At 74.0% G+C, this 57,017-nt stretch carries 53 protein-coding genes and 1 riboswitch (2 of these 54 running past the window's edge); of the genes, 34 read left to right on the forward strand and 19 right to left on the reverse strand.

Going from position 1 to position 57,017, the window contains the following annotated elements:
* The 5 genes in view from O7602_RS12445 to O7602_RS12465 are tightly spaced (at most 6 nt apart) and all read left to right on the forward strand, a layout consistent with a single transcriptional unit that may run on beyond the window.
* Positions 1–421, forward strand: partial view of a phytanoyl-CoA dioxygenase family protein gene (locus tag O7602_RS12445; RefSeq protein WP_281588950.1) — the final stretch only. The gene continues 503 nt to the left of window position 1, outside the view; only the last 421 of its 924 coding nucleotides appear in the window; its start codon lies off the left edge, out of view; it ends in the stop codon at positions 419–421.
* 2 nt (positions 422–423) lie between these two features.
* Complete coding sequence (locus O7602_RS12450; protein WP_281588952.1) at positions 424–1,221, forward strand: DUF3050 domain-containing protein; 798 nt, start codon at positions 424–426, stop codon at positions 1,219–1,221.
* A complete protein-coding gene (locus tag O7602_RS12455) occupies positions 1,218–2,189 on the forward strand; it encodes a thiamine pyrophosphate-dependent dehydrogenase E1 component subunit alpha (RefSeq protein ID WP_281588954.1) in 972 nt (323 codons plus the stop codon). Before O7602_RS12450 ends, O7602_RS12455 begins: the two co-directional genes overlap by 4 nt.
* On the forward strand, positions 2,189–3,151 hold the full coding sequence (locus tag O7602_RS12460; RefSeq protein ID WP_281588956.1) for a transketolase C-terminal domain-containing protein: 963 nt from the start codon (positions 2,189–2,191) through the stop codon (positions 3,149–3,151). Before O7602_RS12455 ends, O7602_RS12460 begins: the two co-directional genes overlap by 1 nt.
* A 6-nt stretch (positions 3,152–3,157) precedes the next feature.
* Complete coding sequence (locus O7602_RS12465; RefSeq protein ID WP_281588958.1) at positions 3,158–4,507, forward strand: hypothetical protein; 1,350 nt, start codon at positions 3,158–3,160, stop codon at positions 4,505–4,507.
* Between the two features lie 47 nt (positions 4,508–4,554).
* Here the strand turns inward: O7602_RS12465 and O7602_RS12470 are convergent, their stop codons facing one another.
* The gene (locus O7602_RS12470; RefSeq protein ID WP_281588960.1) at positions 4,555–5,412 is read right to left on the reverse strand and encodes an alpha/beta fold hydrolase; all 858 of its coding nucleotides are present in this window, start codon (positions 5,410–5,412) and stop codon (positions 4,555–4,557) included.
* A gap of 59 nt (positions 5,413–5,471) precedes the next feature.
* Here O7602_RS12470 and O7602_RS12475 point away from each other — a divergent pair, with 59 nt between their 5' ends.
* A complete protein-coding gene (locus O7602_RS12475) occupies positions 5,472–6,137 on the forward strand; it encodes a TetR/AcrR family transcriptional regulator (protein ID WP_281588962.1) in 666 nt (221 codons plus the stop codon).
* A 638-nt stretch (positions 6,138–6,775) separates the two neighbouring features.
* On the opposite strand, the gene O7602_RS12480 is transcribed toward O7602_RS12475, so the two are convergent.
* The 4 genes from O7602_RS12480 to O7602_RS12495 form a co-directional block, all read right to left on the reverse strand.
* Entirely contained in the window at positions 6,776–7,474 is a 699-nt protein-coding gene (locus O7602_RS12480) for an SGNH/GDSL hydrolase family protein (RefSeq protein ID WP_281588964.1), read from the reverse strand.
* A 96-nt stretch (positions 7,475–7,570) separates the two neighbouring features.
* Positions 7,571–9,493 carry a trypsin-like serine protease gene (locus tag O7602_RS12485; protein ID WP_281588966.1) on the reverse strand — a complete coding sequence of 641 codons (1,923 nt, stop codon included), beginning with the start codon at positions 9,491–9,493 and terminating at the stop codon, positions 7,571–7,573.
* Between the two features lie 259 nt (positions 9,494–9,752).
* A complete protein-coding gene (locus O7602_RS12490; protein WP_281588968.1) occupies positions 9,753–10,976 on the reverse strand; it encodes an MFS transporter in 1,224 nt (407 codons plus the stop codon).
* A complete protein-coding gene (locus tag O7602_RS12495) occupies positions 10,973–12,517 on the reverse strand; it encodes an AMP-binding protein (RefSeq protein WP_281588970.1) in 1,545 nt (514 codons plus the stop codon). The genes O7602_RS12490 and O7602_RS12495 overlap by 4 nt, the downstream gene beginning before the upstream one ends.
* A gap of 312 nt (positions 12,518–12,829) precedes the next feature.
* Between O7602_RS12495 and O7602_RS12500 the strand changes: the two genes are divergently transcribed.
* From O7602_RS12500 to O7602_RS12525, 6 genes are all read left to right on the forward strand, one after another.
* Complete coding sequence (locus O7602_RS12500) at positions 12,830–14,119, forward strand: SGNH/GDSL hydrolase family protein (RefSeq protein ID WP_281590269.1); 1,290 nt, start codon at positions 12,830–12,832, stop codon at positions 14,117–14,119.
* A 64-nt stretch (positions 14,120–14,183) separates the two neighbouring features.
* The gene (locus O7602_RS12505; protein ID WP_281588971.1) at positions 14,184–15,407 is read left to right on the forward strand and encodes a cytochrome P450; all 1,224 of its coding nucleotides are present in this window, start codon (positions 14,184–14,186) and stop codon (positions 15,405–15,407) included.
* Positions 15,404–16,405, forward strand: a complete 1,002-nt coding sequence (locus O7602_RS12510) for an alpha/beta hydrolase (protein WP_281588972.1) — start codon at positions 15,404–15,406, stop codon at positions 16,403–16,405. The genes O7602_RS12505 and O7602_RS12510 overlap by 4 nt, the downstream gene beginning before the upstream one ends.
* Positions 16,398–17,513, forward strand: a complete 1,116-nt coding sequence (locus tag O7602_RS12515; protein ID WP_281588974.1) for an alpha-hydroxy acid oxidase — start codon at positions 16,398–16,400, stop codon at positions 17,511–17,513. The genes O7602_RS12510 and O7602_RS12515 overlap by 8 nt, the downstream gene beginning before the upstream one ends.
* A gap of 1 nt (position 17,514) precedes the next feature.
* Positions 17,515–18,828, forward strand: coding sequence for a PLP-dependent aminotransferase family protein (locus O7602_RS12520; RefSeq protein ID WP_281588976.1), 1,314 nt, complete (start codon positions 17,515–17,517; stop codon positions 18,826–18,828).
* A 68-nt stretch (positions 18,829–18,896) separates the two neighbouring features.
* Positions 18,897–19,148 (forward strand): hypothetical protein, encoded by a 252-nt coding sequence (locus O7602_RS12525; protein WP_107160278.1) that lies wholly within the window; start codon positions 18,897–18,899, stop codon positions 19,146–19,148.
* Between the two features lie 92 nt (positions 19,149–19,240).
* On the opposite strand, the gene O7602_RS12530 is transcribed toward O7602_RS12525, so the two are convergent.
* The 4 genes from O7602_RS12530 to O7602_RS12545 all read right to left on the reverse strand — a co-directional run bounded on the left by O7602_RS12530 (position 19,241) and on the right by O7602_RS12545 (position 23,066).
* Positions 19,241–20,677, reverse strand: coding sequence for a glycine hydroxymethyltransferase (locus tag O7602_RS12530; RefSeq protein ID WP_281588981.1), 1,437 nt, complete (start codon positions 20,675–20,677; stop codon positions 19,241–19,243).
* Positions 20,678–20,695: 18 nt separating this feature from the next.
* A riboswitch (ZMP/ZTP riboswitch) is annotated at positions 20,696–20,785 on the reverse strand.
* A 134-nt stretch (positions 20,786–20,919) separates the two neighbouring features.
* A complete protein-coding gene (locus O7602_RS12535) occupies positions 20,920–21,420 on the reverse strand; it encodes a hemerythrin domain-containing protein (RefSeq protein ID WP_281588983.1) in 501 nt (166 codons plus the stop codon).
* Between the two features lie 67 nt (positions 21,421–21,487).
* On the reverse strand, positions 21,488–22,351 hold the full coding sequence (locus tag O7602_RS12540) for an NAD(P)H-hydrate dehydratase (protein ID WP_281588985.1): 864 nt from the start codon (positions 22,349–22,351) through the stop codon (positions 21,488–21,490).
* Positions 22,335–23,066, reverse strand: coding sequence for a histidine phosphatase family protein (locus tag O7602_RS12545; protein ID WP_281588987.1), 732 nt, complete (start codon positions 23,064–23,066; stop codon positions 22,335–22,337). The genes O7602_RS12540 and O7602_RS12545 overlap by 17 nt, the downstream gene beginning before the upstream one ends.
* A gap of 163 nt (positions 23,067–23,229) precedes the next feature.
* Here O7602_RS12545 and O7602_RS12550 point away from each other — a divergent pair, with 163 nt between their 5' ends.
* On the forward strand, positions 23,230–23,559 hold the full coding sequence (locus tag O7602_RS12550; RefSeq protein WP_281588988.1) for a hypothetical protein: 330 nt from the start codon (positions 23,230–23,232) through the stop codon (positions 23,557–23,559).
* Positions 23,560–23,594: 35 nt separating this feature from the next.
* Complete coding sequence (locus O7602_RS12555; RefSeq protein WP_281588990.1) at positions 23,595–24,578, forward strand: DNA primase small subunit domain-containing protein; 984 nt, start codon at positions 23,595–23,597, stop codon at positions 24,576–24,578.
* Between the two features lie 4 nt (positions 24,579–24,582).
* On the opposite strand, the gene O7602_RS12560 is transcribed toward O7602_RS12555, so the two are convergent.
* On the reverse strand, positions 24,583–25,089 hold the full coding sequence (locus tag O7602_RS12560; protein ID WP_281588992.1) for an Lrp/AsnC family transcriptional regulator: 507 nt from the start codon (positions 25,087–25,089) through the stop codon (positions 24,583–24,585).
* A 106-nt stretch (positions 25,090–25,195) separates the two neighbouring features.
* Between O7602_RS12560 and pdhA the strand changes: the two genes are divergently transcribed.
* The 5 genes from pdhA to O7602_RS12585 all read left to right on the forward strand — a co-directional run bounded on the left by pdhA (position 25,196) and on the right by O7602_RS12585 (position 31,114).
* The gene (pdhA, locus tag O7602_RS12565) at positions 25,196–26,368 is read left to right on the forward strand and encodes a pyruvate dehydrogenase (acetyl-transferring) E1 component subunit alpha (RefSeq protein WP_281588994.1); all 1,173 of its coding nucleotides are present in this window, start codon (positions 25,196–25,198) and stop codon (positions 26,366–26,368) included.
* Positions 26,368–27,372, forward strand: coding sequence for an alpha-ketoacid dehydrogenase subunit beta (locus O7602_RS12570; protein WP_281588996.1), 1,005 nt, complete (start codon positions 26,368–26,370; stop codon positions 27,370–27,372). Before pdhA ends, O7602_RS12570 begins: the two co-directional genes overlap by 1 nt.
* 110 nt (positions 27,373–27,482) lie before the next feature.
* Positions 27,483–28,952 carry a dihydrolipoamide acetyltransferase family protein gene (locus tag O7602_RS12575; protein WP_281590271.1) on the forward strand — a complete coding sequence of 490 codons (1,470 nt, stop codon included), beginning with the start codon at positions 27,483–27,485 and terminating at the stop codon, positions 28,950–28,952.
* Positions 28,953–29,313: 361 nt separating this feature from the next.
* Positions 29,314–30,585, forward strand: coding sequence for an Ig-like domain-containing protein (locus tag O7602_RS12580; RefSeq protein ID WP_281588998.1), 1,272 nt, complete (start codon positions 29,314–29,316; stop codon positions 30,583–30,585).
* Positions 30,586–30,754: 169 nt separating this feature from the next.
* Positions 30,755–31,114 carry an anti-sigma factor antagonist gene (locus O7602_RS12585; protein ID WP_281588999.1) on the forward strand — a complete coding sequence of 120 codons (360 nt, stop codon included), beginning with the start codon at positions 30,755–30,757 and terminating at the stop codon, positions 31,112–31,114.
* A gap of 54 nt (positions 31,115–31,168) precedes the next feature.
* Here O7602_RS12585 and O7602_RS12590 read toward each other — a convergent pair whose 3' ends face one another.
* The 4 genes from O7602_RS12590 to O7602_RS12605 form a co-directional block, all read right to left on the reverse strand.
* On the reverse strand, positions 31,169–31,537 hold the full coding sequence (locus O7602_RS12590; RefSeq protein ID WP_281589000.1) for an FKBP-type peptidyl-prolyl cis-trans isomerase: 369 nt from the start codon (positions 31,535–31,537) through the stop codon (positions 31,169–31,171).
* A 155-nt stretch (positions 31,538–31,692) separates the two neighbouring features.
* Positions 31,693–32,250, reverse strand: coding sequence for a DoxX family protein (locus tag O7602_RS12595; protein ID WP_281589001.1), 558 nt, complete (start codon positions 32,248–32,250; stop codon positions 31,693–31,695).
* Positions 32,251–32,413: 163 nt separating this feature from the next.
* Complete coding sequence (locus tag O7602_RS12600) at positions 32,414–33,130, reverse strand: helical backbone metal receptor (protein WP_281589002.1); 717 nt, start codon at positions 33,128–33,130, stop codon at positions 32,414–32,416.
* A gap of 6 nt (positions 33,131–33,136) precedes the next feature.
* Positions 33,137–34,219, reverse strand: coding sequence for a DICT sensory domain-containing protein (locus O7602_RS12605; protein ID WP_281589004.1), 1,083 nt, complete (start codon positions 34,217–34,219; stop codon positions 33,137–33,139).
* A 139-nt stretch (positions 34,220–34,358) separates the two neighbouring features.
* On the opposite strand from O7602_RS12605, the gene O7602_RS12610 reads away from it, so the two are divergent.
* The 3 genes from O7602_RS12610 to O7602_RS12620 all read left to right on the forward strand — a co-directional run bounded on the left by O7602_RS12610 (position 34,359) and on the right by O7602_RS12620 (position 36,699).
* Positions 34,359–34,970 carry a DUF2726 domain-containing protein gene (locus O7602_RS12610; RefSeq protein ID WP_281589006.1) on the forward strand — a complete coding sequence of 204 codons (612 nt, stop codon included), beginning with the start codon at positions 34,359–34,361 and terminating at the stop codon, positions 34,968–34,970.
* Positions 34,961–35,179: a hypothetical protein gene (locus O7602_RS12615; protein WP_281589008.1), complete on the forward strand. Its 219-nt coding sequence runs from the start codon at positions 34,961–34,963 to the stop codon at positions 35,177–35,179. Before O7602_RS12610 ends, O7602_RS12615 begins: the two co-directional genes overlap by 10 nt.
* Before the next feature lie 245 nt (positions 35,180–35,424).
* Positions 35,425–36,699 (forward strand): hypothetical protein, encoded by a 1,275-nt coding sequence (locus O7602_RS12620; protein WP_281589010.1) that lies wholly within the window; start codon positions 35,425–35,427, stop codon positions 36,697–36,699.
* Between the two features lie 245 nt (positions 36,700–36,944).
* Here the strand turns inward: O7602_RS12620 and O7602_RS12625 are convergent, their stop codons facing one another.
* Positions 36,945–37,292 carry an Lsr2 family protein gene (locus O7602_RS12625; protein WP_281589012.1) on the reverse strand — a complete coding sequence of 116 codons (348 nt, stop codon included), beginning with the start codon at positions 37,290–37,292 and terminating at the stop codon, positions 36,945–36,947.
* 242 nt (positions 37,293–37,534) lie between these two features.
* Here O7602_RS12625 and lon point away from each other — a divergent pair, with 242 nt between their 5' ends.
* Positions 37,535–39,856 carry an endopeptidase La gene (lon, locus tag O7602_RS12630; RefSeq protein WP_281589014.1) on the forward strand — a complete coding sequence of 774 codons (2,322 nt, stop codon included), beginning with the start codon at positions 37,535–37,537 and terminating at the stop codon, positions 39,854–39,856.
* A gap of 59 nt (positions 39,857–39,915) precedes the next feature.
* On the opposite strand, the gene O7602_RS12635 is transcribed toward lon, so the two are convergent.
* Positions 39,916–41,634, reverse strand: coding sequence for a DEAD/DEAH box helicase (locus O7602_RS12635; protein ID WP_281589016.1), 1,719 nt, complete (start codon positions 41,632–41,634; stop codon positions 39,916–39,918).
* Positions 41,635–41,779: 145 nt separating this feature from the next.
* Here O7602_RS12635 and O7602_RS12640 point away from each other — a divergent pair, with 145 nt between their 5' ends.
* From O7602_RS12640 to O7602_RS12655, 4 genes are all read left to right on the forward strand, one after another.
* Positions 41,780–42,313, forward strand: a complete 534-nt coding sequence (locus tag O7602_RS12640; RefSeq protein ID WP_281589018.1) for a 2'-5' RNA ligase family protein — start codon at positions 41,780–41,782, stop codon at positions 42,311–42,313.
* Between the two features lie 152 nt (positions 42,314–42,465).
* A complete protein-coding gene (locus O7602_RS12645; protein WP_281589021.1) occupies positions 42,466–43,425 on the forward strand; it encodes a hypothetical protein in 960 nt (319 codons plus the stop codon).
* A gap of 4 nt (positions 43,426–43,429) precedes the next feature.
* Positions 43,430–45,040 carry an asparagine synthase-related protein gene (locus O7602_RS12650; protein WP_281589022.1) on the forward strand — a complete coding sequence of 537 codons (1,611 nt, stop codon included), beginning with the start codon at positions 43,430–43,432 and terminating at the stop codon, positions 45,038–45,040.
* Between the two features lie 117 nt (positions 45,041–45,157).
* A complete protein-coding gene (locus tag O7602_RS12655) occupies positions 45,158–46,150 on the forward strand; it encodes a linear amide C-N hydrolase (protein ID WP_281589023.1) in 993 nt (330 codons plus the stop codon).
* A gap of 34 nt (positions 46,151–46,184) precedes the next feature.
* Here O7602_RS12655 and O7602_RS12660 read toward each other — a convergent pair whose 3' ends face one another.
* The gene (locus tag O7602_RS12660; RefSeq protein WP_281589024.1) at positions 46,185–46,781 is read right to left on the reverse strand and encodes an HD domain-containing protein; all 597 of its coding nucleotides are present in this window, start codon (positions 46,779–46,781) and stop codon (positions 46,185–46,187) included.
* A 107-nt stretch (positions 46,782–46,888) separates the two neighbouring features.
* Positions 46,889–48,340 carry a hypothetical protein gene (locus tag O7602_RS12665; RefSeq protein WP_281589026.1) on the reverse strand — a complete coding sequence of 484 codons (1,452 nt, stop codon included), beginning with the start codon at positions 48,338–48,340 and terminating at the stop codon, positions 46,889–46,891.
* Between the two features lie 138 nt (positions 48,341–48,478).
* Here O7602_RS12665 and O7602_RS12670 point away from each other — a divergent pair, with 138 nt between their 5' ends.
* From O7602_RS12670 to O7602_RS12680, 3 genes are read left to right on the forward strand one after another with little or no spacing between them, the layout of a single operon-like run.
* Complete coding sequence (locus O7602_RS12670; protein ID WP_281589027.1) at positions 48,479–49,183, forward strand: DUF305 domain-containing protein; 705 nt, start codon at positions 48,479–48,481, stop codon at positions 49,181–49,183.
* An 18-nt stretch (positions 49,184–49,201) separates the two neighbouring features.
* Complete coding sequence (locus tag O7602_RS12675) at positions 49,202–50,425, forward strand: sensor histidine kinase (protein WP_281589028.1); 1,224 nt, start codon at positions 49,202–49,204, stop codon at positions 50,423–50,425.
* Positions 50,422–51,087 carry a response regulator transcription factor gene (locus O7602_RS12680; RefSeq protein WP_281589030.1) on the forward strand — a complete coding sequence of 222 codons (666 nt, stop codon included), beginning with the start codon at positions 50,422–50,424 and terminating at the stop codon, positions 51,085–51,087. Before O7602_RS12675 ends, O7602_RS12680 begins: the two co-directional genes overlap by 4 nt.
* Positions 51,088–51,102: 15 nt before the next feature.
* On the opposite strand, the gene O7602_RS12685 is transcribed toward O7602_RS12680, so the two are convergent.
* Positions 51,103–52,503, reverse strand: coding sequence for a serine/threonine-protein kinase (locus O7602_RS12685; protein WP_281589032.1), 1,401 nt, complete (start codon positions 52,501–52,503; stop codon positions 51,103–51,105).
* 513 nt (positions 52,504–53,016) lie between these two features.
* Between O7602_RS12685 and O7602_RS12690 the strand changes: the two genes are divergently transcribed.
* The 4 genes from O7602_RS12690 to egtB all read left to right on the forward strand — a co-directional run.
* Positions 53,017–53,640, forward strand: coding sequence for an RNA polymerase sigma factor (locus O7602_RS12690; RefSeq protein ID WP_281589034.1), 624 nt, complete (start codon positions 53,017–53,019; stop codon positions 53,638–53,640).
* A 16-nt stretch (positions 53,641–53,656) separates the two neighbouring features.
* Positions 53,657–54,508 carry a hypothetical protein gene (locus O7602_RS12695; protein WP_281589036.1) on the forward strand — a complete coding sequence of 284 codons (852 nt, stop codon included), beginning with the start codon at positions 53,657–53,659 and terminating at the stop codon, positions 54,506–54,508.
* A gap of 130 nt (positions 54,509–54,638) precedes the next feature.
* Positions 54,639–55,874, forward strand: coding sequence for an ergothioneine biosynthesis glutamate--cysteine ligase EgtA (gene egtA / locus O7602_RS12700; RefSeq protein WP_281589038.1), 1,236 nt, complete (start codon positions 54,639–54,641; stop codon positions 55,872–55,874).
* Positions 55,871–57,017, forward strand: the 5' portion of a protein-coding gene (gene egtB / locus O7602_RS12705; protein WP_281589039.1) for an ergothioneine biosynthesis protein EgtB. It continues 182 nt past the right edge of the window; the window shows 1,147 of its 1,329 coding nt (coding positions 1–1,147); its start codon is at positions 55,871–55,873; the stop codon falls past the right edge of the window. The genes egtA and egtB overlap by 4 nt, the downstream gene beginning before the upstream one ends.

Here is a 57,017-nt window from a genome sequence, read left to right on the forward strand (position 1 = left end):
CATCACCATGGTCGACGGCTCGCACCGGTGGCGGGAGATCGGCGCGGACGACACGGTGGTGCGGCACTTCGCCGACCGGGACCGCGACCAGCTCGAGGCGATGCTCGCGGAGAACGCGGCGTACAACGACGCCGAGATCCGCAAGGTCCCGATGGTGATCCCGAAGGGGCACATGAGCTTCCACCACTGCCGCACCTACCACGGCAGCGGCGCGAACGTCAGCGGGCGGCCCCGGCGGGCCGTCTCGCTGCACCTGCAGGACGGCGCGAACGCCTGGCGGGAGTATCCGCTCTCCGACGGCACGCTCGCCGCGTACAACCACGACGTGCTGGTCCGCCGCACCCACGAGGGTTGGCCGGACTACGCGGACCCCGACTACTGCCCGGTCATCTGGCGCGACCGCGCCCAGCAGGGAGGCTGACAATGTCACGGTACGACTGGGGAAAGACGCACCCGGGCATCGAGCGGCTGGAGCGGGCGGTGACCGAGCGCCGCGACGTGGTGGTCAAGCACCCGCTCTACGCCAACCTGGACACCCACGAGGCGCTCGTCACGTTCATGGAGCACCACGTCTTCGCGGTCTGGGACTTCATGTCCCTGCTGAAGTCGCTGCAACGCCAGCTCACCTGCGTCACCGTGCCGTGGATCCCGACCGGCCCGACCGGCAGCCGCCGCCTGATCAACGACATCGTGATGGTGGAGGAGAGCGACGAGCTGGGCACCGGCTACATCAGCCACTTCGAGCTGTACGTCAACGGCATGACCGAGGCCGGCGCCGACACCACCGCCGTGAACAGCCTGGTCGACCTGCTGCGCGCCGGCCGCCCGGTCGGCGAGGCGCTCGGCGCGGCCGGCGTGCCGGCGGCCTCGGCCGCGTTCGCCGGCACCACCTGGCGGATCATCGAGACCACGCCGGTGCACTGCCAGGCGGCGGCGTTCGCGTTCGGCCGGGAAGACCTCATCCCGGAGATGTTCACCCAGGTCGTCGCCGTCAACGAGCGCAGCAACCGGCTCAACACGTTCGTCGACTACCTGGAGCGGCACATCGAGGTCGACGGCGAGCAGCACACGCCGATGGCCATGCAGATGCTCGCCGACCTGTGCGGCGACGACGACACGAAGTGGCAGGAATGCGCGGACACGGTGAACGACGCGCTCGCCGCCCGCGCCCGCCTCTGGGACGACATCCTCGCCGCGATCAAGGAGGGCCGTCCGGCGTGACCGGATCCGACCCGGTCGCGCTCTACCGGACGGTCCGGCTGATCCGCCGCTTCGAGGAGCGCGCGATCGAGCTGGTCGACGCCGGGGAGATCGTCGGCGGCATCCACCCGTACCTGGGTCAGGAGGGGATCGCCGCCGGGGTCTGCGCGGCGCTGCGCGCCGACGACCTGGTCACCGGCACCCACCGGGGGCACGGCCACGTGCTCGCCAAGGGCGCCGACCCGGCCCGGATGCTCGCCGAGCTGTGCGGCCGGGTCACCGGGCTCAACCGGGGCCGGGGCGGATCGATGCACGCCGCCGACTTCGGCGTCGGGGTGCTCGGCGCCAACGCCATCGTCGGGGCCGCCGGCGCGATCCTCACCGGTGCGGTGTGGGAGCGCCGGCGGCGCGGCGCCGACGTGGTCGGCGCGACGTTCTTCGGCGACGGCGCGGTCAACGAGGGGATGCTGCTGGAGGCGTTCAACCTGGCCGCCCTCTGGCGGGTGCCGGTGCTGTTCGTCTGCGAGAACAACGGCTACGCCACCACCATGCCGGTCGCCGGCGCGGTCGCCGGCACCATCGCCGGGCGGGCCGCCGCGTTCGGCCTGCCGGCGACCGCCGTCGACGGTCAGGACCCGGAGACGGTACGCGCGGCGAGCGCCGCCGCCGTCGCGCGGATGCGCGCCGGCGGCGGCCCGGAGCTGGTCGAGGCGCACACCTACCGGTTCGACGCCCACCACACCTTCGAACACCGGGTACGCCTCGACTACCGTCCGCCGGAGGAGGTGGCCGAAGGACGCTCCCGCGACCCGGTCGACATCCAGGGCGCCCGGCTCGACCCGGCGGTGCGGGCCGAGGTCGACGCGACAGTCGAGGCGGTCCTGGCCGCCGCCGTCGACTTCGCGCTCGCCGGCCCGCACCCCGACCCGGCGACCGCCCTGGACCACCTGTACGCCAGTGGGCTCACCGCCCGGACCGGAGGTGGCTGATGCCCCGGCTCTCCTACCGTCGGGCGCTCACCCGGGCGCTCGCGGACGAGATGACCCGCGACGAGTCGGTGCTGGTGCTCGGCGAGGACATCCGGGTGGCCGCCGCGAACGTCACCACCGGCCTGCTGAAGAAGTTCGGCCCGGAGCGGGTCCGGGACACCCCGCTGTCCGAGCAGGCGTTCACCAGCTTCGCCACCGGGGCGGCGCTGGCCGGGGCCCGCCCGGTGGTGGAGTTCCAGATCCCGTCGCTGCTGTTCCTGGTCTTCGAGCAGATCGTCAACCACGCGCACAAGTTCCCGCTGATGACCGGCGGCCAGTGCGCGGTGCCGGTCACCTACCTGGTGCCCGGTTCCGGCTCCCGCACCGGCTGGGCCGGGCAGCACTCCGACCACCCGTACGCGCTGTTCGCCCACGCCGGGGTGACCACCGTGGTGCCGGCCACCCCGGCCGACGCGTACGGGCTGCTGGTCTCCGCGATCCGCTGCGACGACCCGGTGGTGGTGTTCGCCCCGGCCGGGGCGCTGGACCTGCGGGAGGACGTGACCGACCCGGCGCCGGTGCCGCTGGGCCGGGGCGTGGTGCGCCGGCCGGGCGACGACGTCACGGTGGTCGCGGTCGGGCACCTGGTGCACGACGCGCTCGCGGTCGCCGACGAGCTGGCCGACCAGGCGTCGGTGGAGGTCTTCGACCCGCGCACGGTGTACCCGTTCGACTGGGACGGGCTTGTCGACTCGGTGCGCCGCACCGGGCGACTCGTCGTGGTCGACGACGGCAACCGCTCCTGCGGGATCGCCGGGGAGATCATCGCGACCGTGGTGGAGCGGGTCCGGCTGGCCGCCCCGCCCCGGCGTGTCACCCGCCCCGACGGCGCGGTGCTGCCCTTCGCGCCGGCCCTGGACCGGGCCGTGCAGCCGGGCCGGGACCAGCTCACCGCCGCCATCCAACTGACCCTCAAGGACTGATGACCGATGGACCCGAACTATCCGTGGCCGCCGCTGCACCAGGCGTGGACCGACCTGCCCGAGCCCACCCGCGCCGCGATGGTGACGGCCGGCGCCGGCGCCTGGGAGGAGATCTTCCACGGCCGGGCCACCTACAACAAACAGTGGCGGCTGGCCCGCCCGCCGGTGCTCGCCGCGGACGCCTTCCGCGAGCTGAACGAGGTCTGCGACCGGATCGCGCAGCTCATCCTGGAGGCGTGCCAGCGGCGGGCCCGCACCGCAGGTGAGCTGCGCCGGCTGCTGGACGTGCCGGAGGGGGAGACCCGGCTGTTGGACCCGGACGAGGTGCTGCACGACGGGCTGCTCGCCGCGTACCGGCCGGACGTGCTGTTCTCCGGCGGCGTGCCGTGCATCGTGGAGTACAACATCGACAGCAGCCTCGGCGGCGGCTTCGACGCCGACACCGTGATCCAGCGGTACGCGGACCTGTACCGCGCGCACGGCCTGCTCGACCGGACCCGGCCCGCGCCGTCCCTGCTGGACCAGCGGTTCGTCGCCATCCGGGACACCCTCGGCCTGGGCGACGGCGCACGGGTGGCGCTGCTGATGGACTTCGAGGCGGAATATCCGGGGCTGGACGACCCGGAGACGTTCATCCGGATCCTGTCCCCGCTGGCGGACCAGGCCCGGCGGTTCGGCATCGACCTGGTCATCGCGCCGGTCGCCGCCGCCACGCTGGACGGGACGAGCCGGCTCGTGGTCGGCGGCGCCCCGGTGGACGCGTTGTTCCGGCTCTTCGTCCCGAACCGGGTCACCCCGAGCGCCGGCCTGGACGCGGTGGCCGGCGCGCTCGCCGCCGGCACGCTGCCGATGTTCGTCAGCAGCGCGGCCTGGCTGCTCAGCAACAAGCTGAACTACGCCTGGCTCTGGGCCGACCTGGACCTGCTGCCGGAGCCGGACCGGGCGCTGATCCGCCGGTACGTGCCGCACACCGTCGCGCTCACCGCCGACCAGCTCGACCGGGCGCTGGCCGAGCAGGCCGACCTGGTGGCGAAGCCGGCCGGCGGGTCGGCCGGGCACGGGGTGCTGATCGGGCCGGAGTGCAGCGCGGTGGCCTGGGCGGACGGGGTACGCGCCGCGATCGACGAGGGCGGTCACATCCTGCAGCGCTATCACGAGGCGGACCGGGTGGCGATGGACTTCGTGCAGATCGAGACCGGCGAGACGGTCACCGCCGAGGTCCCGTACAGCCTCGCCCCCTACCTGTTCGGCCGCACCGGCTCCGGCGCCCTGGCGCGGGTCGGCTACCCAGGCTGCGAGGGCATCCTGAACCTGGCCAGAGGCGTCCTCATGACCGGCATCCTGCTCACCGACTGACCCCGCCCCCGCCCCCGCCGCCGGCCCCCGCCCCGGTGATCATGAGGTTAGCGGTGCTCGACGTCTGATTTGTCGCCGTCAACCTCATGATCACCGGGGGTGGTGAAGAAGTCGGCGAGGGGGGTGATCAGGGTGGAGGGTGCGGCGGCGATGCCGTTGTGGGCGCTGCCGGGGATGCGCAGGGTGCGGGCGTGGGGCAGGACGGCGGCCAGCATGCCGTTGGTCTCGGTGAAGAACGGCGCGGCCTTGGCGCCGCTGATCAGCAGCGTCTCGGCGGTGATGCCGGCATACTGCTCGGCCGGTCCCTCGTACGCCTCGATCTGCCGCGACTCGGCGAGCGTCATCCCCACCAGCGCGCCCATCGTCCGCCCGACCTCGGTGCGCAGGAAGAGCCGCGTGATCGCCGTGCGGACCGCCAGCGGCAGCCGCGACGCGGGGTTCTGCGGGTCGACGGCCGCGGCCACGATCGCCATGGCCCGGGCGGTGTCGCCGGCCCGCACCGCCGCCTCGGCCGGGTCGAGGAACGCCATCGGAATGCCGCGACCGGCCAGCCGCAGCGGAGCGTCGTAGACCGCGATCCGCTCGAGCGGCAGCCGCAACGCGGCCCGCAGCACGACGAACGCGCCGTAGCTGTGCCCGACCGCCCAGCGGGCGCCGGTGTGCGCGAGCACCGCGCCCAGGTCGTCGACCTCCTGCTCCACCGTGTACGGCTCGCGGCGCGGCGGCGCGTCGGCCCGCCCTCGCCGGTTGTAGGCGTGCACGGTGAACCGATCGGCCAGCCGGGCGATCAACCGACGGTATTCCGTGATCGTCACCCCGCCGCCGTGCACCACCACCAGCCCTGGCCCGGTGCCGGTGGTGTGCAGGGCGATGGCCGCGCCGTCCGGTGCCGAGATTCGCTGCATGACCGTCTCCTCCGACTCTTCTAAACTGCGAACGCCGTTTGCAGTTTACAGTGGGAGAGGTGAGCGGCGCATCCACGAATTCGATCTGGAGCCGGCCGGTACGCGGCACCCGCGGCCCGACCCCCACGCACGGCCGGGACGAGATCGCCGCGGCCGGCGTCGAGCTGGCCGACGCCGGCGGTCTGGACGCCGTTTCCATGCGGGCGGTGGCCGGTGCGCTCGGCATGGCCGCCGGCTCCCTCTACCGGCACCTGTCCTCCCGGGACGACCTGCTGGAGCTGATGGTCGACAGGTGCGTGGGCGAGATGCGCCCCCACTCGCCCGACGAGGGAACCTGGGTGGAGCAGTTCCTCCTGCTCGCCCGCCGTCAGCTCGCGCTGCACGGTCGGCACCCGTGGCTGGCCGACGCGCTCACCCGACGCGCCGCTCCGGGGCCGAACACGCTCGCCCATTTCGACGCTTGTCTGCGCATCCTGCAACCGGTCCCGGCGACCACCAACGCGAAGTTCGAGGCGATCGCCATGGTCACCGGCGTGGTGACGCTCTTCGCCCGTGCCGCGACGGCCACCGGCCCGATGACGTTCGACCACGTCGACCTGGCGACCTACCCGCACCTGGCGGCGGCGTTCGCCACCCCCTCGCCCGCCCCGCCCCCCGGGGACGACCTGTTCGACCGCACCCTGCGCGCCCTGCTCACCGGCCTCCTGATCGCCGACCGGCCGTGACTCTCGACCGGCTGTGGCTCTCGACCGGCTGCGGCTCTCGACCGGCTGTGGCTCTCGACGGGCCGTGACCCTTGACCGGTCTGATCGGCGAGCCGTTCTGAATCCCGATCGGCTGGTGCAGCCGGGGCGGCCGGGACCGCAGGCGACCCTCCGGCCCCGGCCGCGGTCTCCGACGCCCTCATGCCGGGAATCGATGTAGTTCCGGGTGCCTACAAACTTGATGACGAGAACGATTCACCGACGCCTCGCCGGGCGTCGGGCGTCGGGTGTCGGGCGTCGGGCGTCGGGCGTCGGGGGAGCGTCAGCCTCCGCCCGACCTGCACCGTTCGACCCGCAATGTTCGAACCGCCCCCTGATCACGTGTGTCGGCGGCAGTCTCGGGCCCTGAGTCGTTCTCGCCATCAAGTTTGTAGGCAACTCGCGAGCCCGGTGGGCAGCGGGAGTGACACCCACGACCGTTTGTCCGGCGGCGGCAGCTCCGGCTGGGCAAACCTGTCTGAGCGGCGAGACCTGTCCGAGCGGCGAGACCTGTCCGAACGGCAGGACCTGTCCGAACGGCAGGACCTGTCCGAACGGCGGGGTCGTGGACGGAGCCGGGCGGTGTGCGGCGGCGCGGACGACGATCGGGCGGGTCGCGGCTACCGGCCGCCGACGCGCTGCACACCGGGGTCGCGGGCGGCGAGGACGCGGAGGGTCTCGGCGGTGGCGACCGCGTCGCTGCGGGCGCTGCCGTGCCGGCCGTCGCTGCTGTACAGCGACGGGTCCGCGACCAGCGGATGCTCGGTCAGGTGCACGTGCATCGAGCCGAGCCGCTCGGCCACCGCCCGGGTGTGCCGGGACAGCCGCCGCATCCGCTCGCCGAGGCCGGCCCGCAGCGTGTCCGGCACGGCCGGGCTGTGCGACACGTCGAACATGCCGACGGTGAGCACGTCCGCCCCGGCGGCGCGCAGCGAGGTGACCATGGCGGTCAGTTCGGCGTCGACCGCGTCCGGGTCGTATCCGGGGCGGAAGGCGTCGTTGCCGCCGCACACCACGAGCGCCAGGTCGGGCCGGAAGGCCAGCGCGTCGGCCAGTTGGGTGGCCCGGACCTCGTGCGCGCGCAGCCCACGCCGGCCCAGGTTGAGGTATGCCAGCTCGGGCCGGAAAGCGCGCAGCTCGGCCGCGATCCGGTCGGCCCACTGGAGGTCGGAGTAGCCGGCGACCGGTTCGCACAGCCCTTCGGCGACGCTGTCCCCGAGCACCACGAACCGGTGCCAGGGATGGTCGCGCAACAGCTCATCGGCCTCGCCGGGGCGTAGGCACCACGGATCCGTCGCCTCGGTCACCGTCGATGACATGTCCGGCAGGCTAGCCGAGCCGCCGGGCCGGGGAAAGCGGTCCGCCGCCCCGACCGGTCGTACGGTCGAGGCGGCGGAGGCCGGTGTGTCGTGGTTTCAGTTGCTCGAGCCGGGTGGCGGGTTGAACCAGCCGTGCAGGGTCACGATGACGCGGACCGTGCCGCCGCTGACGTTCAAGATCCGGACGCTCCCGGTCGCGCGGTTCTGCCCGGCCCGGTCCACCTTGACCATCACCATCGTGGTCCGGGCGACCTGGCCGGCGGTGAAGTTCGCCACGGACTGGCTCGTGACGATGGGGCCGTTCTGGTCCGCGGGGAAGGGGCCGACGCCGGACTCCACGGTGAGGTAACCCGAGGCGGTCGGACCGGCGACCGTCACGGCGAGGATGGCGCCGCCCATCGCTTCCGGTGAGACGCCGAGCGGATCGGTCAGCTTGACGAACAGCTCGCCCCGGGCCGGGAGCGGCTGGCCGCCGTTGGCCCCGGTGTCGACCAGATGGACCGCCGAGGTGGGCCGCAGATCAGCGCCGACCGTGAGGTCGGCGGTCACGTAACCCTGCACGGAGATCACCAGGTCGACCGCCGGTCCCTTGTTGACGACCGTGGCCCTGCCCGCGGACGAGAGCTTGACCGCGATGCCCTGCGAGGTGACCCCGCTGACGTAGTCGAGCACGCTCGTGTCGTCGGCGCCGCCCTCCGGATGGGCGCGCAGGAAGCCGGTGCCGGTCGAGCCGACCACTGCCACGTCCAGGAACACGCTCGTCGCGCCGCTCGGGACGACGCCGCCGGTGAACGTGAACGTCCGGGAGCCGTTGGTCGGGACCTTGCCCACGGTGGTGCCGGTGCCGGTGCGGGTGTCCACCACGCGGGTGTGCGGCACGGCGACCAGTCCTCCGCCTGCCCCGGTGGTGAAGTAGCCGTGCACCTCGACGACGATGTGGACGCTTCCGGCGCGGTTGTGGACCGAAAGACGCCCGTCCGCCCCCGGCCTGACGACCTGGGTGGTCGAGATGATCTCCCCGGTCGACGCGTTGAGGGAGGACGACAGCGCCGGTCGGGTGGTGCCCTGAGGGAACACCGTCAGGAAGGTGTTGGCGGTCGGGCTGACCGCGGTCACGTCGACGAGCACCGCGGACACGCCCGTCGAGGGGACGCCGCCCACGCCGAGGGCCGGGAAGTCGGTGGTGCTGTCCGCGCCGCGCGGCCCGGCCGGGGCGCCGGTGCCGGCGCGGGTGTCCAGCAGGGACGCGCCGGGGGAGAGCGCCACGTAGTTGGTGCTGGTGCTCGCCGCGATCCAGGGGGCGAGGCCGTCCACCCGTACCTCGGTCGCGGTGCGCCGGGTGTCGGTCTCGGCGAGGCAACCGCCCTGCCAGGAGCGGTCGTGCAGGGCCACCAGCTGTGGCTCGCCGGCACCGGTGCGCAGTAGCGGCCCGCCGGCGTCGCCCCGGCACAGGCTGGCGGCGGAGGCGCTGCCGTCGACGGTGAGGGTGTCCGCCGTGACGCCGGTGACGGTGAACGCCCCGGCGTGCAGCTCGTCGGGCACCCACTCGGTGGCGGTGCGGCCGAAGCCGGCGGCGAGCAGCGTCTCGCCCTGGGCGGCGGCGCCGCCGATGGCGATCGGTGGCACGCCGTCCGCGGCCTTCTCCAGGTGGGCGAGCGCGACGTTGCGGGTCGGGTGGGGGATCACGGCGGTGACGGCGAGGACGTGCCCCGCCGTGGTGCGCAGATCCGTCCGGCCGACCGTGACGGTGGTGCGCCGGGCGGGCGGGCCGGCGACGAGCTGCTGGCCGGGCTCGGCCAGGCAGCTCGCGGTGGTCAGCACCCAGGTCGGCTCGACCAGCACCGCGGAGCAGGCCCGCAGGTCGTTCTGGATCTTGGCGGTGAACGGGTAGCTGCCGGCGGGCACCGGGCTGACGCCGCTGACCGCCTGCGCCGAGCCGCCACCGATGGTGCTTGCCGCCACGACGACGGCGAGCAGCGCCGCCATCGCGCGCGTGCGGCGATTTCGGATGAGTCTCATGTTCCTCTTTTCCGGTCGTTCGAGCAGGCGACGCCGCCGGAGAACCGGCGAACCGGGAGAGAGGTCGATCAGTGGACGGCAAACCGCCGCCTGTTTTGCGACAGGGCGCGACGCCACACGCGCCGGGGCGCGTGCGGTGCCGGTGCTGTCGACTTCCCCCGTGTAGCTGCCGCGGGCACGGCCCGCGAATCCCGACAGTAGCGAAACGGCACGCGCCGTGCTGCCCCGCCGCGTCGGGGGCCGGATCCGGCCGGGCCGGTCAGGCCGGGGTCGGCGTGGCCGGCCGCGTGGCCGGGCGCTCGGCCGGCGACCGGAAGAGCAGCAACGGCGCCACGGTGAGCACCAGGCAGGCCACCGACATCACCAGCAGCGCCGGGGTCAGGTCGAGCAGCGCCACCGACCAGCCGCCGAGCAACGCGCCCACCGGCAGGCCGAGGAAGGCCACCGAGCCGGAGATACCAAGCACCCGGGTCTGCAACGCCTCCGGCACCCGCTGGTAGAGCGCGGCGCCGAGCAGCGGGTTCACCGCCGCGATGCCGATGCCGGACAGGAACGTCACCGCCAGCACCACCACCAGGTCGTCGCTGAGCGCCAGCGCCAGCAGTCGCGGCGTGCCGCTGAGCGCCAGCCCGAGGGCGAACGTGGCCCGGCTCGGCAACCGCGTCCCGAGCAGCGTGAACAGCAGGTTGCCCAGCAGCGCGCCGGCCGAGAACACGCCCAGCAGCAAGCCGAACCCGGCCGGGTCGCCGAGTACCTGGTTCACCCAGAGCGGGATCCAGACCGCGACGCTGGCGTTGGCGAACATGTTGGACGCGGACACCACGATCAGCATGGTCAGCAGCGTCCGGTCGGTGCGCAGGTACGCGAATCCGCCGCGCAGCGCCCGCAGGTAGCGTTCCCGGGGCGCCGGCTGCGCGGGCGCGGGCGGCCGGACCAGCGCCCCGATCAGCAGCGCGCAGACCGCGAACGTGGCGGCGTCGATCCAGATCGCCCGGGTCAGCCCCACCCAGTCGATGAGCAGCCCGCCCAGCACCGCGCCGAACAACGTCATGCCCCGGGCCAGCCCGTCGTAGGCGGAGGTGAGCCGGATCAACGGCACGCCGGCCCGTTCGGCGGCCGGCTTGAACAGCACGTGCTTGACCCGGTCACCGATGCCGCGCAGCCCGCCGGCGACGGCCACCAGCACCAGCAGCGTGCCGAACCCGAGCCACGGCGCGAGCGCCACCACCGCCATCGCGGCGGCGCTCACCGCGTCCACGAAGACCGACGTGCGGCGTACGCCGAACCGGTCCGCCCACGGCGTGGCCAGCGCGCTGGAGAGCATGTACGGCAGCGTCTCCGCGGCGGCGACCAGGCCCATCCGGGTCGGGCTGCCGGTGGTCTCCAGCACCAGCCAGGGAATGGCGACCACCGAGATCCGGGTGCCGAGGTTGGACAGCAGGTCGGCGCCGACCAGGGTGTACAACTCCCGGCGGGGGTTCATGTCGGGCTGCCGATCGGGTGCGTGGTGGCGTACCTCTCCCGCAGCGCCAGCTTGTCGACCTTGGCGGACCGGTTGAGTGGCAGCGCGTCGACGAACTCCACCGCGCCGGGCGCCCAGGTCTCGCTCAGCTCCCGGGTCACCAGCGCGATCAGGTCGTCGGCGGTGACCGACGCGCCCGGCGCCGGCACCACGTACGCGAACGGGAGTTCCCCGGCGACCGGGTCCGGCACCCCGATCACCGCGGCGGCGCGGACCTCGGGGTGGCCGGCGAGCACGTCCTCGATCGGCCGGGAGTAGATCGGCCAGCTGCGCTGCCGGGTGAGGATCCGGTCCTGTAACCGGTCGACCAGGTAGAGGTAGCCGTCGTCGTCGAGGTGGCCGAGGTCGCGGGTACGGACCCAGCCGTCGACGAGCGTCTCGGCGGTCAGCTCCGGCTGGCCGTGGTAGCCGGCGAAGCTCAACTTCGTGCGGGCCCACACCTCGCCGTCGACGCCGGCCGGCAGCGCCCGGCCGTCGGCGTCGCGGATCTCCACCGTCACGTCCCCGTACGGCCGGCCGCAGGAGCGCAGCCGCTCCGGGTGCTCCGGGTCCTCGGTGAGGCCGGGCTGGGCGCAGATGACCACTGCCTCGCTGAGTCCGTAGACGATGCGCAGGCACGGGCCGAACCGGCGGATCGCCTGGCGCAGCCGGGCCGGCGCGGCGGGACCGGCCCCGACGTTGAACATGAACATCGCGGAGAAGTCGGCGTCCGGCAGGTCGGGGTGGTCGAGCACCTCGTAGAGCATCGGCGGGGTGACGAACGTGGAGGTGATCCGCTCGGCGTCCACGGTGGCGACGAACGCCGCCGGGTCCCACCGCTCGCGCAGGAACAGCACCCCGCCGGTGAACAGGTTGACGAGCGTGGTGATCTGGCCGCTCGCGAGCCACATCGGCGAGTGCGACAGGTGCCGCAGCAGCGGGAACCCGGCGGCCCGGAAGTCGGCCGCGATCGCGAGCACCTGGCGGTAGAAGCTTTCCCGGTGGTGCACCAGCTTCGGCGTGCCGGTGGTGCCGCTGGTCTGCAGGAACGACTCCGGCGCGGGCACCGCGGCCGGCAGGTCTCCGTCGCCCGCACCGGCCGCGGTCAGGTCCGGCCCGGCGCCCCCCGGCCCGAGGCAGAGCACCGGTACGCCGGGTAGCCCGGCCGCGAGCTGCCCGGCCGCCGGGTCGCGCGGGTCGTGCACGAACACCTCCGGCGCGGCGAGCGTGACGAACTCGTCGATCTCCCGCCGGGAGGTGACCGGGGCGACCCACATGCTCCGGCAGCCGAGCAGGTGCAGCGCCAGGTGCAGCAGCGGACCCTCGACCGTGTTGCCGAGCGTCACCAGCACCGCCGCCCCGGGGCGTACGCCGTGCCGGCGCAGCGCGGCGGCCAGGCGACGCACCTCGGCGGCGACCTGTGGGTAGGTGAGCCGGCGACCGTCGCCGACGAGCGCCTCCCGGTCGCCGAATCCGGCGAACAGCTCCAGCGCCTCGTGCACGTAGTTCGGCCGATCGGTCATCGGGCAGCCCCCATCGTGGTCCGCGAGCGGCGTCCGGCCAGGTCAGGGCCGGGACGGGACGGCGGGTGCCGGGGTCGGCGACCGCACCGCCGCCAGGTCCGAGCCTAGGCAGCGGCGGTCCACCGGGGACAGAGCCGAACGTCGGCGCCGGGCATCCCGCGGGCATTTGATCATGTCGATGAGGTCGATTGACGCTCGTCACCGGCGGCGGCTAGTTTCCGGTCCATCGCCCGGGCCGGTGGCGCCGACCGCGTCGCGCCCGGGGCTGCCGACCATGGAGGATCGATGCCGACCCCGAAGAGATGGCACGTCATAGCTTCCGCCGCCACGCTGCTGCTCGCCGGCACCCCGGCGGTGACCGCGAGCGCCGGCCCCACCGACACCGACCGCGCCGGGCGCGGGCACGGGCGCGCCGAGTGGGCGGGGAGCTGGGCCGCGGCGGTGACCCGTGGGAACACCGTGGGCCTGACCAACACCGGCCTCAACGACCAGAGCATCCGGATGACGGTGCAGACCACGGTGGGCGGTCCGCGCCTGCGGGTCCGGCTCACCAACCTGTACGGCGAGCAGGCCGTCACGGTCGGTCACGCCACCATCGCCCGGCCGAACACCGCCACCGCCGACGACCGCTCCGACGTCGACCCGGCCAGCGTCCGGGAGCTGAAGTTCTCCGGTGGCGCCTCGGCCACCATCAACAAGGGCGCCGAGCTGCTCAGCGACCCGCTGTCCTATCCGGTGGGCGAGCAGGAGGACCTGGTGGTCACCCTGTACTTCCCGGTGCTCACCGGCCCGGTCACGTTCCACGGCCAGTCCCGGGTCACGAACTTCATCGGGGCGACGGACCTGACCACCGCGGCCGGCGGCGCCGGCTTCACCACCAGGCCCGACTGCTGCTGGATGTTTCTGTCCGGCATCGACGTGGAGCGCCGGGCCGCGCCGGGTTCGGTGGTGGTGCTCGGCGACTCCATCGGCGACGGCAACGGCAGCACGGTCAACACCGACCGGCGGTGGCCGGACCTGCTGGCCAAGCGGCTCGTCGACGCCCGCCCGGAGGCCCGCACGCCGGGCGTGCTCAATCTGAGCCTGGCCGGCAACCGGCTCAACCACGAGGGTACGGAGCCCGGCGCGGGCGGCTTCCCTGGCTACTACGAGCTGGGCCCGAACGCGCTGGCCCGGCTCAACGAGGACGTGTTCCCGCAGACCGGCGTGCGCACCGTCGTCACCCACCTGGGCATCAACGACATCTGGATGAGCGGCGACAGCAGCGAGGCGATCATCGCGTCGCTGCGGCAGCTCAACCGGCAGGTGCAGGCGCGCGGGCTGACCAGCCTGGTCGGCACGATCACCCCGTACGAGGGCAACGGCGGGCCGGGGGTGTGGACCGAGGAGAAGGACGCCACCCGCAACGCGGTGAACGCGTGGCTGCGCGGCCCCGGCCGGGCCGAGTTCGACGGCGTGCTCGACTTCGACGCGGTGCTGCGCGACCCGGCGCGGCCGAGCCGGCTGCTGCCGGCGTACGACGCCGGGGACCACATCCACCCGAACGACGCGGGCGCGCAGGCGATGGCGAACGCCGTCCCGCTGCGGCTGCTCGGGCTGTGACACCGGGCGGGGGCGGCGGCGCACGGCGGCCGCCCCCGCCGCCTTTTCCTGGGGAGGAAGCGCCGTGGACGTCAGCGAGATCCTGACCGGCCTGTACAGCGAGCAGGGCCGGCAGAACCCGTATCCCTTCTACGCGGCCCTGCACGAGCACGGGCCGATCAGTGCCGTGCCGACCCGCGCCGAGCACAGCACCGTCACCGCCGTCGCCGGCGGGTACGACGTGGTCGATCGGATCCTGCGTGATCCCGGCTGGTACAAGGGTTTCCCGCCGGGCTGGCAGGAGCAGGAGATCCTGCGGACGTTCCTCACCTCGATGATGTTCGTCAACCCGCCGGACCACACCCGGATGCGCGCGGTGTTCGCGAAGACGTTCACCCCGCGCCGGCTCGGCGCGCTGGAGCCGGTGATCGAACGGATCGTGGACGAGCGCCTGGACCACATGGCGGAGGCCGGCGCGGGCGGCGCCGAGGTGGACTTCGTGGCCGACTTCGCGTACCCGGTCCCGGCCCTGGTGATGGCCGAGTTCATCGGTCTGCCCGCGGCGGACCTGGCCTGGTACCGGCAGCGGGTCGACTGGATCGACGAGTACATGGACGTCTCCGGCAAGACGCCGGAGCGGCTGGCCCGGGCCAACCAGGCCGCCGAGGAGCTACGGGCCTACTACCGTGACCTGATCGCCCACCGGCGTCGCTCGCCCGGCGCCGACCTGATCAGCGGGCTGGTCGAGGTGCTCGACGCCGGTGACGTCGACCTCAGCGAGGACGAGCTGGTCAGCAACCTGATCGTGTTGTTCAACGCCAGCTTCGTCACCACCGTCTACATGTTCAGCAACGGCCTGCCGCTGCTCCTCGACCACCCGGCGGTGACCGCCGCGTTACCGGGCGACGACGCGCTGGCCCGGGGCTGTGTGGACGAGGTGCTGCGGATGGAGAGTCCGGTGCACTTCCTGGCCCGCTCCGCGCCGGCCGACACCGAGCTGGACGGCGTCCCGGTGGGCCGGGACGAGAACGTGCTGCTGCTGATCGCCGCCGCCAACCGGGACCCGGCCCGCTTCCCCGACCCGGACCGCTTCGACCCGCGGCGCGACGGGCCGCCGTCGCTGGCCTTCGGCGTCGGGCTGCACTTCTGCCTCGGCTCGGCGGTGTCGAAACTGGAGGGGCGGCTCGCGCTGCCCCGGCTGTTCGCCCGGTTCCCCCGGCTCGCGGTCACCCAGCCGTACACCTACAGCGGTAGCCTTTTCCTGCGCGGCATCGACAAGCTCTTCGTCACCACCGGGGAGGCCGGATGACGCTCGATCCGCAGGTGGTCGCGTGGCGGGCCGCGCGCGCGGCGGCCGGCGTCACGCCGCTCTACGCCCAGACCCTGACCGAGGCCCGCGCCGCCGACCTCGCCGCGATCCGCGCCGGCGCCGGCGCGGTCGAGCCGGTCGAGGAGGTACGCGACACGCGGGTGCCCGGCCCGGCCGGGCCGCTGCCGGTGCGGATCCACCGGCCGGCCGGCGACGGCCCGTTGCCCACGCTCGTCTACTTCTTCGGTGGTGGCTGGACGCTCGGCAGCGTGGACACGGCCGACGGGATCTGCCGCCGGCTGGTCAACCTGACCGGCTGTCAGACCGTGACGGTCGGCTACCGGCTCGCCCCCGAGCATCCGTTCCCGGCGGCGGTGGAGGACTGTCAGGCCGCGCTGCGCCACCTGGTCGCCCATGCCGCCGAGTTCCGGGTGGACCCGCGGCGGCTGGCGGTGGGCGGGGACAGCGCCGGCGGCAACCTGGCCGCGGCGGTGACGCTGCTGGCCCGCGCCGACGGTGGCCCCGCGCTCGCCGCCCAGGTGCTCGTCTACCCGAACACCGACCAGCGTCCCGGATCGCGTCCGGCCGGCGACGAGGACCCGTTGCTGTTCAACCGGCACTCGGTGGCGTGGTACCGCGGTCACTACCTGGCCGACTCGGGCGACGCGGCGCACCCGCTGGCCTCGCCGCTGCTCGCCGAGGACCTGTCCGGCCTGCCGCCGGCGCTCGTGGTCACCGCCGGGCACGACCCGCTGCGGGCCGAGGGCCGGCGGTACGCCGAGCGGCTGGGGGAGGCGGGCGTGCCCACCGAGACGGTCGACTACCCGGGCATGGTGCACGGCTTCTTCGCCATGCCCGGCGTGTTCGACGCCGGCCGCGAGGCCCAGGAGCGGGTCGCCGCCTTCCTGCGCCGGCGCTTCGGCCTCGACCCGGCCGACCCGGCGTCGGCGGGTGGAGCATCGGCCGGAAGCGCGACCGGGGTCGGCGCCCATGGCTGAGTCGACCGGCGGGACGCCGGCCGGCGTCCCGGTGCCGACCTGTCTGGACGACTTCGCGGCGCTGGCCCGGGCGGTGCTCCCGGCCGACGTCTGGGACTACGTCGACGGCGGCAGCGGCACCGAGACCGCGCTTGCCGCCAACCGGGCCGCGCTGGACCGGGTGGCGGTGCTGCCCCGGATGCTGGCCGGCGTCGACGAGCCGTCCACCGAGGCGCCGTTGCCCGGCGGCCGGTACGCGCTGCCGGTGGCGGTCGCGCCGATGGCGTACCAGCGGTTGCTGCACCCCGACGGCGAGCCGGCGCTCGCCGCGGCGGCCGGCGCGGCCGGCGTGCCCTACGCGGCCAGCACGCTGTCCAGCACGCCGATCGAGGAGATCGCCGCGGCCGGCGCGACGGTGTGGTTCCAGCTCTACTGGTTGCGGGATCGGGCGTTGGTGTCCGACCTGCTCGACCGGGCGCTGGCCGCCGGCTGCGCCGCGGTGGTCGTCACCGTGGACGTGCCGGTGCTCGGCCGGCGGCTGCGCGACGCGCGCAACGGGTTCGCGTTGCCGCCGCACGTCACCGCCGCGAACCTGCCCGGCGGCCGGGACGACCTGGCCCACCAGGGCACGCCCGGCGTCTCGGCCGTGGCGAAGCACACCGGCGCGGTCTTCGCCCCGGCGCTGAGCTGGGCGGACCTGGCCTGGCTGCGGGAGCGTACCCCGGTGCCCCTGCTGGTCAAGGGCATCCTGGACGCGCGCGACGCGGTCCGGGCGGCGGACGTCGGCGTGGACGCGGTGGTGGTCTCCAACCACGGCGGTCGGCAGCTCGACGCCGCCCCGGCCAGCGCGAGCGTGCTGCCGGACGTGGTCGAGGCGGTGGGGGAGCGGTGCGCGGTGCTGCTGGACAGCGGCGTCCGCGGCGGCGTCGACGTGCTGCGCGCGCTGGCCCTGGGCGCGTCCGGGGTGCTTGTCGGCCGGCCGCTGCTCTGGGCCCTCGCGGCCGGCGGCCGGGCCGGCGCCGAGGCCGCCCTGGCGTTGCTCGCGGCCGAGTTGCGCGACGCTCTCATCCTCAGCGGCTGCCCCGACCCGGCGTCGGCCCGGCGGTTGCGTACCCGGATCGGAGGCTGACGTGGAGCCGGTGGACCTGGCCGTCGAGGCGCTGCACGGCAGCGTCGGTGACCCGGCGTTGAACTCGATGAACTTCCTCAACGAGGTGGCGCAGCACTATCCGGACGCGGTGTCGCTGGCCGCCGGCCGGCCGTACGAGGAGTTCTTCGACTCGACGCTGCTGCACGCGCACCTGGACCGGTTCCGCCGGCACCTCGCCGACGACCTCGGGCTCACCCCGGCGCAGGTCGACCGGACGTTGTTGCAGTACGGCCGGACCAAGGGGATCGTGCACCACCTGATCGCCCGCAACCTGGCCGTGGACGAGGGGCTCACCGTCGACCCGGAGTCGATCGTGGTGACCGTCGGCTGCCAGGAGGCCATGTTCCTGGTGCTGCGCGCGTTGCGGGCCGAGGCGTCCGACGTGCTGTTCGCGGTGGCGCCGACGTACGTCGGGCTGACCGGCGCGGCCCGCCTGGTCGACCTGCCGGTGCGGCCGGTGGCCGGCGGCCCGGACGGCGTCGACCTGGCCGACCTACGTGCCGGGGTGCGCCGGGCCCGCGCGGAAGGGCGCCGACCGCGGGCCTGCTACGTGATGCCGGACTTCGCCAACCCGTCCGGGGTCAGCATGGACACCGCGCACCGGCGGCAGTTGCTCGACCTGGCCGCCGAGGAGGACCTGCTGCTGATCGAGGACAACCCGTACGGCCTCTTCCCGGCCACCGGCACGGACCGCCGCCGCACGCTGAAGGCGCTCGACACCGCGCGCCGGGTGGTCTATCTCGGCTCGTTCGCCAAGACCGTGCTGCCCGGTGCCCGGGTCGGCTACGTCGTGGCCGACCAGCGGGTGGGTGGCGCCGACGGCCCGGTCGGCCCGCTCGCCGACCAGCTCGCGAAGATCAAGAGCATGGTCACGGTGAACACCTCGCCGATCAGCCAGGCGGTGATCGGCGGCGCGCTGCTGGCGCACGACTGCTCGCTCGTGGCCGCGAACGTCCGGGAGCGGGCCGCGTACGCCCGCAACCTGGCCCATCTGGTCGACGGCCTGGCCCGGCGTTTCCCGGCCGGCGGCCCGGTGCGCTGGACCGTGCCGGCCGGTGGCTTCTTCGTGGTGGTCACCGTGCCGTTCGCGGTCGACGACGCGCTGCTGCACCGCTCGGCCCGGGAGTACGGCGTGCTGTGGACGCCGATGGCGCACTTCTACGACGCCGGCACGCCGGTGCGCGCGCTGCGGCTGTCGGTGAGCGCGGTCACCCCGGCGCAGATCGACCTGGGCCTGGACCGGCTCGCCGCGCTTGTCACCGACACCACGGCCGCGGTGGGCGCGCCGGCCTGACGTCGTACCGTCGTCGTGCCGGCACCCCACGTGTTCCCGCGCGCCGGGTATCCGTTGATAATGGACGGATGGTTGCCTGGGAGTACGCGTTGCTGGTCCGCCGCTATCAGGGGCAGGGCCGGAATTTCCACGTCTCGTTCGTCTGGTACGGCCCGGACGGGTCCCGCACCGACGTCACCGCGTACGGGGACACCGCGGTCGCGCATCTCAACCGGGTCGGCCGGGAAGGGTGGGAGCTGGTCACCGCCGCCGAGGACGTGAACAACGTGCAGGGCAGCACCGAGGTGCACCGCTACCACCTCAAGCGCCCGCTGCGCTGACCGGACCGACTGTCGTCGATCAAGGAGTTTGCGTCGGCGTTCGTGCGCCTGCCGACGCAAACTCCTTGATCGACCGAGGCGGGTGGGTGGCCTCAGGTCAGGTCGACCTCGGGGTAGAGGGGGAACGGGGTGAGCAGGTCGGCGGCCTGCTTGCCGACCTGCTCGGCCACCGCCGGGTCCAGCACGTACTTCGCCTTCGACGGGGCGCCGTCCGGGCCGCTGCCGGCGGTGGTCTGGGTGAGCACGGTGTGGATCAGCTCGGCGGTGGCGTCCATCTCGGCGGCGCCGAGGCCGCGGGTGGTCAGCGCCGGCGTGCCGATCCGGATGCCGGAGGTGTACCACGCGCCGTTCGGGTCCTGCGGCACCGCGTTGCGGTTGGTCACGATGCCGGAGTCGAGCAGCGCCTGTTCGGCCTGGCGACCGGTCAGGCCGTACCCGGAGACGTCGATGAGCACCAGGTGGTTGTCGGTGCCGCCGGTGACGAGCGTCGCGCCACGGCGCAGCAGTCCATCGGCGAGCGCCTGCGCGTTGTCGACGATCCGCCGGGCGTAGTCGGCGAAGTCGGGGCGACGCGCCTCGGCCAGCGCGACCGCCTTGGCGGCCATCACGTGCGGCAGCGGCCCGCCGAGCACCATCGGGCAGCCCCGGTCGACCTGGTCGGCCAGCTCCGGGCCGCAGAGCACCATGCCGCCGCGCGGGCCGCGCAGCGACTTGTGCGTGGTGGTGGTGACGATGTGCGCGTGCGGCACCGGGTCGAAGTCGCCGGTGAAGACCTTGCCGGCGACCAGGCCGGCGAAGTGCGCCATGTCGACCATGAAGGTGGCGCCGACCGAGTCGGCGATCTCCCGCATGATCCGGAAGTTGACCTTCCGCGGGTACGCCGAGTAGCCGGCGACCAGGATCAGCGGCTTGAACTCGCGCGCCGCCTCGGCCACCCGGTCGTAGTCGATCAGGCCGGTGGCCGGGTCGGTGCCGTAGCTGCGCTGGTCGAACATCTTGCCGGAGATGTTCGGCCGGAAACCGTGGGTGAGGTGGCCGCCGGCGTCGAGCGACATGCCGAGCATCCGCTGGTCGCCCAGCTCCCGGCGCAGCGCGAACCAGTCCGCCTCGGTGAGGTCGTTGACCTGGCGCACCTGCGCCCGCTTCAGCGCGGGGGACTCGACCCGGTCGGCCAGGATCGCCCAGAAGGCGACCAGGTTGGCGTCGATGCCGGAGTGCGGCTGCGCGTACGCGTGGGCGGCCCCGAACAGCTCCCTGGCGTGCTCGGCGGCGAGCGCCTCGACCGTGTCCACGTTCTGGCAGCCGGCGTAGAAGCGGCGCCCGACCGTACCCTCGGCGTACTTGTCGCTGAACCAGTTGCCCATGGCCAGCAGCGTCGCGGGGGAGGCGTAGTTCTCGCTGGCGATCAACTTCAGCGACTCGCGCTGGTCGGCCAGCTCCGCCCCGATGGCGTCCGCCACCCGCGGCTCGACGGCGCGGATCACCTCCAGCGCGCTGCGGAAGGCGGTGGATTCGGCGTTGTGCGACATGCGACCTCCTGGTGACGTGCGGAAGGCCCAGGCGCTCGGCATGCGTCCTCGTGACGAGGCCGCTCCCCGATGGTGCTCCATCTCCACGCGCCAGTCACGGCCCGTGGAAGATCCTAGCGGTCCACCCCGGTCCGGACCCGCGGGGAGGTGTAAGGCGGGGGCCCCTATTAACGCATTCGGTAGAGGCGGGGGCCCCGCTTAACATCCACGTGTTAAGCGGGGCCCCCGCCTTACATCCACGCTCAGGCGACGACGGCGTCGCGTGCCTTCTTCAGCGCCTTCGGGGCGGTCGGCGTCTTCGGGGCCTTCGGGCGCAGGTCGAGCATGCGCTGGCCGATCTCCTGGAGTTGGTTACGGCCGAGCGCGTCACGCACCTTCGGGAACCACTCCTGCTCCTCCTCCTCGACGTGGTGCAGCACGTTCTCGATCAGCACCGTCGTCTTGGCGACGAACCGCTCGTCGTCGGCGTCCATGGCGTGCAGTTCGAGGCAGAGCACGTCCGCGACGTGGTGCTCCTCGTACGACTCGAGGATGTCGTCCTCGACGTCGGGCACCAGCTTTCGGACCTCCGGGTACATCACCTCGTTCTCCAGGTAGGTGTGCACCGTCAGCGCCTCGATGATCTGCCCGACGATCTTCCCGCGCCGGCTCGCCGGCCCGTCCTCGGCGTCCTGGAACGCCGTGAACAGGCGGCGGATCTCCTTGTGGTCCTCCTTGAGCAGGACGATCGCGTCGGTGGACACCGGGTACCTCCTAGGTCGGCTGATGACGCCCCCGTACCCCCGCCCGGATCGGCACAAACCGTGCGGATCAGACGGTGGCCAGCGTGTACGGGATCTCGTTCAGCAGCTCCCGGGCGAGGAAGCCGATGCGGCCGTACCGGGGCACCAGCCGCTGCCCGCTCACCGCGTGCGCGAACGCCGCCCAGCAGGCCGCCTGTGCCGGGTCGGCGCCCCGGGAGAGCAGCCCGGCGAGCAGCCCGGCCCGCACGTCGCCGCTGCCCGAGGTGCCCAGCCCGGCGTCCCCGCTCTCCTCCCGCCAGGCCCGGCCGTCGGGCGTCGCGATGTGGCCGTACAGCGACACGACCGCGTCGTACCGGTCGGCCAGCGCCACCGCCTCGGCGTCCAGGTCGTCACCCGGGTCGCGACCCAGCAGGTGACGCGCCTCGGTCAGGTTGGGCGTGAGCACCACCTTGCGGCCCGAGCCGACCAGCAGGTCCGGCGCGTGGCTGAGCGCCCCCAGCGCGTACGCGTCGAACACCAGCGCGGTCTCCCGCCCGGCCGCGTCCAGGACCACGCGCAGTAGCTCCCCGGTGGCGTCGATGTCCCGCAGCCCGGGGCCGACCGCCACCACGTCCGCGTCGGCGACCAGGCCACCGAGCAGGTCACCGGGGTCGCCCCGGACCGCGCCGTCGTCGGTCTCCGGCAGGCCGACGACGAGCGCCTCGGGCACCTGGATGCTCAGCGACGCCGCGGTGGACTCGGCGGCGGCCAGTTGGAGCACGCCGGCCCCGGCACGCAGCGCGGCCACTCCGGCGAGCAGCACCGCGCCGGGGGTGAACCGGGAGCCGCCGACCACCAGCACGGTGCCGCGCGCTTCCTTGCCGCCGGTGGGCACCGGCAGCGCCCAGTCCCGCAGCAGCGCGGGGGTGATCACGTCAGACCGGCTCGGCATGGACGTCGTCCTCCCTGGTGGGCCGCGCCCCCTGCTGGTGCAGGTGGGCGACGTCGTTGAACAGTTCGGGGACGAGCCGGCCGGCGTCGTCGGCGCGCCAGCCGGTCACCGAGCAGTTGGCGATGACCTGCTGACGGGTCAGAGCCATCAGCTCCGCCTCGGTGAGCCCCTCCACCAGATAACGGAGCAGGAAGACAAGCGCGTCGTGGCCGAACAGCAGCACCCGCCCGCCGTCGTGGTCGCGGCGCAGGTCGCCGAGGAGCGCCCGCAGCCGCAGCGCCACGTCGGTCCACGACTCGCCGCCGGGCGGGCGGTAGTAGAACTTGCCGAGCCAGGCCCGCCGCTGCGCCTCCTCCGGGTGGCGGGTGCGCACACCGTGCCCGGTGAGCCCGTCGAGGATGCCCAGCTCCCGGTCGCGCAACCGCTCGTCCAGGCTCATCGGCAGGCCGGAGCCGGCCAGCGCCAGCTCGGCGGTGCGCACGGCGCGCAGGTACGGCGACACCACCACCACGTCCGGCCGGCGTTCCGCGGGCAGACCGGCCAGCCAGCGGCCGGTCGCCCGGGCCTGCTCCTCGCCGGTGGGCGACAACGGCACGTCCGCGTCCCGGTGGGTGAGGTCGATCAGCTCGGCGCCGGACGTCTCGGCTGCCGTGGCCGCGACGTTCGCGGTGCTCTCGCCGTGCCGGACGATCCAGAGCGATGCCATCTCCGCCATGCGGCTCCCGGTACCCGGGGCCCGCGCCCGGTAACCGCGTCGGCCCGGTGGGAGTGCGCGGCCCTCTCGTCGCCGGGTTCCCCTGGTTCGGGGCTGCGCGGGCCAGCATCGACACGGCACAATGTCCGCCGGGCGGAGCCGGTTCGCTCGGGGGGAGGTGGGCATGTCGACGGTGGTGCGGGGGCTGCGCGAGGCGCTTGTGCTCTTCGTGATCGCGGTGACGGTGATCGCCGTGGCGGTGGCCATCTGGGTCATGATCAGCGGGGGCGCCTTCGTGCACCGGGTGGGTGTGGCGTTCATGCTTGTCGGCGGCCTGATCGGGATGACCGGCGACCTGACGTTGAGCCGGATCGGCATGCTGCCGGCCCGGTCCACGTTCGGCCTGGCGCCGGAGCGGGAGGACGGCGGCGGTGGCCGGGTGCTCACCGGCGTCGGCATCTTCCTGTTCGTGTCGATCCCGCTGATCGTGGTCGGGATCCTGCTGGTCTCCTGAGGAGATGTCCGCGTGACGCCGACCGGTGCCCTACCGTGTTCTGCGTGGCGACCGCGGCGGCCGAGGAGATCCGGGTGGGGGAGCGGCTGGTCCGCGTCTCCAGCCCCGACAAGCCCTACTTCCCGGAGCGCGGGCTGACGAAGCTGGACGTGGTCCGCTACTTCCTCTCCGTCGGCGACGGCGTCCTGCGCGCGCTGCGGGACCGGCCGACGATGCTGGAGCGCTGGCCGCGCGGGGTGTTCGAGGGCGCCAAGGTGGCCACCCGGCAGACCAACCGGGGCGACGCGTTCTACCAGAAGCGGCTGCCGGCGGGCGCGCCCGACTGGGTGCGTACCGCGCACATCACGTTCCCCAGCGGCCGGACCGCCGACGAGGTCGCCCCGAGTGAGCTGGCCGTGGTGATCTGGGCGGCCAACCTGGGCACGCTGCGGTTCCACCCGTGGCCGGTGTCGAAGGCCGACGTCGAGCACCCCGACCAGCTGCGCATCGACCTCGACTCGATGCCGGGGGTGGAGTTCGCCCGGGTGGTGCCGGTGGCGCACGAGGTGCGGGCGTTCCTGGCCGAGCTGGGCCTGGTGGGGTTCCCGAAGACCACCGGCGGCCGGGGCCTGCACGTCTACGTGTCGATCGAGCCACGGTGGAGCTTCGGCGAGTGCCGGCGGGCGGTGCTGGCGCTCGGGCGGGAGATGCAGCGCCGGCGGCCGGACCTGGTCACCACCACGTGGTGGCGGGAACAGCGCGACCGGCCGGTCTTCGTCGACTACAACCAGATGGCCCGCGACCACACCATGACCTCGGCGTACTCGATCCGGCCCACCCCGGCGGCGTTGGTCTCGGCGCCGCTGGACTGGGCCGAGCTGGACGACGCCCGGCCGGAGGACTTCGACGTGGTGGGCATGCCGGCCCGGTTCGCCGAACGCGGCGACCCGCACGCCGGCTTGGACGAGCGGCGCCACTCCCTGGAGCCGCTGCTGGAGCTGGCCGACTCCGAGGGTTTGGAGCCGCCGCCGGAGCGGTAGCGCGTCAGGCCCACGGGCTGAGCGTGCCGTCGAACTCCTCGAACACCAGCCAGGTGCGAGTGGACAGCACCCCGGCGATGCTCTGCACCCGGTCCAGCACCACGTCCCGCAGGGTCGCGTTGTCCGGCGCGCGGACCAGCGCCAGCACGTCGTGCTCGCCGCTGAGCAGCGCCGCGTGCTCGATGTAGCGCACCCGGGCCAGCTCGGCGGAGACCTCCCGCCAGGTGTTCTGCTGGATGGTCAGCGCGATGTACGCCGACGTGCCCAGCCCGGCCGGCTCCGGCGCGACCCGGGCGGTGAAACCGGTGAGCACCCCGTCGCGCAGCAACCGCTCCACCCGGGCGTACGCGTTGGTGCGCGAGACGTGCACCCGTTCGGCGAGCGTCCGGATCGAGATCCGGGCGTCGGCGACCAGTTCCCGCAGGATCTGCCGGTCCACCTCGTCGAGCGGTCCGGCCGAACGTCCCGTCCCGCCCGCCGTGCCCGCTGTGGCGCCGGTCTCCTGGCTCACTCCGCTCACCTTACTGTGCCATTCGTCCCGCGTTCATCGCGGATGTTGAGTCAATCATCCCTGAGCAGGAGCATAGGGCCACCACACGTCCAGGAGGTCCCCCGCCGTGACGACCACACCCCAGGCGGTCCGCAGGGCATCCCCGCGCACCCGCCGGCCGGCCACCCCGGCCGCCGAAGACCCGTCCGCCGGCCTGCTCCCGCAGTCCACGCCGGTCCGGTTGCTCGACCCCGACGGCACCCCGCTGCCGCCCCGCGACGACTACCCCGAACCGCCGGTGGAGACGCTGCGCGAGATGTACCGCCGGATGGTCGTCGGCCGCCGCTTCGACACCCAGGCCACCGCGCTGACCAAGCAGGGCCGGCTCGCCGTCTACCCGTCCGCCCGGGGACAGGAGGCGTGCCAGGTCGGCGGCGTGCTCGCGCTGCGCGACACCGACTGGGTCTTCCCCACCTACCGGGAGTCGATGGCGCTGACCGCCCGCGGCCTGGACCCGGTCGAGGTGCTCACGCTGCTGCGCGGCGACTGGCACTGCGGGTACGACCCGGCCGCCACGCGCACCGCGCCGCAGTGCACGCCGCTCGCCACCCAGTGCGTGCACGCCGCCGGCCTGGCCTACGGCGAGTCGTACCAGGGGCGGGACACCGTGGCGCTCACGTTCATCGGCGACGGCGCCACGAGCGAGGGCGACTTCCACGAGGGCGTCAACTTCGCCGCCGTGTTCAAAGCGCCGGTGGTCTTCCTGGTGCAGAACAACAAGTACGCGATCAGCGTGCCGCTGTCCCGGCAGACCGCCGCGCCGAGCCTGGCCTACAAGGGCGTCGGCTACGGCGTGCCGAGCGAGCAGGTCGACGGCAACGACCCGGTGGCCGTGCTGGCGGTGCTCGACCGGGCGGTCGCGCACGCCCGCGCCGGCAAGGGCCCCTACCTGATCGAGGCACACACCTACCGGATGGAGCCGCACACCAACGCCGACGACCAGACCCGCTACCGCGACGCCGACGAGGTCGAGGCGTGGCGCGACCGCGATCCGATCGCCCGGCTGGAGGCGTACCTGCGGGCCCGGGGCGTGCTCGACGACGCCGCGGTCGCGGCCGTCGCCGAGGAGGCCGAGGCGTACGCCGCGACGTTGCGCCGGCGGATGGACGAACAGCCGGCCGTGGACCCGCTGAGCCTCTTCGACCACGTCTACGCCGAGCCGACGCCGCAGCTCGTCGAGCAGCGCGAACTGGTCCGGGCCGAACTGGCCGCAGCCGACGACAGGGACGGGGACGCCTGATGGCCACCGTGACCATGGCGAAGGCGCTCAATGCCGCGCTCGCCGACGCGATGCTCGACGACGAGCGGGTGGTCGTCTTCGGCGAGGACGTCGGCCAACTCGGCGGCGTCTTCCGGATCACCGACGGGTTGCAGGCCCGGTTCGGCGACAAGCGCTGCTTCGACACCCCGCTCGCCGAGGCCGGCATCGTCGGCTTCGCGGTCGGCCTGGCCATGTCCGGGCTGCGGCCGGTGGTCGAGATGCAGTTCGACGCGTTCGCCTACCCGGCGTTCGAGCAGATCGCCTCGCACGTGGCGAAGCTGCGCAACCGCACCCGGGGCGCGCTCAGCGTGCCGATCGTCATCCGGGTGCCGTACGCCGGCGGCATCGGCGGCGTGGAGCACCACTGCGACTCCTCCGAGGCGTACTACGCGCACACCCCCGGGCTGAAGGTGGTCACCCCGGCCACCGTCGACGACGCGTACTCGCTGCTGCGGGCCGCGATCGACGACCCGGATCCGGTGGTGTTCCTGGAGCCGAAGAAGCTCTACTTCGCCAGCGCCGAGGCGGACCTGCCGGCGCGCACCGCGCCGATCGGCGCCGCGGTGGTGCGCCGCCCCGGCACCGACGCCACGCTCGTCGCGTACGGCCCGGCCGTGCCGGTGGCGCTGGCCGCGGCGGAGGCGGCCCGCGAGGAGGGCTGGGACCTGGAGGTGGTCGACGTGCGCAGCATCGTGCCGTTCGACGACGCCACCGTGACCGCCTCGGTGCGGCGCACGGGCCGCTGCGTGGTGATCCAGGAGGCGCAGGGCTTCGCCGGTGTCGGCGCCGAGATCGCCGCCCGGGTCCAGGAGCGTTGCTTCCACGCCCTGCACGCTCCGGTGCTGCGGGTGTCCGGGCTGGACATCCCCTACCCCGCGCCGATGCTGGAGCACACCCACCTGCCCTCGGTGGACCGGGTGCTGGACACCGTGGCCCGGTTGCAGTGGGACGACCAGCCCGACCCCCGGTGGGTGGCGGCATGACTGAACGCACCGAGCGCAGCGAGGGCCGTGAGGGCATGCCCAACCGGCGCGGCATGACTGAACGCACCGAGCGCAGCGAGGGCCGTGAGGGCATGCCCGGCCAGCACGGCATGACCAGCACTGTCGGAACCCGTGACTTTCTCCTGCCGGACCTGGGTGAGGGGTTGAGCGAGGCGGAGATCGTGCAGTGGCGGGTCGCCGTCGGCGACGTGGTCACCGTGGACCAGAGCGTGGTCGAGGTGGAGACCGCCAAGGCCGTGGTCGACGTGCCCTGCCCGTACCCCGGTCGGGTCGTCGCCCTGCACGGCGCGGAGGGTGAGGTCCGTCCGGTCGGTCAGCCGCTGATCACCATCGCCCCGCTGGACGGCGGCGACGCGCCGGACCCGCACGCCACCTACCGCGAGGAGGAGCGGGCCGGTTCCGGCAACGTCCTGATCGGGTACGGCACCGGGCACGGCGGCCCGGGCCGGCGGCGACGCCGTCCCCGCCTGGCGGTGGCCCCGGAACCCGCCACCTCGGCGCGGCCGGACCCACCCGCCGCGGCGGGCTCCGGTCAGTCGGGAGCACCTGTCCAGGCGGCGGCGGCCGGTCCGTCGGCGGTGCCCGTTCCTTCGACGGAGACCGCTCTGTCGGACGGTGCCGCGCCGCTTGTCATCTCGCCGATCGTGCGGCGGCTGGCGAGGGAACGGGGCGTCGACCTGGCGTCGCTGCGCGGAACCGGGCCGGGCGGCGTGATCCGCCGAGCCGACGTGGAGTTCGCCGCGGACGCCCCGGCGGCCCGGTTGGCGGCGGTGCCGGACGCGCCCGACCCGCACGGCGGGGCGACGTCGGCCACGCGGGTCGGGCCGGCGCCGGTCGCGCATGCCGGGTCGGCGCCGGCCGCCGACGGCGACGTGGTCATCCCGCTCACCGGCATCCGCCGGGTGATCGCCGACAAGCTTTCCCGCAGCCGCCGGGAGATCCCCGAGGTGACCATCTGGGTCGACGTGGACGCCACCGGGTTGCTGGAGACCCGGGCCGCGATCAACGCCGCCACCCCGGACGCGCCGGTGAGCGTCCTGGCCCTGCTGGCCCGGATCTGCCTCAGCGGTCTGCGGAAGTATCCCCAGCTCAACGCGCATGTCGACACCGAGGGGCAGCGGATCGTCCAGTTCGCCGGGGTGCACCTGGGCATTGCCGCGCAGACCGACCGGGGGCTGGTCGTGCCGGTGCTGCGCGATGCCCAGCGGCTCACCACCGGGGAACTTGCCGCCGCGCTCGCCGAGACCACCGCGGCGGCCCGAGCCGGTACACTGCCCCCGGCGCGGCTGACCGGCGGGACGTTCACGCTCAACAACTACGGCGTGTTCGGGGTGGACGGCTCCACGCCGATCATCAACTACCCCGAGGCGGCGCTGCTGGGCGTCGGCCGGATCGTGGACAAGCCGTGGGTGGTGGACGGGCAGCTCGCCGTCCGGAAGGTGACCCAGCTCAGCCTCACCTTCGACCACCGGGTCTGCGACGGCGGGGTGGCCGGCGGCTTCCTGCGTCACGTGGCCGACTGTGTGGAACGGCCCGCACTGCTGATCGCGAACGTCTGACCGCCCGCCCCACAACAGATCTTGGTACGAAATGGCCCCTCCAGGGGCCATTTCGTACCAAGATCTAAGTCCGGGAAGGTGGGGCGACGCGCGGCCAGCGGCATCGCCGTGGGCGGTGGCCGCTGCCATCTCGCCGAGCTGGTGGCCGGCTACGCCTGATCGCCCGTGCGGCGGAGCAAGGCTCCGGAAAAGCGGGAAGATCGCGCCGAGCAACCGGACGATCGGACCGGGTAATGCCGATCCGGTCGTCGCCCACCCAATACTTCGCAGCCGTTTCCGAGTAATTCCGCCGAAGGTGCCACTCGGTGACGCCGGGCCTACAGAATGTGGGCGAGGGGGTTCCGGAAATGGGGGGCGACATATGTTTGTGAGGCGGCGACTGACGCTTTTCGCGGTGACTGTCGCGATCACGCCGCTCGCGGTCGGCGCGTGCACCGCCGGCCCGAAGTCGGTGGTCCGGAAGGCCGAGGCGGCTCCGCCGTCGGTCACGGTGACGCCTGCCGACCGGGCTCGTGACGTGCCGATCAGCGCGGAGGTGGGCACGAAGGTCAGCAACGGCAGGGTGACCGCCGTGAAGCTGACCGACGACAAGGGCCGCCCGGTGCCGGCGCAGCCACGCGAGGACGGATCGGGGTGGGTGCCGGACCGTCCGCTGGCGAATTCCCGGACGTACACGGCGGAGGTGACCGTGACCGGCGATTCCGGGAAGACCGCGACCCGGAAGACGACGTTCACGACGATGGCCAAATCCACCAAACCGGCCGTCACCAGCGAATTGTATTTCCAGGACAAACAGACCTACGGGACGGCGATGCCGGTGGTGCTCGGGTTCGACCCGCCGATTCCGGAACAGGCGCGGGCGGACGTGCAGCGGCGGTTGTTCGTGAAGACCGACCCGCCGCAGCCGGGCACCTGGTCGTGGATGTCCGACGGCAAGCAGGCCGAGTACCGGGCCCCCGACCAGTGGAAGCCCGGCACGAGGATCAGCGTGCGCAGCGCGCTGGAGGGGCTGCCCATCGGCAAGGAGGCGGTCGGCGACGTCGACCACGTGGCGACCGCCCGGGTGGGTCGGCGGGTGTCGCTGGACATCGACAACACCACCAAGCAGATGACTGTCTACCAGGACGGCAAGGTGCTCAGGAAGCTGCCGGTCAGCCTGGGCAAGCCCAGCACGCCGAGCTCCAGCGGCACCATGGTGATCATGGAGAAGCACGAGCACACCACGTTCGACACGCGGGGCGAGCCGGACGGCGGCTACGTGGTCGACGTGGACGACGCCCAGCGGCTGACCTGGGGTGGCGAGTTCATCCACTCGGCACCGTGGTCGGAGGGGGAGCAGGGCTACAACAACACCTCGCACGGCTGCACGAACGTCTCGGCCACCGGCGCGGACTGGCTGATGGGCGTCACCCAGGTCGGCGACCTGGTGACCGTCAAGGGCACCGAGGTGAAGCTCCAGCAGGGCAACGGCTTCACCGCCTGGAACGTCAGCTGGGACGAGTTCGCCAAGGGCAGCGCGCTGCCCGTACCGGCGGGGCTGAAGCCGACGCCGAGCGCGACGCCGCACCCGGGCGCGGTGGCCGGGGGCTCGTCGCCCGCGCCCACCCCGACCAGGAGCAACAGCGGCGGTTGAACCGGGGAGGAACGGCCGGGGTCGGTCCGCGTACGCGGACCGACCCCAGCAGGCGGGCGAGCGGCTGCGGGATGACCCTGAGACGGCTCCGGGTCGACACCCGGGCGCTACCCGGAACCCCGCCCGCGAGCAGCCGAAACTGTCGGTGGGCGGGGGTAGGTTTGGCGGTATGAGAGACAGCGGCGACCGGTTCGCGGTGGCGATGGACGTGCGCGACCACGTGGTCGAGCTGCGCCCGGTCGGCGAGATCGACATCGCCACCGTGTCGGCGTTCCGGGCCGCGCTGTGGGCGGCCCCGGCGCGGCCGGTGCTGCGGGTCGACCTGTCCGGCGTGCGCCTGCTCTCCGCCGCCGGGGTGCGCGCGTTGGCCGCCGCCCACCTGCGGATGCGAGCCCGCGGCGGCGAGCTGGTGCTTGTCGACCCCGACCCGGTCGTGGCCCGGGTGTTGCGGGTGACCGGCCTGCACCGGGTCGTCCCGGTGCGCCAGTCGGGTCGCGGTCCGGAGCTGCTTGTCGGCGCGGCGGCCTGAACGCCGGCCGGGCCGCCGGCAGGACGCCGACGGCCCGGTGGTCCGGGGGAGCGCTCAGCGCACGCCGAGCAGGTCCACCACGAAGACGAGCGTCTCGTTCGGCTTGATGACGCCGCCGGCGCCCTGGGCTCCGTAGCCCAGGTGCGGCGGGATGGTGAGCCGGCGCCGGCCGCCCACCTTCATGCCGATCACGCCCTGGTCCCAGCCGGCGATGACCTGGCCGCCGCCGAGCGGGAACTCGAACGTCTCGCCCCGGTTCCACGAGGCGTCGAACTCGCGGCCGGTGGAGTGGGCCACGCCCACGTAGTGCACGCTGGCCAACTGGCCGGCCTGGGCCTGCGGGCCGTCGCCGACCGTGATGTCCTCGACGACGAGATCGGCGGGCGGCGCGCCCTCGATCGGGCCAACCTCGGGCTTCTCCATGAACGGGTCTCCTCGGTGCTGACGGGGTAATCACCGTCGATCCTGCCCGATCGTGACCGACCGATACGCTCCGGTACCCGCCGTGCCGCCGACGCCGGGTCACACGACGGGGTGGGCGTCGCCGGTCGGCGACGCCCACCCCGGGCGAGCGGCTCTCACCTCAGCCAGGGGAAGCGCTGGACCAGGGGGAGCGTCGCCCAGGCCCGACCGAGCCCGAGGGTGTTGCCAGCGCCGACAAGCGCCAGGCCGGCGAGGAGTCCCGCGTAGATGAGGTGGTCGTCCATGACGGGGTTGTTCTCCGGGGGCAGCACGGCCGTCCACATCAGGACCAGCAGCAGCCCGCCGGCGACGGCGGCGATCCGGGTGCCGATGCCGAGCAGCAGGGCCACGCCGATGCCGAGCAGGCCGAGCATGAACAGCCAGTCCGCCCAGGCGGCGCCGGCGATGTCGTGGTAGATGCCCTCGAACGGGCCGGCCACGCCGAAGCCGAGGAAGCCCTTGGTCGGGCTGCCGCCGTTGATCCAGGCGTTCTTCGCCGGGGTCTCGTGCCCCAGACCGAACATCTTGTCGAGGAAGGCCCAGAGGAACACCCAACCCAGGGCGATGCGCAGCCCGGCCCAGACGTACCGGGTGGCCTTCTGCCGGGGGGTCTCGGCCGCCGGAGCGGTGGTGATGGCGGGGGTCCGCTCGCGTGTCGCGGTCATGGTGTCCACGTCCCTTCTGTACCTGACACCGCGCTTCGGTGGCATCTCCATTCCACCGTCGCGCGCCGGCCGGAAGCAGGGCCGTCGGTGCCTCCTGCCCGGGTCCTTGGTCCCGTCCCGGCCCGGTCCGGTCGGCCCGGGACGGGACCGGCGCGGACGGGACCGGGCCGGCTCAGGCCGGGGCGGCGAGCTGGGCGGCGAGCAGCGCCGGCGCCTCCGCCAGCGACGGGCCGTACCAGGTCAGGTGCCGGCCGGAGACCAGCACCGAGGGCACCCGCGGGAACGCCTCCGGCCCGTCGTCGGCGGTGAACCGGTACGGCTCGTCCGGCAACACCACCAGCTCCGGCGACCGGGACCGCAGCTCGTCGAGCGTCGGGCGGGGATAGCGCTCGGGATCGCCGGCCCAGCCGTTGACCACCCCGAGCCGGCGCAGCACGTCCCCGGCGAACGTGTCGCGACCCAGCACCACCCACGGGCGCCGCCACACCGGCACCACCGCGGTCCGGACGCGCCCCGGCTCGGGCGGCGCGGCCCAGGCCCGGCGGGCCGCGCGCAGCCACGGCGGCTCGGCCGGGACACCGAGCGCGGCGGCCAGCTCACCGAGCTGGTCGAGGGCCTCCGGCACGGTACGCGGGAAGGTGACCCGGACCGGCACGCCGGCCGCACGCAGCGCCTCCGCGTCAGCCAGCCGGTTCTCCTCCTCGTTGAGCAGCACCAGGTCGGGCGCCAGCGCCAACACCCGGTCCAGGTCGGGATATTTCGTGCCGCCGACGCGGGGGACGTCCAGCCCGGCCGGGTGCGTGCACCAGTCGGTCGCGCCGACAAGCACCTCCGGCCGCGTCGCCGCGACCGCCTCGGTCAGCGACGGCACCAGCGACACCACTCGCACGGCCGGTCAGTGGGCCCCGACCGGCGCGGGCTCCGGCGGCAGGCCCGCCACCGGCACACCCTCGCGCACCGCCCACTCCACCGCAGCCCGCAGGTCCGTCGTCGGCAGCGGCCGCCGGGTGGTCACCGCGACGGCGGCGTGCACGGTGTACGCGACGAACGGGAACGCCCGGGCCAGCGCGCCGATGGTCTCGTGCAGCCGGCCCACCACGGCCAGCGCCTCCGGTTCGCCGAGCGCCGGCAGTACGAGCTGGAACTCGTTGTCGGCGACCCGGACCGCCCGGTCCACCGGCCGCAGCACGCTGGTGACCGCGGCGAGCACGGCCTGACTCTCCCGGGCGGCGCTGCGCCGCCCGAAACGCTCCGGCGCGCCGGCCGGTTCGGCCACCCGCAGGCCCACGAGCGCCACCGGCAGGGTGCCGGAGGCGGTCACCCCGTCCGCACCGGACCAGCGACGCAGACCGGCCTCGTCGAGCATCCCGTCCGCCGTCTCGACCGGTGGCGCGCCCCGGTCGCCGCGCCGGACCAGCAACCGCAGCGCCGCGTCGGCCCGCGACTCGCCCGCGCCGGCCGGAATGTCCCGCACCCGGCCGACCGCCTCGTCCAGCGCCGTCCGGGCCGGACCGGGCAGCCGCTCGGCGAGCCGCTCCCGCAGCCGGATCACCTCGTGCAACGCGGCGTCCCGGCGGAATCCCCAACGACCGTCGAAGAGCCGGCCGGTCTCCAGCGTCGCGGCCGGCGTGACCTCACCCCGGTCGTACGCCACCAGGCTGGCGCCGAAGCGTGGGGTCAGCGCCATCACGCTCCACTCCCGGGCCAGGTCCTCCGTCTCGTCGAGCACCACCGCGCACACCCCGTCGGGGAGGTCGGGTGGGGGACCGCCGACCATGCCGACGACGGTGGCGGTGGCCCGGCCGGCGATCCGTCGGTAGACCTCCCGCTCCCGGTCGAAGTACGGCAGCCGCTGGAAGAGCGCGAGCACGACGAGTGGACCGTCCTCGGCCTCCGCCAGCGCCGCCCGTTCGATGGCGTGGGACACGGCCACGAGACTGCGTTTGGTGAACCGCTCCGGGGTCCGTCCGCTCTGCACCCGCAGAGCGTAGATCGTCGGACCCGGCGGCGCACCGCCCGAGGGTGGCCCGGATTCTCCCCCGTACCGCCGAGGCAGCCCGCATGATCGACGCCCTAGACTCGGGCGTCGACGAGAGCGACGGACGGACTGTGGCGAGATGACGAGCACCGGCGGCGTGACCGCCTCCTGGCTGCGGCCGGTCCCGCCCGAGGCGGCACCGCGACTCACCCGTGCCGGTCACCTCGGCTTCGCCGACCGGCGTCTCGCCGAGTTGGTGCAGGGCCGTCCGCCCGGGGTCACCGGCAGCCAGTGGAGCACCGCCGGGCGGGCCGCGCTCGACCTGGTGGTGTGCGCCGCCGACACCCGGCTGCCGCGCTTCGCCGTGCGGTTCGGCCCGCCCGCGCCCGACGGTTCACCCGCTCGCCGCGCCGAGCGGCTCACCGACGCGGTCTGCGCTGCGGTGGGCCTGCCGCTGCTGCGGGTCGAGTCGTCGACGCTGGGCGGGGGCGAGCACGTCCGCCGGTTCGCCGCGTACGTGCTCGACGCCCGCGCCTACGCCGAGGGCACCGACCCGGACGGTGGGGACGCGGTCGGATTCCGGGACATCGTGGGCCGGCTGCCCGACGGCCGCCCTGGTCCGGTCAACGACCTCGGCGCGCTGGCCCGGGCCGACGCGGTCGAGGCGTACGTGGCCGGACGGGTCCCGCGGAGGGGTGGAGCTGGGTCGAGGCGCGGCCCGGGCGCTGCCTGCTGGAGCGGGTGCGGTTGACGGCCCGGGGCTTCGGCTGCGGGGTGGACCCGGGCCGGCTCGCCGAGGACCTGGCCACGGTGGCGCTGGGGGAGCGGCTCCGCGCCGCGGATCCTGCCGCGGCGTTCCTGGTGGACCGCGACGACCTCCGCGAACAGGTGCGGCGTCTCGCCGACCGGCGCGACTCCTTCGACGGCGGCTTCGCCTTCGCCCATCTCTGCGCCGACTGATCCACCACTGCGGTGACCGACCGGTCACGCAATTTTTTTCCGATCTCCGGTTGAACCTTCGCCGACGGCACTCCGTACCTAAGCGGGAATGGACGCAGATCCTCCGCCGCGCCACCGACGGCGCGGAGACGGTGCGGAAGGGCATCGTCGGCCATTGACGCGCGACCGCAATGTCGCAGTGGTTCCACCCCGAGTTTCCACCGGGACCACCAGTCAGCTACCGGATCGAGAAGGAGAGCAATTCGATGCGCAGGTCCACACGGGCGCGCCGGTCATCCGGTAACGCGCGGAGCAAGCGGATGCTGGCCGTGGTCGGCACGCTCGCGGTCTTCGGCGGCATTGTCGCCGTCACCCAGATCTCGTCCGCCCAGGACCAGCGGAGGACCACCCGTGTCGCCTCGGCGTCCTGTGTGGCCTCAAGCCCGGGGGCGACCGCTCCGGGCGGTCAGGGCAGCACCACCCGGACCTGGCAGAACGGCCGCTGGGTCCGCAACCACTGGGGTGACGGCCAGATGTCGGCGGCCGAGTGCCAGCAGACCAAGGCGGGCGGCGCCGGTGCGGGCACCCCGACCGTGGCCTGCCCGGACGTCAAGAGCAAGCTGCCGCAGGTGCCCGGCCGGGCCCGCGCCGAGGTGGACCGCAACCTGGCCCTGCTGGGCACCCAGATCGCCGAGGCGAACCGGCGGCTCGCGGCCGAGGGCCGCAACGGCGGCGATTTCATCAACAACGCCATTCTCCGTCCGCTCGCCGACAAGCGGACCGCGACGCTGAACCGGATCGCCACGGCGATCGGGCGCGGCGGCCAGCGTCCGCAGGGCCTGGACAAGCTCGCTCCGTGTGCCCTCGCCGACAACGCGCAGAACGGCGGCCAGAACGGTGGCGGTAACAACGGCGGCGGCAACAACGGCGGTAACAACGGCGGCCAGAACGGCGGCGGCAACAACGGCGGCGGCAACAACAACGGCGGCAACAACGGCCTCGACGTGCTGGCCAAGGACTGCGCCAACAGCAAGCTCCAGGGGCACGACGGATTCCAGAACGGCAACCGGTGCGTGAGCACGGCGTTCGGTGAGGTTGGCGCCGCGGCGAGCAACCCGTCGCTGCTGATCACCCAGTTCCCGAACCAGGTCCAGCGCAACCAGCCGTTCACGCTCCGGGTCACCACGAAGAACCTGGTGCGGGACCGCTTCCTCGCCGCCGGCCAGGGTGGCTACTACGTGGAGAGCTCGCTGCTCAACGACCAGGGCCTGGTCCGTGGCCACTTCCACACCGCGTGCCGGATGCTCGGCAGCACCCGGCAGCCCCCGAACCCGCAGGACGTGCCCGCGTTCTTCGTCGCCACGGAGGACGGCAAGGGCAGCAACCAGCCGGACGACGTGCTGATCCAGATCCCCGGCCTGCCGGACTCGGGCCTGGCCCAGTGCTCGGTCTGGGCCGGTGACGGCTCGCACCGCATTCCGATGATGGAGCGGGCCAACCAGACCCCCGCCATCGACGTGGTGCGCATCCAGGTCAACTGAGTTCGACACCGGCGGCCGGTGCGGCCCGGGGCGTCCCCGGGCGGCACCGGCCGCTTCGCGTGCGACCCGATCCTCCGGGTGGGTGGGAAAGCCTTCCGGCCGCGGCGTGCCTCGGTCGGGTCGGGCCGGAAGAAATTTCGTGCCGTGACGATCCTGCCGGATGAAAATCAGTGGCGAAAAGCAGACCGGGGTCACGCTGATTTCTCAGCGTGACCCCGGGGTGCCCGACGGTGAACCGGGAGGACTCAGCGGTTCTTGTACGCCTCCACCACCGAGACCGGGATGCGCCCCCGCTCGGAAATCTCGTGGCCGTTCTTGGCGGCCCATTCCCGGATGGCGCGGTTCTGCTCGCGATCCATTCCCGAGGTGCTCGGCCGGGATGCGCGCCGGGGTGTGCGGCCAGCGTCGACCGGCCCGCGGCCAATGCGCCGGCCAGCGCTGATGTAGGGATCCAGCGCCTTACGCAGGACGCCCGCGTTCTCGTCCGAGACGTCGATCGTGTATGCGACGCCGTCCAGGCTGAACTCGACGGTCCGATCGGCCTTTCCGCCGTCGAGGTCGTCGGTCAGAACGGTGATTACTTTCCTTGCCATCGCCATTACTCCCTGTGTCGGGCGGGGTGTGGCTAAGAGTTTGACCTACCTGGCGGTAATTCCGCAACAATACCCGCCCCGTTCCATTCGGCGGGTCGCGAAATCGTGGGCCGGCAAAAGGCCGGCGCGGGCCGTGGCGGCGCCGTCGAGATCCGGAAGTGGCTTGGGTCACACCTTGGAACAAGGGGCACGTTTTGTTACTTGAGTCAGACACGCTCAACCAACGTGATGGCAGGTGTTCGATGGCAACTCTTCCGGTACTTCCCCTGACCGACGCCGTCCTGCTGCCCGGGATGGTCATCCCGGTGACCCTCGACCCGACCACCCAGGCCGCGGTCGACGCGGCCCGCGCGACCGGCGACAAGGAACTGCTGGCCGTGCCCCGCATCGACGGCGAGTACGGCTCGGTCGGCGTGGTCGCCACCATCGAGAAGGTGGGCCGGCTACCAAGCGGTGAGCCGGCGGCAGTGGTCCGCGGCCTCGCCCGCGCCCGGATCGGCTCCGGCGTGCCCGGCCCCGGCGCCGCCCTCTGGGTCGAGGCGACCCCGCTCGACGAGCCCACCCCGGCGGGCCGGGCGCGGGAACTCGCCCGCGAGTACCGGGCGCTGACCACCTCGGTGCTCCAGCAACGCGGGGCCTGGCAGGTCATCGACGCGATGGAACGGATGACCGACCTCTCCGAGCTGGCCGACTCGGCCGGCTACGCGCCCTGGCTCAGCCTGACGCAGAAGACCGAACTGCTCGCCGCACCGGACGTCACCGCCCGGCTGGAACTGCTGGTCGGATGGGTGAAGGAGCACCTGGCCGAGCAGGAGGTCACCGAGCAGATCAACAGCGACGTCCGCGAGGGGCTGGAGAAGTCCCAACGCGAGTTCCTGCTCCGCCAGCAGCTCGCCGCGATCCGCAAGGAACTCGGCGAGGACGAGCCGGACGGCTCCGCCGACTACCGGGCCCGGGTCGAGTCCGCCGACCTGCCGGACAACGTCCGCGAGGCGGCCATGCGCGAGGTCGGCAAGCTGGAGCGGGCCAGCGACGCCTCACCCGAGGCGGGCTGGATCCGTACCTGGCTGGACACGGTGCTGGAGATGCCGTGGACCACGCGTACCGAGGACCACACGGACCTGGCCGCGGCGCGGGCGGTGCTCGACGCCGACCACGCCGGCCTGGCCGACGTAAAGGAACGCATCCTGGAGTACCTCGCGGTGCGCAACCGTCGCGCGGAGCGCAACCTGGGCGTGGTCGGTGGACGCGGCTCCGGCGCGGTGCTCGCCCTGGCGGGCCCGCCCGGCGTCGGTAAGACCAGCCTCGGCGAGTCGGTCGCCCGGGCGCTCGGGCGGAACTTCGTCCGGGTCTCCCTCGGCGGCGTACGCGACGAGGCGGAGATCCGCGGCCACCGGCGCACCTACGTCGGCGCGCTGCCCGGCCGGATCGTGCGGGCGCTGCGCGAGGCCGGCTCGATGAACCCGGTCGTGCTCCTCGACGAGGTCGACAAGTTGGCCGCCGGCTACTCCGGCGATCCGGCGGCGGCCCTGCTGGAGGTGCTCGACCCGGCGCAGAACCATACCTTCCGCGACCACTACCTCGAGGTCGACCTCGACCTGTCCGACGTGCTCTTCCTGGCCACCGCAAACGTGGTGGAGGCGATCCCCGGCCCGCTGCTGGACCGGATGGAGCTGGTGACGCTCGACGGCTACACCGAGGACGAGAAGGTGGCCATCGCCCGCGACCACCTGCTGCCCCGGCAGCGGGAGCGGGCCGGGCTGACCGCCGAGGAGGTGACCGTCGCCGACGGGGCGCTGGCGCTGGTCGCCGGCGAGTACACCCGGGAGGCGGGGGTCCGGCAGTTGGAGCGGGCCCTGGCGAAGATCCTGCGCAAGGTCACCGTGGGGCTGGCATCCGACCCGGGACCCGTCCGCGTCGACGCCGACAACCTGGTCCGGTATCTGGGCCGACCGAAGTTCACCCCGGAGTCGGCCGAGCGGACGGCGGTGCCCGGGGTGGCCACCGGCCTGGCCGTCACCGGTGCCGGGGGCGACGTGCTGTTCATCGAGGCCACCGGCATGGACGGCGAGCCGGGGCTGACCCTCACCGGCCAGCTCGGCGACGTGATGAAGGAGTCGGCGCAGATCGCCCTGTCCTACCTGCGCTCCAACGGGCGGCGCCTCGGCATCGACCCGAACACGCTGGCCGGGCGGCGGATCCACGTGCACTTCCCGGCTGGCGCCGTGCCCAAGGACGGCCCGAGCGCCGGCATCACCATGGTGACCGCGCTGGCGTCCCTGGTCACCGGTCGGCCGGTCCGACCCGAGTTCGGGATGACCGGCGAGGTGACCCTCTCCGGCCGGGTCCTGCCGATCGGCGGCGTGAAGCAGAAGCTGCTCGCCGCGCACCGGGCCGGCCTGACCGAGGTGATCATCCCGAAGCGCAACGAGCCGGACCTGGACGACCTGCCGGCCGAGGTCCGCGCGGCGCTGACCGTGCACACCCTCGCCGACGTCGCGGACGTGCTCGCCCTGGCGCTGCGTCCCGCCGAGGTGGACGCCCAGCCGCTCGCCGCGGTGTGAGGTAAGGCGGGGCCCCCGCTTAACGCATTTGGTATAGGCGGGGGCCCCGCTTAACAACGTCAGCGGCGGTCGGTGCCGTCGCGGTCGCGCCGGACGGTCGCCTTGCGGCCCTTGATGGTGCTCCCGCGCAGTCCCTGGATCACCTCGTCGGCCATCGTCTGCGGCACCTCGACGAGCGAGAACCGGTCCGCGATCTCGATCGAGCCGATGTCCCGCCCGCTCATCCGGGTCTCGCCGGTGATCGCGCCGACCAGGTCCTGCGGTCGTACCCCGGCCCGTCGGCCCAGCCCGATGAAGACCTGCGTGGTGCCGGCGGCGCGGGACCGCACGCCACCCCGCCGGTCCCGGCCCTCGGGCCCGGCCCGTCCCTCCCGGACCGGGCGTACCGCGACCTGCGGGATCTCCTCCTCCTCGTCGGCCGTGCCGGGCAGGGTGGCCTCGTGCGCCAGCCGCACCGCGGCGAGCGCCACCTCCATCAGGTCGAACTCGTCGGTGAGCGACTCGACGATCGCCCGGAACGGCTCCAGATCGTCCTCAAGCACCGACTCGCGCACCGCGGCCTGGGTCAGCTCGAACCGTCGGGTCCGCAGGTCGGCGACCGTCGGGATCTTGTCGACCACGATCCGTTGGCCGGTCACGCGTTCGATCGTCTTCAGCATCCGGTGCTCGCGCGGCTCGGCGAGGGTGATCGCCACGCCCTCCCGGCCGGCCCGGCCGACCCGGCCGATCCGGTGCACGTACGACTCCGGCGCGGACGGGACGTCGTAGTTCACCACGTGGGTGAGCTGCTCGACGTCCAGCCCCCGGGCCGCCACGTCGGTGGCGACGAGCAGGTCCGCGGTGCCGGCCCGCAGCCGACCCATCACCCGGTCCCGTTGCTCCTGGCTCATCCCGCCGTGCAGCGCCTCGGCCCGGTAGCCACGGCCGTTCATCGTCTCGGTGAGCCGGTCCACCTCCTCGCGGCTGCGGCAGAACACGATCGCCGCGGTGGGGGACTCGACGTCCAGCACCCGGCCCAGCGCGGCCGGTTTGTGCGCCCGGGCCACCAGGTACGCGCTCTGCCGCACCCGCGGCGCCGCCCCGGCCACCTGTCGCTCGCGCTCGATCCGGATGCGCACCGGTTCGCTCAGGTGCTGGCGGGCCAGCCCGTCGATCCGGGCCGGCATGGTGGCCGAGAAGAGCACCGTCTGCCGGCCGGCGGGGGCGTGCTCCAGGATCGCCTCGATGTCCTCGGCGAAGCCCATGTCGAGCATCTCGTCCGCCTCGTCCAGCACCACGGTCGCCAGCGAGCCCAGCCGCAGCGTGCCCCGGGCGATGTGGTCGAGCGCCCGCCCCGGCGTCGCCACCACCACGTCCACCCCGTGGTCGAGGGCGCGCAACTGCCGTCCGATCGGCTGCCCGCCGTAGATCGGCAGCACCCGGGCGCCCAGGTCCTTGCCGTAGCGGTGGAACGCCTCGGAGACCTGCACGGCCAGCTCCCGCGTCGGCACCAGCACCAGCGACACCGGGTCACCGTCCGGCCGTGCCGCCGGCATCCGCTGCAACAGCGGCAGGGCGAACGCGGCGGTCTTGCCGGTGCCCGTCGCCGCCTGCCCCAGCAGGTCCTGACCGGCGAGCAGCGGCGGGATGGCCTCGCGCTGGATCGGGGTCGGCTCCTCGTAGCCCAGGGCGGCGAGCGCCCCCAGCAGCTCGGTGCGCAGCCCGAGATCCGCGAATGCGGTGGCGTCCTCGGCGTCGGCGGGGGTGTCGGTGTCGGTCGGGGTCGGTGCGGCGCTCATGTGACAAGCCTTTCATCACCGCCCGAAGCGGGTCGCGGCGACCGGCGCAAACGTTCGCCACGCCACCCGGCCCGCTCCCGGCGGCGGCTCGGCGGACCCGGCCCACGGGACGTCGCGGCGCGTCGCCGGGGACTAGCCTGATCTGGTGCGGACGGTGGAACTGCTCCTCTCGCCGGAGCTGGACGCGACCGTGCGGGCGGCCTGGAGCCGGCTCGCCGCCGCCGGGCTGCCCAGCCTGGCCCGCAACACGCACCCGACGAACCGGCCGCATGTGACGCTCGCCGCGGTCGACGTGTTCCCGCCCGGCGCCGAGCAGCGCCTGGCCGACCTCTGCGACGCCGCGCTGCCGCTGCCGGTGCGGCTGGACCGGCTGACGGTCCTCGACGGCAGCGCCCCGCTGGTCTGGTTGGTCCACCCCACGCCGCAGCTGGTCGCGCTGCACGGGGCGGTCTGGGACGTGCTGGCCGAGGCGACCGGCGCGCACCCGTGGCACCTGCCGGGCCGGTGGGTCCCGCATCTGAGCCTGGCGTTGCGCTTCCGGGGTGCGGACCGGCGCCGGGCCCGGGCGGTCGCCGGGGCGCACCGGCCGTCCGGCGAGTTCGTGGCGGCCCGCAGCTACGACGGCGACACCCGCACGGTGAGCGAGCTGGTCGCCACTTGCCCACGGCCGGGCGGCTGAGCCGGGGGTGGGGCGACCGACGACCCGGGGCGTCGGCTGAGCGGGCACAGTTCGGGGGAGATCCGGGCATTACGGGCGGCGGCCCCCTCCGGACTCATTACCGTGTGTGCAGGTTTGACTACACCGTGTCCTGCCGAGAGGGGACGGAGACGATGCGAGTGCCCAGCCGAAGCCCCGGCCGTCAACCCGGTTCCGCCGTCGCGTCCACCACCCCCGCCCGCCGGCTCCCGCCCGGTGCCCCACACCCCGACGCGGGCCCCGACCTGGCCGCGTACCGGGCCGCGGTGGCGGAACTGCTGGTCGAGGTGGGTGCGCTGACGGACGCGCCGTCGGCCGGCGCCCGGCAGGTGCTGCTCGACCAACGGCTCCGCGAGCCGGCCATCGCCGCGGTGCTCGACGCCACCCCGCAGGGGCTGGTCGGAGCCCGGGAGACGCTGCTGCTGGAGATGGCCCGCTACCGGCCCAACTCCCGCACCTCGGCGCAGGACCTGACCGCCCTGGTCCGGATCTACCTGCTGTCCCGCGTCGACGTGCTGTGGTGGCGGGACAGCCCGACCTTCCGCACCGACGACCAGGTGCGCGGCACCGTCGACCTGGTCGACCTGGAATGGCTGCGTCGCCGAGGGCTGCTCGAGTTCCGCTACCGGGAGCAGCCCGCCACGGTGCTGGGGCGCGGGTTGCGGGCGTTCGGGCGGCGGGTACGCCCTGACGCCACACCGCGTACCGCCGGCCTGCTCTTCCCCCGGGCCCGTCGCGAGGTGATCGCCTTCCTCAACGACCTGGCCCGGGAGTTCGCCGCGGCGACCCGGCCCGGCACGCCGCCGCTCTGGGTGACCAGCCTGGCCCGCAGCGCCGAGCACCAGCACCGGCTGCGCCGACTGGGGTACGCCGCCATGGTGCCCAGCGGACACTGCCTGGGCTGGGCCGCCGACGTGGAGCTGGAATGGTTCGAGCGGTTCGGCGCCCGTGCGGCCCTCGCCGGGCTGCTGCTGGCCCGGCAGGACGCCGGTGAGATCAACGTGGTCGACGAGGGGCAGGCCTGGCACCTCTGCCTCGCGCCCGGTGCCCGGCGCAGGTTCCGGCGGGCGTACGAGGCCGAGATGGGGGTGTGAGGCGGTGTGCGGGATCGCGCTGAGCATCGGCCCCGAGGCCGACCCGGCCACCTTCCGGCGGATGCTCGCCGCGCTCGCCCCGCGTGGCGAGGTGACGGAGACCCGGCAGGAGAACGGCCTGCTCGCCGGCGTGCGTCGGCTGCGGATCGTGGACCGGGACCGGGCCGTGCAACCCTGGGTCCCGCCCGACGAGCGGCACCTGCTCTGCTTCAACGGCGAGATCTTCAACCACCACGACCTGCGCGTCGAGCTGACCCGGCTCGGGCACGACTTCCGCACCGCCGGCGACACCGAGGTGGTGCTGGCCGCGTTCCGCCAGTGGGGCGAGGAGGCGGTGCGCCGGCTGCGCGGCGAGTACGCGTTCGTGGTGGTCGAACGGGACAGCGGCCGGGCGTACCTGGCCCGGGACCCGCTCGGGGTGAAGCCGCTCTACTGGTCCCGCGGCCCGGCCTGCCTGCACCTCGCCTCCGAGGTCAAGGCGCTGGTGGGGCACGGCGCCCCGATCAACGAGGTGCCGCCGGGCCACCACGGCTGGGCCGGGACGGACGCGGTCCGGCTGCGCCCGTACGTCGACCTGCTCTCGCTCGGCGCCGGGCTACCGGTGGTCGACGACCCGGACGAGGCCGCCCTGCTCGTCCGGGCCGCGCTCACCGACGCCATGCGGGTCCGCCTGGACACCGACCTCACCGTCGGCGTGGTGCTCTCCGGCGGCCTGGACAGCACGCTCGCGCTACTGCACGCCCGGGAGCGGCACCCCGACTGCGTGGCGGTGACCGTGGGCGCGCCGGGCAGCCCCGACGTGGCGTACGCGCGGCGTCTCGCCGCCGACCTCGGCGTGGCGCACGAGGTGATCGAGCTGCGCCCGCGCGACATCCGGCTGGCCGACGTGCGCGAGGCCATCCGGATCTCGGAGCTGACCGAGTACGGCGACATCATCAACGCGGTGGTCTCGGTGCCGATCTTCCGGCGACTGGCCGAGCTGGGTGTCAAGGTGGTGCTCACCGGCGACGGCTCGGACGAGCTGTTCGGCGGCTACCCGATGTATCACCAGGTGGGGCCGGAGCGGTCCCGCCGGTTGTTCCTGCACCGGATCCGCAACCTGTGCCGGACCGAGTTGCAGCGGGTGGACCGGGCCAGCATGGGCCACGGCGTGGAGGCCCGGGTGCCGTTCCTCGACCTCGACGTCGTGGAGCTGGCCATGCGGCTGCCGCTGGACCTGAAGTTGCGCGGCGGGCAGGAGAAGTGGATCGTCCGCCGGGCCTTCGCCGACCTGCTGCCCGACTATGTCCGGCGGCGGCCGAAGAACCCGATGTCGTACTCGTCCGGGCTGCACGAGCGGGCCCGGCTCTACAAGCCGCTCTTCGCCCGGTTGCACCGTTCCTTCGGCTACGACCTGCTGGAACCGGTCCGGCGGGACTTCGACAGCGTGCTCACCCGCTGCGGCAACGACCTGGACCGGGCCATCGCCGACGGCCTGGCCCGGCCCGACTACACCGTGCTGGAGCACGCCCGGGACCTGGTCGGCGCGGCCCGGTGGAACGCCGCGCCGGTGGTCCGTCGGCTGGTCAACCCGCGTCGCACCCGGGGCGGCGACGAGGCGCCGCTGCCGGGTTGAGCCGGGCCCGGCCCGACTGCGGCGGCCCGACGGTGGCGGCCCGGGGCCCGGCCGGTGGAACCGCTGGCCCCGGTCGCCCGATGGACAGCGACCGCCGTCTCTTCTAGCGTCGCGGGCATGCGGAGGACCGTCGTCGCCACCGTGCTCGCGCTGCTGCTCGTCGGCACCGGGTGCGGGGAGGGCCGCGCGCCGGTCGCGCCGGTCGCCGCCGGCACGGCGACCGCCTCCCGGCAGGACCCCGGCCAGGTGGAGCGCACGCTTGCGAGTCTGCGCAAGGTCGACGACCTGCCGCTGTACGAGATGACGTACGTCGGCGACTACGACCCGACGGCCGGGGTGGCCGGCGCCGATCCGCCGAGCCCGTTCGGCTGCTCGCTCTTCGCCGCCCTCGGTGACCGCGACCGTCCGCTGTTCGCCCGCAACTTCGACTGGGAGCCCAACCCGGCGCTGGTGCTGCGCACCGACCCACCGGACGGGTACGCCTCGCTCTCCCTGGTGGACATCTCCTACCTGGGCGTCACCGCCGACCCGGCCGGGGACCGGCGGTTGCTCGACGCGCCGCTGCTGCCCTTCGACGGGATGAACGAGCGGGGCCTCGCGGTCGGGCTGGCCGCCGACGACGGCGCGCGCGCCGAGCCGGTGTCCGGTCGACCCACCGTGGGATCGGTACGCATCCTGCGCCTGGTGCTCGACTCGGCCGCCACGGTGGACGAGGCGGTCACCGTGTTCGAGCGCTACAACCTGGACTTCGACGGCGGGCCGCCGCTGCACTACCTGCTCGCCGACGCCACCGGGGCGTCCGCCGTGGTGGAGTTCGTCGACGGGAAGCTGACGGTGGACCGGCGACGGGGTCCCTGGCAGGCGTTGACGAACGTGCCCGCCGCCGGCGTGCCGGACCGGGACCTGCGGCGGGATCACCGATACGGGGTGCTGGCGAAGGAGTTGGACCGGGTCGGCGGCGTGCTGGACGCGCCGGGGGCGCTGCGGCTGCTCGACGGCGTCCGCCAGGCGCACACCCGCTGGTCGGTGACGTACGCGCTGCGCGGCGGCGAGGTGCGGGTGGTCACGGCGGGCGGTGGCACCCGGGACTACCGGCTGTCGATGAGTTGACCCGGCCCGGTCGACCCGTCGTCCGGCGCGGTGGTCAGACGATCGGCTGCCGGTGGGCGCGGGCGAGCGCGCGCAGGTCCGGCTCGCCGAACCGTTCGACGAGCGCCGCGAACCGGACGACCTTGTCGGCTCCGAAGCGACCCACGGCGGCGGCGTAGGAGGCGGCGGAGACGAACGTGGGCGGCGTGGTCTTGCTGTGGAATTTGTCCGCGTACATGACCAGTTGCTCCTCGCCCGTGGTCGGCGTGTAGTCGGCGACCGGAAGCGGGAGACGCTGCCGGAGCACGTCGTCGCGGCTGATACCCACGCCGGTGTGCCGGGAGCAGAAGCGGCCGAGCGACTCGGGCAGGCCCGCGTCCCGCAGCAGCGCGTGCCCCAGCACGCCGTGCCGGACGTAGTTCTCCTGGTCGAGCCGGCCGCCGGCGCCGTAGAGGCGGTAGACGCCGATGTCGTGCAGCAGGCTGCCGGCCCGTACCAGGGCGGCGTCCAGGCCCGCGCCGTGCCGGGCGAGCAGGTGTTCGGCCACCTCGCACACGATCCGGCAGTGCGTCCAGACCAGGTGGAACGCCTCCGGCGTGGGCGCTGCCCGCTCGTGCAGCGCCCGGATCAATTCATCCGTCGGCACCGCCACCCTCTCCCCTCCCACCCCGGGAGCGCGCTGTTTCCCGGAAAGAGTGGCCTCCGGCCCGCGAATGGGCCCTCTTCCCGTGAAACTGCGGCGCCCGGGGTGGGGGAGGGTCACCAGCTCAGGTAACCCGACTGGGTCTGGGCGTTCAACTCGGGCACCCGGATGAGCTGGGCCAGCCAGGTACGCGGGTCGCGTAGCTCCAGCACGTCCAGGCCCTTCTGGATGTCACTGGAGTAGATGTGGCCGTTGTACCAGTAGGCCGACCACGAGCCGCCGGTGCGCAACTGGGTGTCGTCCAGCGGCCCGCGCTCCCAGTAGGCGATCTCCTTCGGCTTGCGGGAGTCGGTGAAGTCCCACACCGAGATGCCGCCCTGGTACCACGCCTGGACCATGATGTCGCGACCGGGCACCGGGATGAGCGAGCCGTTGTGTGCCACGCAGTTCTCGGTGTCGGCGTTGGCCCGAGGGATCTTGTAGTAGCTGCGGAACGCCAGCTTGCGGGCGTTTCCGCGGCCGGTGATGTCGTAGATGGCGTCCGCGCCGCGGTTCGGCCCGACCACCTCGTTGCAGGTCGCCGCGCCGCCGCCGCCCAGCTCGTCGGTGAAGACGACCTTGGTGCCGGAGTTGTTGAACGTGGCCGAGTGCCAGAACGCGAAGTTCTCGATGTCGGTGACCCGTTCGATCACTCGCGGCGCCTCCCGGTCGGCGATGTCCAACAGGATCCCGTCGCCCATGCACGCGCCGGCGGCCAGGTCCTTCGACGGGTACGCGGTGATGTCGTGGCATCCGGTGGTGGCGGACTTCTCACCCGGCACGCCCGGGTAGCCGCCGTCCGGGAAGAGGTTCGGGGTGGCGATCACCGCGGCCGAGGTGGGGCTCTTCACCGGCACCTTGACGATGGAGATGGAGTCGTGCGGCGGCTGGCAGTCCGGGAAGTCGTCCCGGGGGCTGTAGGAGGAGACGTAGAGGTAGACGTCGCGCCGGTTCTTGCCCGGCACCAGCGTGTGGGTGTGCGAGCCGCACGCCGTCTCCACCGACTTGATGTAGCGCGGGTTGCGCTTGTCGCGGATGTCGAAGATCTTGATGCCTTCCCAGGACTCCTTCACCGAGGCGGGCTGGGAGGTGCTGGCGCAGGAGTCGTCGCTGCGGGACGAGTCGGTCGACAGGAACAGCAGGTCGCCGCTGACGGAGATGTCGTTCTGCGAGCCGGGGCAGAGCACCTGCGCCACGATCGTCGGCCGGCTCGGCCGCGACACGTCGTAGATGACGAATCCCTCGTAGTTGCCGACGAACGCGTACCGGCCCTGGAAGGCGATGTCGGTGCCGAGCGCGGACGTGGTGTCGAACGGGCCCTGCTTCGGCAGGTTCGCGACCTGGCGCAGGTTGGGGCTGCTGGAGATCTCGTCGACACCGGGGACGGCGCTGTCCACGGTGGCCGGCGCGGCCTGGGCGCGGGGGAGTTCCTGGGCGCTGCTCGGCGGCGCGGCGACCACGCCGGCCAGCAGCAGGCCGGCGGCGGCGAGGCTGACGATCCGGGTCCGGGACATGTGGAGGTTGATCATCGGCAACACCCTTCGAAAGGGGATGATGATTCGCCACACCTTACCGACATGTGACCGTCATCAATGTGATGCCGGTCACATCGGGGAACTTTCCGCTATGGATAGGATCGCTGTCACCTCGACCGGAGGGAGGGTCGTATGACCGTCCGGCAGGCTCGTGTGTGGCTCCCCGTCACAGCGTTCGTGGCGCTGCTGGCCACCGGCGGCCTGGCGCTCGCCGGTTGCGACGACACCGCTCCGGCGGCGGCCCGGCCGAGCCAGTCCACCACTGCCCCGGCCACCACCGCCCCGGCCCCGGCCGTCTCGGCGCCACCGGTGCTGGTCCCCGGCCGACCGGGGGAGCCGGCCGCCACCCGCGCCGCCGGACAGGTCCGCGACGCCGCGTCCCCGCGGTGGAACAGCCTGGACGTCTGGTACGTCCGGATGATGATCCCGCACCACGAGCAGGCCCTGGAGATGGCGAAGCTGGCCCCCGGCCGGGCCGCCGACCCCCGGGTCCGCGCCGTCGCCGACCGGATCCGCGCCGCCCAGGGCCCGGAGGTCGGCGTGCTGCGCGCCTGGCTCAGCACCCGCGACCTGCCCGCCGAGGTCACCGGCCACGACCACGGCACCATGCGCGGGATGCAGTCCGCCGAGTCGATGCGGCAGCTCGCCGGCGCCCACGGCGCGGCGTTCGACCGGCTCTTCGTGCGGATGATGACCGCCCACCACCAGGGCGCCGTGGTGATCTCCACCGACCTGCTCAGGGTCGGCGCCGACCCGGCCATGCAGGAGTTCGCCAACGGGGTGGCCGTCGAGCAGACCACCGAGATCGGCCGGATGCGCGCCCTGCTCACCCCCTGAGCCCACCCCGTACGCTGGGTGACCGTGGACCGCCTGATCCTCGGCCGCCCGCTGCGCGGCGTCGCCTTCGACGTCGCCGTCTCCGGGCTGGTCGCCCTCTTCGCCGTGCTCGGCCTCTTCGCCGAGCAGGGTGGCCGGCCGGCGCTCGCGGTCGGGTTGGCGATGGCGGCGGCGCTGCTGTTCCGGCGTACCCACCCGTCCGCGGTCGCCGTCGCGGTGGCCGCGCTGGCGCTGCTCCAGGTGATCGTCGGCTGGGGTCCGCTGGGCTACGACATCGGCGTGCTGATCGCCCTCTACAGCGTGGTCAAGTACGCCGACCGCGCGCGGGACGGCATCCTGGCCGGGATCGGCGCCGCGATCGGCGTGCTGCTCTCCGCGCTCTCCTGGCCCGGGCCGGCGCCCTGGTGGGCGGGCGCGCTCTACTACGGCCTGATCACCGGCGCGGTGTGGCTGGTCGGGCTGAACGTGCGGACCCGCCGCCTCTACGTGCTCAGCCTGGAGGAACGCGCCGCGACGGCGGACCGGGAGCGGGAGGCGGAGTCCCGGGCGGCGGTCGCCGAGGAACGCACCCGCATCGCCCGCGAGCTGCACGACGTGGTCGCCCACAGCCTGGCCGTGATGATCGTGCAGGCGGACGGGGTGCGGTTCACGCTCGACCGGGACCCGGCGACCGCGCGGGAGGCGGCCAAGGTGGTGGCGGACACCGGCCGGCAGGCGCTGGAGGACATGCGGCGTCTGGTCGGCGTACTCCGGGAACCCAGCCGGCCGGAGCCGGCCGCGGTGGCGGACGAGCCCGCCGGCGAGCCGGCGCACCGGCGCCCGGCGCTCGTGGAGCTGCCCGCGTTGCTCGACCGGTTCCGGGCCGCCGGGCTGCGGATCGACTGCGCCGGCGCCGGCACGCCGGTGCCGCTGCCGCCCGGCCTGGAGCTGACCGTCTACCGGGTGGTGCAGGAGAGCCTGACCAACGCGCTCAAGCACGCCGGCGTGGGCGCGTCGGTGGAGCTGACGCTCGACTGGGACGCCGACACCGTCGCGGTCCGGGCCGTCGACGACGGGCGCGGCCGTCCGGTGGTCCGGCCGGCGCCGTCCGGCGGGCACGGCCTGGTCGGCATGCGGGAGCGGGTCGGGGTGTACGACGGCAGCCTCGCCGCCGGCCCCACGCTTGCCGGCGGTTGGCGGGTCGAGGTGCGGCTGCCGCTGCCCGTCGCGGCCGGCGCCGAGGAAGGGAGCGCGGCGGCGTGACCGTGCGGGTGATGATCGTCGACGACCAGGCGCTGGTGCGCGCCGGCTTCCGGATGGTGCTCGACTCGCAACCCGACCTGACGGTGGTCGGCGAGGCGATCGACGGCGCGGACGCGCTGCGGGTGCTGGACCGGGTGGACGCCGACGTGGTGGTGATGGACCTGCGGATGCCCACCATGGACGGGGTGGAGGCGACCCGGCGGATCTGCGCCCGGCCGGCCGGCGCCCGGCCGCGGGTGCTGGTGCTCACCACGTTCGACACCGAGGCCGACGCCTTCGCCGCGCTGCGCGCCGGAGCGAGCGGCTTCCTGCTCAAGAACGTGCCGCCGGAGGAGCTGCTCGCCGCGATCCGGGTGGTGGCCGAGGGCGACTCGGTGGTGGCCCCGCCGATCACCCGGCGGCTGCTCGACCGGTTCGCCGGGCAGCTCGGCCCGGCCCCGGCGGAGGACCCGCGGCTGGCCCGGCTGACCGAGCGGGAGCGGGAGGTGCTGCTGCTCGTCGCGCAGGGGCTCTCGAACGCCGAGATCGCCGCCCGGGTACACGTCGCCGAGGCGACCGTGAAGACCCACGTCGGCCGGATCCTGGCCAAGCTCCAGCTCCGCGACCGGGTCCAAGCCGTCGTGCTGGCCTACGAGACCGGGCTGGTCACCCCGGGCGGCTGACCCCCGGCGTACGCCTCAGGGGCGGGTGACCGGCTGGCCGCCGGCGTCGCCCCCGTCGCCCCCGTCGCCCCCGGCCGGAGCGGTCGTGGTGGTGGTCGTCTCGGTCGGCGCGCTGGTCGGGGACGGCGCCGAGCTGGTGGTCGGCGGGTTGCTCGGGGCGGTCGGCGCCGTCGACGGCGTCTTCGACGGGCTCGGCTGGTCGGACGGGCTCGGCGAGGCGCTCGGCGAGACGGAGGTCGAGGTCGACGGCTGGCCGCCCGGACCCGCCGGACGGTAGGTGTAGTCGTCGTCGCTCGACGGCCCGTCGGTGACCGCGGTGTCCGCCACCGAGTTGCTCGGCGCGACCGCGGGCCGGGTGGCGTCGATCTGGGTGGCCGGCGCGTTGGCGTCGTTGCTGGCGGCCAGCAGCGCGCCCAGCGCGGTCACCGCCACCAGCACCGCGCCCAGCGCGCCCACGAGCGGGCCGCGCCGGCCCCCGCGCCGCGGCCGGGCGACGGTGGCCGCCGTCCGTGTCACCGGCTGCTCGTCGCGGGTCCGCCCCGGACCGGCCGCGCCACGCAGCGCCGCCGGCACCGTCGCGGTCGCCGAGCCGGCGCCGGCCGCCCGCGCCGCGTCGGCCATCGCCGCGGCGCTCGGGTAGCGGTCCGCCGGGTCCTTGGCCAGGGCGCGGGCCACCAGCTCGCGGACCGGCGCCGGAATCTCCGCCGGCAGCTCCGGCGGCTCGTCGTCGAGGTGGCGCACGGCGACCTGGAGCGGGTTGTCGCCGGTGAACGGCGGGCTCCCGGTCAGGCAGCAGTAGGCTACCGCGCCCAGCGCGTACAGGTCGGTGGCGCCCGAGACCGGACGCCCCGCGGCCTGTTCGGGCGCCATGTAGAGAGCGGTGCCGGGAACCGCGTTGGCGCTGGTGATGCTGGTGACGTTCGTGGACCGGGCGACCCCGAAGTCGACCAGGACCACGGTGCCGTCCTCCTGCACGAGCAGGTTGCTCGGCTTGACGTCGCGGTGGACGATGCCCCGGCCGTGCGCCCCGTGCAGCGCCTGCGCCGTCTGGGCCACGATCGACATGGTCTCGGCGACCTCGAGCTGCCCGGCCTCCTCGATCCGCCGGGACAGCGGCTCCCCGGCCACGAACTCCATGACCAGGTAGTCGGCGCGGCTGCCGTCGGGCAGCTCGTCCTCGCCGCAGTCGAAGACCTGGACCACCCCGGGGTGGCGCAGCGAGGCCATGATCCGCGCCTCGGAGCGGAACCGGGCGATGAAGTCGGGGTCGGAGACCAGCGCGGGCAGGAGCACCTTCACCGCCACCTGACGGCCGAGCACCAGGTCCTTCGCGCGCCAGACGTCGCCCATGCCGCCGGTGGCGACACGGTCATCCAGGCGGTACCGACCGCTGAGTACGACGTCGGAGGTGAGCATCCCCATACCGTACCCACAGCGGTCCCGGAGTATTTCCGGCGATCTCTCCCGTCGCTGCCGGCGACCGGCTCCGCACCGGTCAACCGAACGGTCGGCGGCCGTGCGGCCGGTGCGCTGACCGTGACCGACCGGGTACGATCGGCCAGAAAATGCCGGTCTCCCGTCGGATGCCCGTTCTTTTCGCCTGCTCTCCGCGACGGGGCGGCACCCGGTGGTGGTCTTCGTTACATCGACACGCCGAGGCCGGCGGTAGACATTTCTCTCCTCTTTTCGCCCGTCCGTGCCTTGTCGGCCCCGCCGTTGCCTCCTAGCGTTGGCCCGGCTCCCGCTCGCCTCGGGACGCCGGTACGGTATGACCCGCCCCGGCCGTGCCGGCGGCAGTGTCCAGGTGCGCACCGGTTTCCGTGCCGGTGCCGAGCAGCTCAGCGGGGGGCCGAGGGTGCGGATGGCGGTGTGCTCTCCCGCGTCGGCGAACGCCCGATCCCGCACACGTGCCCCGCGCGGGCGCCGATCGTGAGCGTGGAGCTGAACGAGGCCGTCGCCGCGGCGCAGGCCGGTGACGAGGAGGCGTTCCGCCTCCTCTACCGCACCCTCCAGCCGGCCCTGCTGCGTTACCTGACCACGCTCGTGGGGGCCGACGCCGAGGACGTGGCCTCGGAGACCTGGCTGCAGATCTCCCGGGACCTGCCGTCGTTCACCGGCGGTGAGTTCCGCGCCTGGTCGGTCACCATCGCCCGCAACCGGGCCATGGACCACCTGCGTCGGCAGCGACGTCGTCCCACGGTGCCGGTGCCGGTGCAGGACCTCAGCGACCTGGCGGCGGATGCCGACACCGCCGACCGGGCCGGTGAGGCCCTCGGCACCGCGAGCGCGCTGGCGTTGATCCGTACGCTGCCGCCGGCCGAGGCCGAAGCGGTGATGCTGCGCGCGGTCATCGGCCTCGACGCGGAGACCGCCGGGCGGGTGTTGGGCCGGCGGGCCGGCGCGGTGCGCACGGCGGCGCACCGCGGGCTGCGCCGGCTGGCCGCGCTGCTGGAGCGCGCCAGCCCGGAGAACGCACCGGGCGCGGTCGCGCCCCGTCCCCGCACCGACCGCCCGGCGCCGCACGCGCCCGAGGCCGAGCCGGCGGAGGGCTGACGTGAGGGGAATCGGCATGAACTCTCCCCGGCCCGGCGGGCCGGCCGACCGGTCCGAATCCGACCGGCTCCTCGACGCCGCGCACGCCGTGACGCCCCCGGTGGCCGACGCCGCGCACGCCGCGCCGCCGCCGGAAGTCGACGCCGCGCATGCCGCGACGCCGCCGTCGGCCGGCACCGACGCGCTGGCCCGGCTGCTCGCCGCCGCGGCGGCGCCGGCCACCGGCGACGAACTCGACGGGGAGGAGCGGGCGCTCGCCGCCTTCCGGGCCGCCCGAGCGGCGCCGGCGGCCCCGGTTGCCGCGTCGCGTCCGCGTCGCCGCCTGCGGGTCGCCGCCGCGTTGTCCGGGCTCGCCGCCACCACGGTCGCCGGGGTGGCGTTCGCCGCCGTCCGACTGGACCGTGGCCCGGAGCCGCCGGTGAGCCCGTCGGTGTCGACCTCGACCGGCGTCGGCCCGTCCGGCGCCGCTACGTCGGGCACCGGGCCCTCCGAGGCCGGGCCGTCGCGGCCGACGCCCAGCGGCCCGCCCGGCGAGGCGTCCGGCGCGGTGCCGTCGCCCGCGCCGTCGGTCTCCGCCGCGCCGACGGGTGCCCCGTCCGTACCGCCGCCGGTCGACGGCAAGCTCGCCGGCCAGTGCCGCGCCTACCTGGCCAAGCCGGAGCGGCAACGGGCCAAGGCCCTGACCAAGCCCGGCTTCGCCGACCTGGTGGCCACCGCCGGTGGTCCGGACCGGGTGGAGAGCTACTGCCGGGCGATGTCGCCGACACCGACGGGACCGGCGCAGAAGGAATCGACGCCGAAGGGGCCGTCGCCGAAGGAGACGCCGGACGAGGACGACGGCAGGCCCGGCCCCGGCGACGAGGACTGAGCCACTGTCCCGCACGGGATTCCGGACAAACATTCATCTTCCCGGGAGCGTCACATCCTTCTGCTAGACAGAGGATGGTGGGACGCGCGGGCCGACGGTGCGGTCCCGTCTCCGGGAGAGGAGCCGTCACGTGGTGATGTCGCCCGAGCTGGATCAGGGCACCGTCCTGGGGGACGAGGCCGCGGCCCGCGGGCACCTGGCCCGGATCTGCTTCAAGACCGGTCCACCCACGCTCACCGGCGTCGAACTGGAGTGGACGGTGCACGACGCCGCGGACCCGACCCGTCCGGTCGACCGCGAGCGACTGCGCGAGGCGTTGGGGCGGCACTGCCCCGTCACCCTCGACCCCACCAGCCCGGGCGACGAGCTCCGGCACGGCAGCGCCGTGACCGTGGAGCCCGGCGGGCAGGTGGAGATCTCGACCCCGCCGCGACCCTCGGTCGCCGCGCTCCTCGCGGCCACCGAGGTCGATCTCGCCGAGCTGCGGGCCCTGCTCGACACCGCCGGCCTCGTGCTGGGCCTCTCCGGGATGGACCGGTGGCGACCGCCGCGACCGGTGGTGGAAACCCCCCGCTACCGCGCCATGCGCGGCGTCTTCGACCGGCACGGCCCGGCCGGCCGGACGATGATGTACAGCACGGCCGGGCTCCAGGTCTGTCTCGACGCCGGTGAGCCGGACCAGGTGGCGCAGCGGTGGGCCGCCGCGCACGCCGTCGGCCCGCCGCTGCTGGCCGCCTTCGCCACCGCCGACCGGCACGCGGGCCGGCGGACCGGTTGGGCGTCCGCCCGGATGGCCGCCTGGCTGGCCATCGAGCCGGCGCGGACCCGCCCGGTGTGGTCGCCGGGTCGGGCCGACCGGGACCCGGCGGCGGCCTGGGCCGGCTACGCGCTCGCCGCGCCACTGCTCTGCGTACGCGGCGACGGCCCCGACTGGACCCCGCCGGAGGGCGTGACCTTCGCCGACTGGCTGGCCGGGGCGCTGCCCCGCCCGCCCACCACCGACGACCTGGAATACCACGTCAGCACGCTGTTTCCGCCGGTCCGCCCGCGCGGCTACCTGGAACTGCGCTATCTGGACGCCCAGCCGGGCCGGGAGTGGACCGTGCCGGTGGCGGTGCTGGCCGCGCTCTTCGCCGACCCGTCGACCACCCGTGACGCCCTGGCCGCCGCCGCGCCGGTCGCCGACCGCTGGCCCACGGCGGCCCGGCACGGGCTGGCCGACCGTCCGCTGGCGACCACCGCGGCGACCCTGTTCGACCTGGCGCTGGCTGCCCTGCCCGGGCTGGGCCTGCCGGCCGGTCGCCACGACCAGACCCAGCGAGCGATCCGGCGGCGACGTGCCGCCGCGGAGAGGGGACACCGGTGACCACCATCGAGCGGCCGGGTGCCGACGCCGAGCGGCTGCGCGCCCGGATCGCGGCCGAGCTGGAGCGCACCCGCGCCCGTACCGCGTCGCTGACCGACGCGGTGGACGACGACGACCTGGTCCGGCAGCACTCGACCCTGATGTCACCACTGGTCTGGGATCTGGCGCACGTCGGCAACCAGGAGGAGCTGTGGCTGGTGCGCGACGTGGGCGGGCGGGAGCCGGTGCGTCGCGACATCGACGACCTCTACGACGCCTTCAAACAGCCCCGCAAGGACCGGCCGTCGCTGCCGCTGCTGCCCCCGGCGGAGGCCCGCGCCTACGTGCGCACGGTGCGGGACAAGGTCTACGACCTGCTGGACGGGATCCGCTTCACCGACCGCAGGCTGGTCGAGGACGGCTTCGCGTTCGGCATGATCGTGCAGCACGAGCAGCAGCACGACGAGACCATGCTCGCCACCCACCAGTTGCGCGCCGGGGCTCCGGTGCTCCCCGCCCCGCCCCCGCCCGAGCCCCGGGTGCGCGTCGGCGGCGAGGTGCTGGTGCCGGCCGGGCCGTTCACCATGGGCACCTCCACCGATCCGTGGGCGCTCGACAACGAGCGTCCGGCGCACACCGTCGACCTGCCGGCGTACCGCATCGACGCGACGCCCGTGACGAACGGCGACTACCGCGCGTTCATCGCCGACGGTGGCTACGACGAGCCGCGCCTGTGGAGCGAGGCCGGCTGGCGGCACCGGGTCGAGGCCGGCCTGAGCGCGCCGCTGCACTGGCGGCGCGACGGCGACGACTGGGCCTACCGCCGGTTCGGCCGCTGGTCCGCGGTGCGCGACGACGAGCCGGTGGTGCACGTCTGCTGGTACGAGGCGCAGGCGTACGCGGCCTGGGCCGGCAAGCGACTGCCCACCGAGGCGGAGTGGGAGAAGGCGGCCCGCTGGGACCCGGCGACCGGCCGTTCCCGCCGCTATCCGTGGGGCGACGAGGACCCCGGCGTCGCGCACGCGAACCTCGGGCAGCGGCACCTGTGGCCGGCGCCGGTGGGCGCGTACCCGCGGGGCGCCTCACCGCTCGGTGTGCACCAGCTCGTCGGCGACGTCTGGGAGTGGACCGCCAGCCCGTTCCGCGGCCATCCCGGCTTCACCG

This window comes from Micromonospora sp. WMMD1128 (assembly GCF_027497235.1).
Taxonomy (GTDB): Bacteria; Actinomycetota; Actinomycetes; order Mycobacteriales; family Micromonosporaceae; genus Micromonospora.

Coding starts and splice junctions, on each gene's coding strand:
- O7602_RS12450 (WP_281588952.1), top strand. CDS start 424: ATGTCACGGTACGACTGGGGAAAGACGCACCCGGGCATCGAGCGGCTG.
- O7602_RS12460 (WP_281588956.1), top strand. CDS start 2,189: ATGCCCCGGCTCTCCTACCGTCGGGCGCTCACCCGGGCGCTCGCGGAC.
- O7602_RS12465 (WP_281588958.1), top strand. CDS start 3,158: ATGGACCCGAACTATCCGTGGCCGCCGCTGCACCAGGCGTGGACCGAC.
- O7602_RS12470 (WP_281588960.1), bottom strand. CDS start 5,412: ATGCAGCGAATCTCGGCACCGGACGGCGCGGCCATCGCCCTGCACACC.
- O7602_RS12480 (WP_281588964.1), bottom strand. CDS start 7,474: ATGTCATCGACGGTGACCGAGGCGACGGATCCGTGGTGCCTACGCCCC.
- O7602_RS12485 (WP_281588966.1), bottom strand. CDS start 9,493: ATGAGACTCATCCGAAATCGCCGCACGCGCGCGATGGCGGCGCTGCTC.
- O7602_RS12490 (WP_281588968.1), bottom strand. CDS start 10,976: ATGAACCCCCGCCGGGAGTTGTACACCCTGGTCGGCGCCGACCTGCTG.
- O7602_RS12495 (WP_281588970.1), bottom strand. CDS start 12,517: ATGACCGATCGGCCGAACTACGTGCACGAGGCGCTGGAGCTGTTCGCC.
- O7602_RS12510 (WP_281588972.1), top strand. CDS start 15,404: ATGACGCTCGATCCGCAGGTGGTCGCGTGGCGGGCCGCGCGCGCGGCG.
- O7602_RS12515 (WP_281588974.1), top strand. CDS start 16,398: ATGGCTGAGTCGACCGGCGGGACGCCGGCCGGCGTCCCGGTGCCGACC.
- O7602_RS12525 (WP_107160278.1), top strand. CDS start 18,897: ATGGTTGCCTGGGAGTACGCGTTGCTGGTCCGCCGCTATCAGGGGCAG.
- O7602_RS12530 (WP_281588981.1), bottom strand. CDS start 20,677: ATGTCGCACAACGCCGAATCCACCGCCTTCCGCAGCGCGCTGGAGGTG.
- O7602_RS12540 (WP_281588985.1), bottom strand. CDS start 22,351: ATGCCGAGCCGGTCTGACGTGATCACCCCCGCGCTGCTGCGGGACTGG.
- O7602_RS12545 (WP_281588987.1), bottom strand. CDS start 23,066: ATGGCGGAGATGGCATCGCTCTGGATCGTCCGGCACGGCGAGAGCACC.
- O7602_RS12550 (WP_281588988.1), top strand. CDS start 23,230: ATGTCGACGGTGGTGCGGGGGCTGCGCGAGGCGCTTGTGCTCTTCGTG.
- O7602_RS12570 (WP_281588996.1), top strand. CDS start 26,368: ATGGCCACCGTGACCATGGCGAAGGCGCTCAATGCCGCGCTCGCCGAC.
- O7602_RS12575 (WP_281590271.1), top strand. CDS start 27,483: ATGACCAGCACTGTCGGAACCCGTGACTTTCTCCTGCCGGACCTGGGT.
- O7602_RS12580 (WP_281588998.1), top strand. CDS start 29,314: ATGTTTGTGAGGCGGCGACTGACGCTTTTCGCGGTGACTGTCGCGATC.
- O7602_RS12585 (WP_281588999.1), top strand. CDS start 30,755: ATGAGAGACAGCGGCGACCGGTTCGCGGTGGCGATGGACGTGCGCGAC.
- O7602_RS12590 (WP_281589000.1), bottom strand. CDS start 31,537: ATGGAGAAGCCCGAGGTTGGCCCGATCGAGGGCGCGCCGCCCGCCGAT.
- O7602_RS12610 (WP_281589006.1), top strand. CDS start 34,359: ATGACGAGCACCGGCGGCGTGACCGCCTCCTGGCTGCGGCCGGTCCCG.
- O7602_RS12620 (WP_281589010.1), top strand. CDS start 35,425: ATGCGCAGGTCCACACGGGCGCGCCGGTCATCCGGTAACGCGCGGAGC.
- O7602_RS12625 (WP_281589012.1), bottom strand. CDS start 37,292: ATGGCAAGGAAAGTAATCACCGTTCTGACCGACGACCTCGACGGCGGA.
- lon (WP_281589014.1), top strand. CDS start 37,535: ATGGCAACTCTTCCGGTACTTCCCCTGACCGACGCCGTCCTGCTGCCC.
- O7602_RS12635 (WP_281589016.1), bottom strand. CDS start 41,634: ATGAGCGCCGCACCGACCCCGACCGACACCGACACCCCCGCCGACGCC.
- O7602_RS12645 (WP_281589021.1), top strand. CDS start 42,466: ATGCGAGTGCCCAGCCGAAGCCCCGGCCGTCAACCCGGTTCCGCCGTC.
- O7602_RS12655 (WP_281589023.1), top strand. CDS start 45,158: ATGCGGAGGACCGTCGTCGCCACCGTGCTCGCGCTGCTGCTCGTCGGC.
- O7602_RS12665 (WP_281589026.1), bottom strand. CDS start 48,340: ATGATCAACCTCCACATGTCCCGGACCCGGATCGTCAGCCTCGCCGCC.
- O7602_RS12670 (WP_281589027.1), top strand. CDS start 48,479: ATGACCGTCCGGCAGGCTCGTGTGTGGCTCCCCGTCACAGCGTTCGTG.
- O7602_RS12685 (WP_281589032.1), bottom strand. CDS start 52,503: ATGCTCACCTCCGACGTCGTACTCAGCGGTCGGTACCGCCTGGATGAC.
- O7602_RS12695 (WP_281589036.1), top strand. CDS start 53,657: ATGAACTCTCCCCGGCCCGGCGGGCCGGCCGACCGGTCCGAATCCGAC.